This window comes from Rhizobium sp. BK377 (assembly GCF_014193935.1).
Classification (GTDB): Bacteria; Pseudomonadota; Alphaproteobacteria; order Rhizobiales; family Rhizobiaceae; genus Rhizobium.
Window position 1 is genome coordinate 1 of record NZ_JACIAC010000008.1, and the last position, 55,099, is coordinate 55,099.

The 55,099-nt window shown below is 60.8% G+C and carries 59 protein-coding genes (1 of these 59 cut by a window edge); 28 read left to right on the forward strand and 31 right to left on the reverse strand.

All coding sequences use genetic code 11. The annotated features are described in order from the left end of the window. Positions 1 to 628: 628 nt before the first annotated feature. Entirely contained in the window at positions 629 to 1,561 is a 933-nt protein-coding gene (locus FHT92_RS25345) for a LysR substrate-binding domain-containing protein (protein WP_183830557.1), read from the forward strand. Positions 1,562 to 1,569: 8 nt separating this feature from the next. Here the strand turns inward: FHT92_RS25345 and FHT92_RS25350 are convergent, their stop codons facing one another. Next, a complete protein-coding gene (locus FHT92_RS25350) occupies positions 1,570 to 2,253 on the reverse strand; it encodes a DNA alkylation repair protein (RefSeq protein ID WP_183830561.1) in 684 nt (227 codons plus the stop codon). Positions 2,254 to 2,266: 13 nt separating this feature from the next. Further along, positions 2,267 to 3,136, reverse strand: coding sequence for an NAD(P)-dependent oxidoreductase (locus FHT92_RS25355; RefSeq protein ID WP_183830563.1), 870 nt, complete (start codon positions 3,134 to 3,136; stop codon positions 2,267 to 2,269). 264 nt (positions 3,137 to 3,400) lie between these two features. Here FHT92_RS25355 and FHT92_RS25360 point away from each other — a divergent pair, with 264 nt between their 5' ends. The 7 genes from FHT92_RS25360 (at position 3,401) to FHT92_RS25390 (ending at position 9,647) form a co-directional block, all read left to right on the forward strand. Further along, positions 3,401 to 4,366: an aliphatic sulfonate ABC transporter substrate-binding protein gene (locus tag FHT92_RS25360; RefSeq protein WP_183830566.1), complete on the forward strand. Its 966-nt coding sequence runs from the start codon at positions 3,401 to 3,403 to the stop codon at positions 4,364 to 4,366. Between the two features lie 234 nt (positions 4,367 to 4,600). Next, the gene (locus FHT92_RS25365; protein ID WP_183830569.1) at positions 4,601 to 5,566 is read left to right on the forward strand and encodes an aliphatic sulfonate ABC transporter substrate-binding protein; all 966 of its coding nucleotides are present in this window, start codon (positions 4,601 to 4,603) and stop codon (positions 5,564 to 5,566) included. 143 nt (positions 5,567 to 5,709) lie between these two features. Next, a complete protein-coding gene (gene ssuD, locus FHT92_RS25370) occupies positions 5,710 to 6,885 on the forward strand; it encodes an FMNH2-dependent alkanesulfonate monooxygenase (protein WP_183746530.1) in 1,176 nt (391 codons plus the stop codon). 88 nt (positions 6,886 to 6,973) lie between these two features. Further along, entirely contained in the window at positions 6,974 to 7,810 is an 837-nt protein-coding gene (gene ssuC / locus FHT92_RS25375; RefSeq protein ID WP_183830571.1) for an aliphatic sulfonate ABC transporter permease SsuC, read from the forward strand. A gap of 10 nt (positions 7,811 to 7,820) precedes the next feature. Beyond that, positions 7,821 to 8,642 (forward strand): ABC transporter ATP-binding protein, encoded by an 822-nt coding sequence (locus FHT92_RS25380; protein WP_183746534.1) that lies wholly within the window; start codon positions 7,821 to 7,823, stop codon positions 8,640 to 8,642. A gap of 95 nt (positions 8,643 to 8,737) precedes the next feature. Then, entirely contained in the window at positions 8,738 to 9,322 is a 585-nt protein-coding gene (locus FHT92_RS25385) for a TetR/AcrR family transcriptional regulator (protein ID WP_183830574.1), read from the forward strand. Positions 9,323 to 9,362: 40 nt separating this feature from the next. Continuing rightward, positions 9,363 to 9,647, forward strand: a complete 285-nt coding sequence (locus FHT92_RS25390; RefSeq protein ID WP_183746538.1) for a YciI family protein — start codon at positions 9,363 to 9,365, stop codon at positions 9,645 to 9,647. A gap of 18 nt (positions 9,648 to 9,665) precedes the next feature. On the opposite strand, the gene FHT92_RS25395 is transcribed toward FHT92_RS25390, so the two are convergent. The 6 genes from FHT92_RS25395 to FHT92_RS25420 form a co-directional block, all read right to left on the reverse strand. Further along, positions 9,666 to 10,343: a glutathione S-transferase family protein gene (locus tag FHT92_RS25395; protein ID WP_183830576.1), complete on the reverse strand. Its 678-nt coding sequence runs from the start codon at positions 10,341 to 10,343 to the stop codon at positions 9,666 to 9,668. A 99-nt stretch (positions 10,344 to 10,442) separates the two neighbouring features. Beyond that, on the reverse strand, positions 10,443 to 11,264 hold the full coding sequence (locus tag FHT92_RS25400; protein WP_183746543.1) for a class I SAM-dependent DNA methyltransferase: 822 nt from the start codon (positions 11,262 to 11,264) through the stop codon (positions 10,443 to 10,445). 43 nt (positions 11,265 to 11,307) lie between these two features. Continuing rightward, positions 11,308 to 11,574, reverse strand: a complete 267-nt coding sequence (locus FHT92_RS25405; RefSeq protein ID WP_183830578.1) for an usg protein — start codon at positions 11,572 to 11,574, stop codon at positions 11,308 to 11,310. 160 nt (positions 11,575 to 11,734) lie between these two features. After that, entirely contained in the window at positions 11,735 to 12,565 is an 831-nt protein-coding gene (locus tag FHT92_RS25410; RefSeq protein ID WP_183830580.1) for an ABC transporter permease, read from the reverse strand. Next, entirely contained in the window at positions 12,562 to 13,368 is an 807-nt protein-coding gene (locus tag FHT92_RS25415; RefSeq protein WP_183746549.1) for an ABC transporter permease, read from the reverse strand. The genes FHT92_RS25410 and FHT92_RS25415 overlap by 4 nt, the downstream gene beginning before the upstream one ends. Positions 13,369 to 13,481: 113 nt before the next feature. After that, complete coding sequence (locus FHT92_RS25420) at positions 13,482 to 14,255, reverse strand: transporter substrate-binding domain-containing protein (RefSeq protein WP_183746551.1); 774 nt, start codon at positions 14,253 to 14,255, stop codon at positions 13,482 to 13,484. Between the two features lie 339 nt (positions 14,256 to 14,594). Here FHT92_RS25420 and FHT92_RS25425 point away from each other — a divergent pair, with 339 nt between their 5' ends. Beyond that, on the forward strand, positions 14,595 to 16,838 hold the full coding sequence (locus FHT92_RS25425) for an OmpA family protein (RefSeq protein WP_183830582.1): 2,244 nt from the start codon (positions 14,595 to 14,597) through the stop codon (positions 16,836 to 16,838). A gap of 251 nt (positions 16,839 to 17,089) precedes the next feature. On the opposite strand, the gene mobB is transcribed toward FHT92_RS25425, so the two are convergent. Genes mobB through FHT92_RS25440 form a run of 3 tightly spaced genes read right to left on the reverse strand, consistent with a single transcriptional unit; the run spans position 17,090 to position 19,222 of the window. After that, entirely contained in the window at positions 17,090 to 17,623 is a 534-nt protein-coding gene (gene mobB, locus FHT92_RS25430) for a molybdopterin-guanine dinucleotide biosynthesis protein B (RefSeq protein ID WP_183830585.1), read from the reverse strand. Positions 17,624 to 17,650: 27 nt separating this feature from the next. Then, complete coding sequence (gene mobA, locus FHT92_RS25435; RefSeq protein ID WP_183830587.1) at positions 17,651 to 18,280, reverse strand: molybdenum cofactor guanylyltransferase MobA; 630 nt, start codon at positions 18,278 to 18,280, stop codon at positions 17,651 to 17,653. Positions 18,281 to 18,313: 33 nt separating this feature from the next. After that, entirely contained in the window at positions 18,314 to 19,222 is a 909-nt protein-coding gene (locus FHT92_RS25440) for a DMT family transporter (protein ID WP_183830590.1), read from the reverse strand. Between the two features lie 312 nt (positions 19,223 to 19,534). Between FHT92_RS25440 and FHT92_RS25445 the strand changes: the two genes are divergently transcribed. After that, positions 19,535 to 22,090 (forward strand): methyl-accepting chemotaxis protein, encoded by a 2,556-nt coding sequence (locus FHT92_RS25445; RefSeq protein ID WP_183830592.1) that lies wholly within the window; start codon positions 19,535 to 19,537, stop codon positions 22,088 to 22,090. Positions 22,091 to 22,253: 163 nt separating this feature from the next. After that, positions 22,254 to 22,460 (forward strand): CsbD family protein, encoded by a 207-nt coding sequence (locus FHT92_RS25450; protein WP_183747558.1) that lies wholly within the window; start codon positions 22,254 to 22,256, stop codon positions 22,458 to 22,460. Positions 22,461 to 22,761: 301 nt separating this feature from the next. On the opposite strand, the gene moaA is transcribed toward FHT92_RS25450, so the two are convergent. After that, on the reverse strand, positions 22,762 to 23,808 hold the full coding sequence (moaA, locus tag FHT92_RS25455) for a GTP 3',8-cyclase MoaA (protein ID WP_183830594.1): 1,047 nt from the start codon (positions 23,806 to 23,808) through the stop codon (positions 22,762 to 22,764). 136 nt (positions 23,809 to 23,944) lie between these two features. Between moaA and FHT92_RS25460 the strand changes: the two genes are divergently transcribed. Together FHT92_RS25460 and FHT92_RS25465 are read left to right on the forward strand one after the other, a co-directional pair. Next, positions 23,945 to 24,319: a gamma-butyrobetaine hydroxylase-like domain-containing protein gene (locus FHT92_RS25460; protein WP_183830596.1), complete on the forward strand. Its 375-nt coding sequence runs from the start codon at positions 23,945 to 23,947 to the stop codon at positions 24,317 to 24,319. Positions 24,320 to 24,351: 32 nt separating this feature from the next. Then, positions 24,352 to 25,539, forward strand: coding sequence for a low temperature requirement protein A (locus FHT92_RS25465; RefSeq protein WP_183830598.1), 1,188 nt, complete (start codon positions 24,352 to 24,354; stop codon positions 25,537 to 25,539). A gap of 30 nt (positions 25,540 to 25,569) precedes the next feature. Here FHT92_RS25465 and FHT92_RS25470 read toward each other — a convergent pair whose 3' ends face one another. From FHT92_RS25470 to FHT92_RS25480, 3 genes are all read right to left on the reverse strand, one after another. Continuing rightward, entirely contained in the window at positions 25,570 to 27,564 is a 1,995-nt protein-coding gene (locus FHT92_RS25470) for a glycosyltransferase (RefSeq protein WP_183746573.1), read from the reverse strand. Beyond that, the gene (locus FHT92_RS25475; protein ID WP_183830600.1) at positions 27,546 to 28,778 is read right to left on the reverse strand and encodes an HlyD family secretion protein; all 1,233 of its coding nucleotides are present in this window, start codon (positions 28,776 to 28,778) and stop codon (positions 27,546 to 27,548) included. The genes FHT92_RS25470 and FHT92_RS25475 overlap by 19 nt, the downstream gene beginning before the upstream one ends. 256 nt (positions 28,779 to 29,034) lie before the next feature. Continuing rightward, positions 29,035 to 29,502, reverse strand: coding sequence for a MarR family winged helix-turn-helix transcriptional regulator (locus FHT92_RS25480; protein ID WP_183830603.1), 468 nt, complete (start codon positions 29,500 to 29,502; stop codon positions 29,035 to 29,037). A 45-nt stretch (positions 29,503 to 29,547) separates the two neighbouring features. On the opposite strand from FHT92_RS25480, the gene FHT92_RS25485 reads away from it, so the two are divergent. After that, a complete protein-coding gene (locus FHT92_RS25485; RefSeq protein ID WP_183830607.1) occupies positions 29,548 to 30,498 on the forward strand; it encodes an alpha/beta hydrolase in 951 nt (316 codons plus the stop codon). 151 nt (positions 30,499 to 30,649) lie between these two features. After that, the gene (locus FHT92_RS25490; protein WP_183747564.1) at positions 30,650 to 31,261 is read left to right on the forward strand and encodes a pyridoxamine 5'-phosphate oxidase family protein; all 612 of its coding nucleotides are present in this window, start codon (positions 30,650 to 30,652) and stop codon (positions 31,259 to 31,261) included. Between the two features lie 69 nt (positions 31,262 to 31,330). Here FHT92_RS25490 and metG read toward each other — a convergent pair whose 3' ends face one another. Further along, a complete protein-coding gene (metG, locus tag FHT92_RS25495; RefSeq protein WP_183830610.1) occupies positions 31,331 to 32,902 on the reverse strand; it encodes a methionine--tRNA ligase in 1,572 nt (523 codons plus the stop codon). Between the two features lie 262 nt (positions 32,903 to 33,164). On the opposite strand from metG, the gene FHT92_RS25500 reads away from it, so the two are divergent. Further along, positions 33,165 to 33,557 (forward strand): GFA family protein, encoded by a 393-nt coding sequence (locus FHT92_RS25500; protein ID WP_183830613.1) that lies wholly within the window; start codon positions 33,165 to 33,167, stop codon positions 33,555 to 33,557. Positions 33,558 to 33,691: 134 nt separating this feature from the next. On the opposite strand, the gene FHT92_RS25505 is transcribed toward FHT92_RS25500, so the two are convergent. Both FHT92_RS25505 and FHT92_RS25510 read right to left on the reverse strand, forming a co-directional pair. Continuing rightward, positions 33,692 to 34,078, reverse strand: coding sequence for a cupin domain-containing protein (locus FHT92_RS25505; RefSeq protein ID WP_246735561.1), 387 nt, complete (start codon positions 34,076 to 34,078; stop codon positions 33,692 to 33,694). Positions 34,079 to 34,215: 137 nt separating this feature from the next. Further along, a complete protein-coding gene (locus FHT92_RS25510) occupies positions 34,216 to 35,076 on the reverse strand; it encodes an NmrA family NAD(P)-binding protein (RefSeq protein ID WP_183830619.1) in 861 nt (286 codons plus the stop codon). Positions 35,077 to 35,326: 250 nt separating this feature from the next. Between FHT92_RS25510 and FHT92_RS25515 the strand changes: the two genes are divergently transcribed. The 4 genes from FHT92_RS25515 (at position 35,327) to FHT92_RS25530 (ending at position 37,215) form a co-directional block, all read left to right on the forward strand. Beyond that, positions 35,327 to 35,656, forward strand: a complete 330-nt coding sequence (locus FHT92_RS25515) for an ArsR/SmtB family transcription factor (RefSeq protein WP_183830622.1) — start codon at positions 35,327 to 35,329, stop codon at positions 35,654 to 35,656. Further along, positions 35,653 to 36,150, forward strand: a complete 498-nt coding sequence (locus tag FHT92_RS25520; protein ID WP_183830626.1) for an SRPBCC family protein — start codon at positions 35,653 to 35,655, stop codon at positions 36,148 to 36,150. The genes FHT92_RS25515 and FHT92_RS25520 overlap by 4 nt, the downstream gene beginning before the upstream one ends. Before the next feature lie 17 nt (positions 36,151 to 36,167). Next, a complete protein-coding gene (locus tag FHT92_RS25525) occupies positions 36,168 to 36,581 on the forward strand; it encodes a GFA family protein (RefSeq protein WP_183830628.1) in 414 nt (137 codons plus the stop codon). A 97-nt stretch (positions 36,582 to 36,678) separates the two neighbouring features. Beyond that, positions 36,679 to 37,215, forward strand: a complete 537-nt coding sequence (locus tag FHT92_RS25530) for a 2'-5' RNA ligase family protein (protein ID WP_183830631.1) — start codon at positions 36,679 to 36,681, stop codon at positions 37,213 to 37,215. Between the two features lie 13 nt (positions 37,216 to 37,228). Here the strand turns inward: FHT92_RS25530 and FHT92_RS25535 are convergent, their stop codons facing one another. After that, positions 37,229 to 37,390, reverse strand: coding sequence for a DUF1127 domain-containing protein (locus FHT92_RS25535; RefSeq protein WP_183830634.1), 162 nt, complete (start codon positions 37,388 to 37,390; stop codon positions 37,229 to 37,231). Positions 37,391 to 37,559: 169 nt separating this feature from the next. Here FHT92_RS25535 and FHT92_RS25540 point away from each other — a divergent pair, with 169 nt between their 5' ends. Further along, entirely contained in the window at positions 37,560 to 38,450 is an 891-nt protein-coding gene (locus FHT92_RS25540; RefSeq protein ID WP_183746608.1) for a LysR substrate-binding domain-containing protein, read from the forward strand. 208 nt (positions 38,451 to 38,658) lie between these two features. Beyond that, positions 38,659 to 38,955, forward strand: coding sequence for a hypothetical protein (locus FHT92_RS25545; RefSeq protein WP_183746611.1), 297 nt, complete (start codon positions 38,659 to 38,661; stop codon positions 38,953 to 38,955). 84 nt (positions 38,956 to 39,039) lie between these two features. Here the strand turns inward: FHT92_RS25545 and FHT92_RS25550 are convergent, their stop codons facing one another. The 7 genes from FHT92_RS25550 to FHT92_RS25580 form a co-directional block, all read right to left on the reverse strand. Next, complete coding sequence (locus tag FHT92_RS25550) at positions 39,040 to 39,189, reverse strand: hypothetical protein (RefSeq protein WP_183830637.1); 150 nt, start codon at positions 39,187 to 39,189, stop codon at positions 39,040 to 39,042. Positions 39,190 to 39,261: 72 nt separating this feature from the next. Beyond that, positions 39,262 to 40,140 carry an NmrA family NAD(P)-binding protein gene (locus FHT92_RS25555; RefSeq protein WP_183830640.1) on the reverse strand — a complete coding sequence of 293 codons (879 nt, stop codon included), beginning with the start codon at positions 40,138 to 40,140 and terminating at the stop codon, positions 39,262 to 39,264. Positions 40,141 to 40,202: 62 nt separating this feature from the next. Next, positions 40,203 to 41,099: an AraC family transcriptional regulator gene (locus FHT92_RS25560; RefSeq protein ID WP_183830642.1), complete on the reverse strand. Its 897-nt coding sequence runs from the start codon at positions 41,097 to 41,099 to the stop codon at positions 40,203 to 40,205. Between the two features lie 217 nt (positions 41,100 to 41,316). Continuing rightward, a complete protein-coding gene (locus tag FHT92_RS25565) occupies positions 41,317 to 42,090 on the reverse strand; it encodes an ABC transporter permease (protein ID WP_183830644.1) in 774 nt (257 codons plus the stop codon). Beyond that, positions 42,074 to 42,907: an ABC transporter ATP-binding protein gene (locus FHT92_RS25570; protein ID WP_183830645.1), complete on the reverse strand. Its 834-nt coding sequence runs from the start codon at positions 42,905 to 42,907 to the stop codon at positions 42,074 to 42,076. Before FHT92_RS25570 ends, FHT92_RS25565 begins: the two co-directional genes overlap by 17 nt. Positions 42,908 to 42,919: 12 nt before the next feature. Next, a complete protein-coding gene (locus FHT92_RS25575) occupies positions 42,920 to 43,921 on the reverse strand; it encodes an ABC transporter substrate-binding protein (protein WP_183746625.1) in 1,002 nt (333 codons plus the stop codon). A 45-nt stretch (positions 43,922 to 43,966) separates the two neighbouring features. Next, complete coding sequence (locus FHT92_RS25580; RefSeq protein WP_183830647.1) at positions 43,967 to 45,049, reverse strand: 4-oxalomesaconate tautomerase; 1,083 nt, start codon at positions 45,047 to 45,049, stop codon at positions 43,967 to 43,969. Between the two features lie 114 nt (positions 45,050 to 45,163). Between FHT92_RS25580 and FHT92_RS25585 the strand changes: the two genes are divergently transcribed. Continuing rightward, complete coding sequence (locus FHT92_RS25585) at positions 45,164 to 46,063, forward strand: LysR family transcriptional regulator (RefSeq protein WP_183746631.1); 900 nt, start codon at positions 45,164 to 45,166, stop codon at positions 46,061 to 46,063. A 99-nt stretch (positions 46,064 to 46,162) separates the two neighbouring features. Here FHT92_RS25585 and FHT92_RS25590 read toward each other — a convergent pair whose 3' ends face one another. Further along, entirely contained in the window at positions 46,163 to 47,716 is a 1,554-nt protein-coding gene (locus FHT92_RS25590; protein ID WP_183830649.1) for an acetolactate synthase large subunit, read from the reverse strand. A gap of 190 nt (positions 47,717 to 47,906) precedes the next feature. Between FHT92_RS25590 and FHT92_RS25595 the strand changes: the two genes are divergently transcribed. Continuing rightward, entirely contained in the window at positions 47,907 to 48,206 is a 300-nt protein-coding gene (locus FHT92_RS25595; protein WP_246735557.1) for a hypothetical protein, read from the forward strand. A gap of 354 nt (positions 48,207 to 48,560) precedes the next feature. On the opposite strand, the gene FHT92_RS25600 is transcribed toward FHT92_RS25595, so the two are convergent. Then, entirely contained in the window at positions 48,561 to 50,378 is a 1,818-nt protein-coding gene (locus tag FHT92_RS25600; RefSeq protein WP_183830653.1) for a chloride channel protein, read from the reverse strand. Positions 50,379 to 50,462: 84 nt separating this feature from the next. Between FHT92_RS25600 and FHT92_RS25605 the strand changes: the two genes are divergently transcribed. After that, positions 50,463 to 50,909, forward strand: coding sequence for a MarR family transcriptional regulator (locus tag FHT92_RS25605; protein ID WP_183830655.1), 447 nt, complete (start codon positions 50,463 to 50,465; stop codon positions 50,907 to 50,909). A gap of 12 nt (positions 50,910 to 50,921) precedes the next feature. Then, positions 50,922 to 51,377, forward strand: a complete 456-nt coding sequence (locus tag FHT92_RS25610) for a MarR family winged helix-turn-helix transcriptional regulator (protein WP_409527175.1) — start codon at positions 50,922 to 50,924, stop codon at positions 51,375 to 51,377. A 20-nt stretch (positions 51,378 to 51,397) separates the two neighbouring features. Here FHT92_RS25610 and FHT92_RS25615 read toward each other — a convergent pair whose 3' ends face one another. Continuing rightward, complete coding sequence (locus FHT92_RS25615; protein WP_183830657.1) at positions 51,398 to 52,033, reverse strand: LysE family translocator; 636 nt, start codon at positions 52,031 to 52,033, stop codon at positions 51,398 to 51,400. A gap of 175 nt (positions 52,034 to 52,208) precedes the next feature. Between FHT92_RS25615 and FHT92_RS25620 the strand changes: the two genes are divergently transcribed. Then, the gene (locus FHT92_RS25620; protein ID WP_183830658.1) at positions 52,209 to 53,114 is read left to right on the forward strand and encodes a DMT family transporter; all 906 of its coding nucleotides are present in this window, start codon (positions 52,209 to 52,211) and stop codon (positions 53,112 to 53,114) included. A 7-nt stretch (positions 53,115 to 53,121) separates the two neighbouring features. Here the strand turns inward: FHT92_RS25620 and FHT92_RS25625 are convergent, their stop codons facing one another. Both FHT92_RS25625 and FHT92_RS25630 read right to left on the reverse strand, forming a co-directional pair. Then, the gene (locus FHT92_RS25625; RefSeq protein WP_246735558.1) at positions 53,122 to 53,979 is read right to left on the reverse strand and encodes an acyl-CoA thioester hydrolase/BAAT C-terminal domain-containing protein; all 858 of its coding nucleotides are present in this window, start codon (positions 53,977 to 53,979) and stop codon (positions 53,122 to 53,124) included. Positions 53,980 to 54,024: 45 nt separating this feature from the next. After that, a complete protein-coding gene (locus FHT92_RS25630; RefSeq protein ID WP_409527174.1) occupies positions 54,025 to 54,765 on the reverse strand; it encodes an ROK family protein in 741 nt (246 codons plus the stop codon). Between the two features lie 159 nt (positions 54,766 to 54,924). Between FHT92_RS25630 and FHT92_RS25635 the strand changes: the two genes are divergently transcribed. Next, positions 54,925 to 55,099, forward strand: partial view of a glucan 1,4-alpha-glucosidase gene (locus FHT92_RS25635; RefSeq protein WP_183830660.1) — the 5' portion only. It continues 2,234 nt past the right edge of the window; 175 of the gene's 2,409 nt are visible here — the first part of the coding sequence; it begins with the start codon at positions 54,925 to 54,927; the stop codon falls past the right edge of the window.

Sequence of the window (55,099 nt, forward strand, 5' to 3'; positions counted from 1 at the left end):
ACTTCTACGCCAAGGCTTCCGTCCAGTACCTGGATCCGGAAGATGGCGACGACGTAACCACCGGTTACTTCCGTCTGCAGCGCTCGTTCTAATTTGAACGACGGAACCCCCGGCCTCGTGCTGGGGGTCTCCCAACCCACGAGTTTCTGATCAGAATGACCTCCGATCAGTAACGAGGGACTGGTCCGGTTTTCCCTGCTGGGCCAGTCCTTTGCAGTTGAAAGCCGATATGAAACCCGGAGCGCCGCCACGCTTGCCGGCTTCACCTTGTCAGCAGCTTTTTTCTGAATTTTCCCCGACACCATATTTAGCGAGTATCAGCGGACTCGCTGGCTCTGAGCGATCGTTTCAATTTATGCGCGACATGCGCTTTTTTCGTTGCGCGGCTTCATCCTTCAAACCGCGCCGCTGATGGTTTTCTCCTTCGGATTGATGCCGCGACAGCACCGGTCCAAAAAACCGGAGTCGATTCTCGGAAAGCCTGATGCGCAGATCCAAAGAGTTACAGTGTCCTCCGTGCATCCGGATGGACGCACGGCGCTCTAATGGGACTGCAACGTGAGAGGTGAGGCGCTGTGAGCATTTTCAGAGGCTGGCATTCATCACTGCTCTCGGATAGATTTGCGAAATGGACGATCTTAACGACTACTTCTATTTTGCAGCCGTCGTCTCCAGCGGCGGCTTTGCTTCCGCCAGCCGAACCTTAAAAATCCCCCGATCCAAGCTGAGCAGACGCGTCAGCCGTCTGGAAGATTGCCTGGGGACGCGGCTGATCGAGCGTTCCACACGTCACTTCCGGGTGACGGAGATCGGTCAGGCCTTCTATGAGCAGTGCCAGACAATTCTGAGAGAGACCGATCGCGCCAAATCGATCGTTACGGAGGCCCAGTCCGATCCGCAAGGCATCGTGCGCATGGGCTGCCCGCTCGGCCTCATCGATATTTCGCTCGGGGCTGTGTTGCCCGAGTTCCTGGAACGCTACCCCAAGATCAAGCTGCAGATCATCGGCTCCGACCGGCGCACCGACCTCATCAACGAGCGCATCGATGTCGAAGTCCGCGCGGCGAGCGGGCCGGAAACACAGACGAGCCTGACGATGCGCAAGCTCGACCGGGCGCGTCGCATCCTCGTCGCCAGCCCCTCGCTCGTCGAGCGCATGGGCGAACTCGGCAGCGTCGATGACCTCGGCAATGCGCCGACACTCGCCATGACCACATGGATGTCCTTCCATACCTGGGAGTTGGTCGGTCCTGATGGCGAGAAGAAGGTCGTGCGGCATCAGCCGCGACTCACCTGCCGCAGCATGACGGCTATCCTCGATGCTGCACGCGCTGGTGTGGGGTATGGGCTCATCCTGGAGCATGCCTGCGCGCAAGATATCCAGTCCGGCCGGTTGGTTCGTGTGCTGCCGGAGTGGCAGACGGTCGAGAGCCAGTTCTACCTGGTCTTCACGACCGCCAAAGGTATGCCGCCGGCGGTGCGGGCGCTGATCGATTTCCTCGTCGAGAAGTCCAGGCAGAATCAAATCGTCGCGGCGGGGGCCGCGATCGCGGCACAGTGAGGCTTTCGTTAGCCGAGTCGCGCCAGCAGCTTTTCGCTCGTCAGTTCCCTGACCGCATCCTTGCCGATCCAGCGAGCCGTCTTGTCGGTGCTTGAGGCGAGGCGTTCGGCAAGGGCGAGAGCAGGCTGATGGCAGGCGTGGCTGCGCTTGCCGATGTTGCGGAGCGCCCAATTGACGGCCTTGCGGACGAAGTTTCTGTTATCGGTGGAATGAATTTCGATCAGCGGCAGGTAGGCAAGCAGGCTTTCATCTGGGTCCTTCTTCCGGTGAACCGCCGCACCGGCGATCATGGCGAAGGCGGTCCGCCTGACGAACTCTCTGATATCGGCGGCAAAGTCCGGGATCAGCGCGTCGAGATCAGCCTCGATAAAGAGGTCGGCGGCACAGTCAACGATTTCCCAGGAGTTGAAGCCGTCGGCAAGTGTTCGGGCGTCGGCTTCCGTCAGGCTTTTCGGATCGAACGTGTAGAGCGCCAGCAATCGCGCTTCGCGGATGCCGCTTGCCCAGAGCGCCTTCGCTCTGATGTGATCCTTCTTTGCGAGCCGGGCGATTCTCTGCAGATCAGGATTGGAAATACCGATGGCGGTCTCGGTAACGATGCCGAAACGCGCCATGCCAGCGATATTGTCTTCGGAGCGCAGCGTCTGAAGATGCGCCATCAGTTCTGCTGCACTCGAAGATGGGGAGATCATTGACAGTGCTTTTTCATTTTTCGAGGCGCGCGAGCAGGGAGGACGTATCCCACCTGTTGCCACCGAGCGCCTGGACATCGCCGTAGAACTGATCGACGAGGGCTGTCAGCGGCAGCTTGGCGCCGTTGCTGCGGGCTTCCGCCAGCACGATGCCTAGATCCTTGCGCATCCAGTCGACGGCAAAGCCGAAATCATATTTGCCCTGGTTCATGGTCTTGTGGCGGTTTTCCATCTGCCAGGATCCGGCGGCACCCTTGGAGATGACATCGACCACCTTTTCGATGTCGAGACCGGCGCGCTTGCCGAAATGCACGGCTTCGGCAAGCCCTTGGACGATGCCTGCAATGCAGATCTGGTTCATCATCTTGGTGAGCTGGCCGGACCCTGCCGGACCCATCAGGCCGACCATGCGGGCATAGGCGTCGATGACGGGCCTCGCCTTTTCGAAGGCGGCCTCATCGCCGCCGCACATGACGGTCAGCACGCCGTTTTCAGCGCCCGCCTGGCCGCCGGAGACGGGGGCATCGATGAAGTCGACGCCCTTTGCCTTGGCCGCTTCATAGAGCTCGCGGGCGACTTCGGCGCTGGCCGTGGTGTTGTCGATCAGCACAGAGCCAGGCTTCATGCTCTTGAGCACGCCGTTCTCACCTGAGGTCACCTGGCGGAGATCATCGTCATTGCCGACGCAGACGAAGACGAAATCGCAGCCCTCGGCGGCTTCCGCCGGGGTAGGGGCGGATTTGCCGGAAAATTCTTCCACCCAGGCGGCGGCCTTCTCAGCCGTGCGGTTATAGACGGTGACATCGTGGCCGCCTTTTGTCTTCAGATGTCCCGCCATCGGGAAACCCATGACGCCGAGACCGATGAAAGCGACTTTCGCCATATGCTGTCCTCCATAAACGCTTGCAAACAGGCTCCGAGGATTAGCGGAAACGGCTGATGACGGAAAGCCACTGACAAAGGAGAAGCGACCGCTCCTGGAACAAAATTTCTCCGCGCCCGAAAAACGGGGTCGGGAAAGTTTCAGATATCGCGAATATGATAAATTTAGTTGTCGATCTAATTTATAGACTAAATCATGATCACTCTATCAAAACGAACCGGCGGGCGCAGCAGGAGCGCCAGCCTGCCAGAAAAGGGGATAAAGATGATCACACGTCGACAGACGCTCGGGCTTTTCGGTGCCGCGGCCGCCACCGCCATTCTGCCATCGGTCCGGCCGGCACGAGCCGCATCAACGGAGTTCCGCATCGGCTGGCAGAAGAACGGCGTGCTCGCGCTCGCCAAGAGCCGCGGCGCCTTGGAAAAGCGGCTTGCTGATCAGGGGATCACGGTGAACTGGTCGGAATTCACCTCAGGCCCGCCGCTGCTGGAGGCGCTTGGCGCCGGTGCGCTCGATTTTGGCGCGACTGGCGATGTGCCGCCACTCTTTGCGCAGGCAGCAGGGCGTGCGCTCTATTATGTCGGCGTCTACAGGGGCAGCCCGGCGGGCTCCGCCATTCTGGTGCGCAAGGATTCGCCGATCAAGACGCTCGATGATCTGAAGGGCAAGAAGGTTGTCTTCAAGCGCGGCTCCAGCGCCCATAACGTAACGGTCAAAGCCCTGCGCAAGGCGGGGCTGAAGCCTGACGATGTGCAGCAGGTCGATCTCGCGCCGCCGGATGCGGCGGCGGCTTTCAAGAATGGCAGCATCGATGCCTGGTCGATCTGGGATCCCTATCTGGCCATCGCGGAAGCCGATCCCGATACGCGCGTCCTGACGACGGCGGAAGGCATCGTCGACTCCTACAGTTTCTTCCTCGCCAACAAGGATTTTACCGACGCCAACAGTACCGTCATCGTCAATGTGCTGGATGAACTCGGCAAGGTCGGCCGCGCGGCGCAGGACAATCTCGACGCGACGGTCAAGGAGCTCTCGGCAATAACAGGCGTTCCCGCCGACGTGACGCGGGTGACGCTGCAGCGTCCCGGCGCCGATCTTGGCAGCGTGACAACTGTGACGGACGCGGCCGCCGCCTATCAGCAGGCGCTGGCCGACGAGTTCTACAATCTCGGTATCGTGCCGAAGAAGCTGACCACCGGCGATATCGTCTGGCATCCAAAGGCGAGCTAATCCCGCAGCTTAGGGTGGACACTGGGGAAGGGTGATACGAACTGCGGCATGGGAACGTCCTCATGCCGCGGAACCGGGCAAAATTATTCTCCAGATTACGTTAGAATAGCAAATTGATATTGTCGATCTAATTAGTAGTCTATGTCAGTATCTCCGCATGATCAGGCGCGCGGGTTCGCGACATCGGTTGCAATAGGGAACGGCCGAAAACCACCCGAACGGAGAAGAGATTTCATGTTCACACGCAGACAGACGCTCGGCCTTTTCGGTGCTGCGGCCGCCACCGCCATCCTGCCGCAGGTTCGCTCTGCAAAGGCTGCGGCCACGACACTTCGCATAGGCTGGCAGAAATTCGGCGTGCTGCCGCTTGCCAAGGCCTCGGGCGCGCTGGAAAAGCGGCTTGAGGCCAAAGGGGTTTCCGTCGAGTGGAACGAATTCACTTCCGGCCCGCCGTTGCTCGAAGCGGTCGGCGCCGGCGCACTCGATTTCGGCGTATCCGGCGATGTGCCGCCGCTCTTTGCGCAGGCCGCCGGTGGCGATCTTCTTTATGTCGGCGCCTATCGCGGCCCGGCCGCTTTCCACGGCCTGCTGGTGCAAAAGGATTCGCCGATCGAGAAGCTGGAAGATATCAAGGGCAAGAAAGTCGCCTACAAGCGTGGTTCCAGCGCCCACAATTTCGCGCTCAAGGTTCTCGCCAAGGCAGGGCTTTCTCTATCGGATATTACCGAAGTCGATCTGCCGCCGGCGGATGCGGGTGCCGCTTTCAAAAGCGGCAGCATCGATGCCTGGGCGATCTGGGATCCGTTCTTCGCGGTGACCGAAGCCGACCCGCAGACGCGGGTGCTGACGACCTCGGAAGGCCTGCTCGACAATTGGGGCTATTTCCTCGGCAACGGCACCTTTACCAACGCTAATCCGGAAGTGATCGTCGATGTGATCGATGAGCTCGCCAAAGTCGGCGCGGCCGCGCAGACCAACCTCGACGACACCGTGAAAGCGCTCGCCCAGATCACCGGCGTCCCCGCCGATATCACCCGCGTCACGCTCACCCGCAGCCAGGCCGACCTCGGCAAGGTTTCGCTGGTTCCGGATGCCGCGCTCACCTACCAGCAGGCGCTCGCCGACGATTTCTACAAGCTCAAGATCGTGCCGAAGCAGCTCAAGGTCGGCGATATCGTTTGGCACCCGAAGGCGAGCTAACAGCCGCCGGGCGAGCTAACAGCCGCCGGGCGAGCTAACAGCCGCCGGGCGAGCTAACAGCCGCCGGGCGAGCTGAGAGCCGCCGGGCGAGCCAATCGGGCCATCCCGCCGATTTCAGACAGTTATAAGAAAGGAACGCGCTCATGACCGCTTCATCCGACCCGATCAATTTCCTCTGGTTCATCCCGACATCCGGTGACGGCACCTATCTCGGCTCCACAGATCTCAACCGCGCGCCTGAGATCGGCTATCTGACGCAGATCGCCCAGGCGGTCGACCGTCTCGGTTATTCTGGGGTATTGCTGCCCACCGGCGTTGCCTGCGAAGAATCCTTCGTGATGGCTTCGGCTCTCGCCGCCAAAACCGAGAAGCTGCAGTTCCTGGTGGCAATCCGCCCCGGCACGGCGTCTCCGGCCTATTACGCCCGCCTTGCCACAACGCTCGACCGCATTTCCAACGGCCGCCTGCTTCTCAATATCGTGGTCGGCGGCAGTCCTGCCGAGCTTGCCGGCGACGGCATCCATCTGGAGCATGACGAGCGTTATGCTCATGCCGACGAGTTCTTCCATGTCTTCGAAGAGCTGCTCGAAAAGGGTGTCGCGAGCTACGACGGCAAGTATATCAAGGCGACCGATGCCCGCCTCGGCTTCCCCTCGGTGCAGACGCCGCGCCCGCCGCTCTATTTCGGCGGCTCGTCTGATGCCGGCATCGATTTCGCCGTCGGCCGTGTCGACAAGTATCTGACCTGGGGCGAGCCGCCGGTACAGGTTGCCGAAAAGGTGCAGAAGGTGCGTGCCGCCGCCGCCGGCAAGGGCCGTGACGTCTCCTTCGGCATCCGCCTGCACTTCATCGTCCGCGAGACGGACGAAGAAGCATGGGAAGCGGCTGACCGCCTCATCCGCCATCTCGATGACGAGACGATCGCCGAGGCGCAGGAGCGCTTCGTCAAGGAATCCGACTCTGTCGGCCAGAAGCGTATGGCAGCTCTTCACGGCGGCCGCCGCGACAAGCTCGAAGTCTCGCCGAACCTCTGGGCCGGTATCGGCCTGGTGCGCGCCGGTGCGGGCACCGCGCTCGTCGGCTCGCCGAAGACGGTAGCCGCGCGCCTTCGCGAATATCAAGAAGTCGGTATCGATACGGTCATCGGCTCCGGCTATCCGCATTTGGAAGAAGCCTATCGCGTTGCCGAACTGCTTTTCCCAGAACTCGGTATCGAGAGGGACGAGCAGCGCCTCAGCTTCAACAACGAGTTCGGCCGCAGGAAGGTCTTCGCCGGCGGCAGCCACGGCGGCAACCTGAAGGTCGTTTCCGGCTCCTGATCGGGACCGGTTTCCCAACGCAATTCCGGGCGGGAAGCGCATATCTCCCGCCGGCATTGGCCTAAAGCAAAGCGCGAGGAAGATATACATGTCGACTTTCGATACGCCGTTTGCGCGGGTTGCCGCAGAGGCCGGTAAGGGCAGGGCGGGTTTCCGCCTGCCGCTGCCCGGACGCGACGAGCTGCTGCCCTATCTGGCGCCGGTTGCGATCATCGCGCTCTGGCAGCTCGGCTGCTCCGCTGGCTGGATTTCCTCGCGCATCATGCCATCTCCGGCCGATGTCGCCACGGCCTTCTGGACGACGACGGTTTCCGGGCAATTGCCCGAGGATGTGTTGGTCAGTGCAGCGCGCGCCTTTGCCGGACTTCTCGTGGGCGGTTCGATCGGATTCCTGCTCGGTATTGCCAACGGCGTCTCGAAGCTTTCGGAACAGTTGACGGATACGACATTGCAGATGCTGCGCACCATCCCGCACCTGGCGATGATCCCGCTCGTCATTCTTTGGTTCGGGATCGGCGAGGAATCGAAGCTGTTCCTGACTTCGCTCGGCGTGCTCTTTCCTATCTATCTCAACACCTATCACGGCGTGCGCAATGTCGACCGCGACTTGATCGAGATGGGCAAGGTCTACGGTATGAGCGGCTGGACCTTGTTCCGAAAGGTGATTTTCCCCGGCGCGCTGCCATCGATCTTCGTCGGCCTGCGTTATGCGCTCGGAATCATGTGGCTGACACTGATCGTCTCGGAATCGATCGCCGCTTCCTCGGGCATCGGCCATATGGCCAACAATGCACGCGAATTCATGATGACCGATGTGGTGGTGTTGTCGCTCGTCATCTACGCGGTGCTCGGCAAGCTCGCCGATGTCATCGCCCGCGCGCTGGAGCGCCAGACGCTCAAGTGGAACCCGGTCTACACGAAATAGGACAGATATCATGACCGTCATCACGCATGAGCGTTTCCACCCTGTCGAAGCGGCTGAGTACATTGAGCATCGGCCGACCACAGCCGGCGAGGGCGCCGCGGCCATTACCCTTTCCGGCCTCGAAAAGAGCTTCGGCGTCAATCGGGTGCTGCGCGGCATCAACTTGCATATTCCTGCCGGCCAGTTCGTCGCCGTCATCGGCAAAAGCGGCTGCGGCAAGAGCACGCTTTTGCGCATCCTCATGGGTCTCGACGAGCCGACGGCGGGCGAACTGCGTTTCGAAGGTGCCGATGGCAGCGAGACAGAGCCCAATGCCCGCATAGTGTTTCAGGAGCCGCGCCTTCTGCCCTGGCTCAACGTCGCCGACAATGTCGCGGTCGGTCTCGGCGAAGGCATCGACAAAAAACGCGCGCTGGAGGAGGCGAAGGCTGTTCTCGGCGAAGTGCAACTCGCCGAAAAGACCGGCGAATGGCCGGCGCGCCTCTCCGGCGGCCAGCGGCAGCGTGTGGCGCTCGCCCGCGCCCTCGTCAGCAAACCCGGCATTCTTGCGCTCGACGAGCCGCTCGGCGCGCTCGATGCCTTGACCCGCATCAGCATGCAGCAATTGCTGAACCGCGTTTGGCGCGAACTCGGCTGCACCACCGTGCTCGTCACCCATGATGTCAGCGAGGCCGTGCATCTCGCCGACCGGGTGATCGTGCTGGAGGAGGGCCGCATCGCGCTCGATCTCGCCATTCCCTATCCGCATCCGCGCCGTCACGGCAATCCGGCTCTGGCGGAACTGGAAGGCAGGCTGCTGTCGGCAATCCTCGGCAGCGATGGCGGGCATTAGGCAGCCGTCGTCTTCTCCACAAGTCGCTTGATTTCCGTAGGTCAATTGTCCTAAAAGAACCTGGGACAATTGACCTAGAACTGATGGGGATTACGATGAGCGCTGAGAATACCCGCGAGCAGATCGTGCAGGCTGCGGATCGGCTTTTTTACGAGTGCGGATTCGAGGCGACGTCATTCGCGCATATCGCAAACGCCGTTGGCCTGTCGCGGGGCAATTTCTATTATCATTTCAAAACCAAGGACGAGATTCTTGATGCCGTCATTGCGCTGCGGATGGCGAATACGCAGGCCATGCTTGACGCTTGGGAAACCGAAGATGGGACGCCTGCCGATCGTATCTGCAGCTTTTTCAATATCCTCATCATGAACCGCGCCAAGATCATGGCTTATGGCTGTCCGGTAGGCACGCTCTGCAACGAGCTTGCCAAGCTCGATCATGCGGCCCAAGCCGATGCGGCGAAACTCTTCATGCTCTTTCGCAACTGGCTGACGCGCCAGTTTGCTGCGCTCGGCAGAGGGGCAGACGCCGATTCGCTTTCGATGCATGTGCTGATGCGAAGCCAGGGTGTCGCGTCGCTTGCGACGGCCTTTCGCGACGAAAATTTCATACGCCGCGAGGTCGCGGATATGAACGTCTGGCTGGAGGCGCAAATTGCCGGTAGCGCACGCGCCGCCTGATCTTCTTTCATCATAATCACACAATCCGAGGGATATTCAGATGTTTATCATCACGCTCAAATTCGCCGACAAGAGCAAAGCGCCGCGGCACGTGGAAGGGCATAATGCCTGGATCAAGCGCGGTTTCGATGACGGTGTATTTCAGCTGGTGGGCAGTCTTCAGCCGAATGCAGGCGGTGCCATTCTTGCCCACGGCATTGCGCGCGAGGAGCTTGAAATGCGTGTGAATGACGACCCTTTCGTTGCCGAAGGTATCGTGAGCGCTGAAATCCTGGAGATTGCTCCAGGCCGTGTCGATGAGCGGCTTGCCTTTTTGAAGGCCTAATCCGCCCGCCGCTCAGGTCTACGGCCGAAACTCTTCGGGCAGCTCTTCCTTATAGGGATAGAACTTGAAATAGGGCAGCGCCTCTTTCAGTGCGCGGGCGAAGGAGGGGCGCTCCAGCAAGCGTCTGTAATAGGCTTCGAGGCCCGGCCGTTTTTCCGTAAAGGGCACCAGCGTTCTCGCATAAAAGAGCGCGGGAGCGGCGGCGCAGTCGGCCATGGTGAAAGCGTCGCCGGTGATCCAGGCTTTGCCGTCGATCTGCTTCTCCACCATGTCATAGGCGAGGGACAGCAGACCACGCGCTTCATTGACGCCGTGCGGATCGGCCGAGCCTTGCGGGCGTATCCGGTCTATGACGATCTTCTGCATCGGCACCTGCACGTAGAGATCGAAGAAGCGATCCCAGAGGCGGACCTGAAGGGCTGCATTGGTTTCCTCGGGCACGAGCGGCACCGGGCCTGGATAGTGGCTATCAAGATATTCGACGATGATGCTGGTTTCAGGAACCGTGCTGTCGCGCGTCTCGTCACGCAGGATGGGAATCTTGCCGACCGGCCAGAAGCGCAGGAGATCGGCGCTCGACTGTTCGTCGGCGAGATCGACGAAGCGGTTTTCAAAGGGCGTCCCGTTCTCGTAGAGCGCGATCAGCACCTTGTGGCAGAAGGAAGCAAGCGGATGCTGGTAGAGAACGAGCGCCATGCGATGACCTTTCGTGCTGAACGAACGCCGCGTGCCGGTTGCACGCGCTAAGGACGCTCTATAATTAGCAGCACGAAAGACAAATGCCAGATGGCGCGTTCAGCCGTTATACCGCGCCGTCACCAGATGGCCGGGGCTCGGGTGGCCTTCCTGCATGCGCACGTTGATCTCCATGATCTCGATCAGCTCGAAGCCTGTAGCAGCCAGCCGCTCGCGGATATAGGTCTCGGTGTGGATGAAGCGCTGGTGCGGACCGACCATATAGGGGCGGCCGTCGGCCAGCTTTTCGGGCAGGGTTTCCGAGGAAAAGATGAAGATGCCGCCGGCATTCATGTTTTCGGCAGCGCCGAAGAACAGCGGCTCCAGCGCGCCGAGATAGGGCAGCACGTCGGTCGCAGTGATCAGATCGAAGGGCTCTTCATCATTGTCGTCGAGGAAATCCTCGACCTCGGCGACGAAGAGCGTCTCATAGACTTCCTTCTCATCGGCGATGACGACCATGTTTTCCGAAATGTCGATACCGATCATCTCTTCGCAGAGGTCATTGAGCGCGCTGCCGGTGAGTCCCGTGCCGCAGCCGAGATCGAGCATGCGCTTGAAGGGACCGAGCTTCAGATCCTGCAGGCGCTGGCGCACGAGCATCGGTACGTGGTAACCGAGCTGCTCCACCAGCACATCCTCGAAGACTTCGGCGTGCTGGTCGAAGAGGGTTTCGACATAGGCGTCCGGCGCGCGAACAGGCGTCTCGCCGCGGCCCATGGAGGCGATACGAACGGCCGCGCCGCCGTGGTCGTCGGGATCGATTGCCAGGACGTCCTGATAGGCCTCGACGGCCGCGTCGATATCACCGGCTTTTTCAAGCGCGAGAGCGCGGTTATAAGCTTCCGCGAGAGCCTCTTCGTCGATCTTCTTTTTGTTCATGCGGGCGTTTTAGAGCCCACAGCTTACCATCGCAACTGCAATTTCAGTGCAATATGAATTCGCCCTTAAGGGAGCGCCATTCCGTTGCCGAAATGAGCCTGCGGTGAATGTAACGCACCGAATGCAGCGGCCCGTCCAGTTTTTCCTGCCAAAACTTCAGGAACCCGCGCATTTCTGGAAAGTCCGGGGCGAGGTCGTAGTCCTGCCAGATATAGGTCTGGAGCAAGGCCGGATGATCCGGCATGCGGTAGAGGATCTGGGCGGTCGTCAGCCCGTAACCCTGAAGCTGCTTTTCCATGTCCTTGTGCATTGTGTGTCGCTTCTTCTCGTTCCCACTCCGCGCTTATTAGCGCTGCATGATATGAGACCACGCAGTGGTTAACGGAAGCTTTACAGTTACTGCAGCAAAGAGCTATTCAATTTAATTTCAATCAGTTGGCAGCGACATCAGGTGAGTGCTGCCACATCTCTCAGCGCTTCAGATGGCGTGTGAGGCGGCGCTCGATCCAATTCCAGAGATGGCGCAGCGCCTCTACCATGGCAAGGTAGAAGATCGCCGCCCAAAGGTAGGTCTGGTAATCGAACGTGCGCGAGAAGGCGTAGCGCGTTTCGCCCATCAGATCGAGGACGGTGATGATGGCGACGACCGCCGAGCCTTTGATGAGCAGGATGATTTCGTTGCCGTAGGGTCGCAGCGCCACGATGAAGGCCTGTGGCAGGATGATCTTGCGGAAGGCAATGACCTTGTGGATGCCGAGGGCCGCAGCGGCTTCATGCTGGCCGTGCGGCACGCTTTCGATTGCGCCACGCAGGATTTCCGCCTGATAGGCCGCGGTATTGATGGTCATGGCAAAGAGGCCGCAATACCAGGCATCGCGGAAGAACCACCAGAGACCGACGGCTTCCATCTGCGGCCGGAACGCGCCGAGGCCGTAATAGACCAGGAAGAGCTGGGCAAGCAGCGGCGTGCCTCGAAAGAAATAGATGTAACCGTAGGCAAGCCAATTCAGCGCCCGGTATTTCGAAAGGCGCGCCATGGCAAGCGGCAGCGAGAGGACGGCGCCGCAGATGACGGAGATGAAGACGAGGCTCAGCGTTATCCAGAGGCCATGGAGGTAACGCGGCCCGTAATGGGTGAATTTGTCCGGATCCCAGCCCGCTACGACGGTGAAGATCAGCAGCGCGGCCAGGAGCGCCCAAAAGGCGACGAGTAGGTAACCGATCAGCCGTGATGCCGTTACCGGCTTTGCCACCGCGCGGGGTGCTGGCTGCGGCGGGATGAGCGTCTCGGCATAACTCATCGGCGGACCTCCGAACGCCTGGCCCAACGATCGATATGCGCGAGGACGAAGGAGGAGAGGATTGCGAGCACCAGATAGAGACAGCAGGCGATGCCGTAGAAAAAGAATGGTTCCTTGGTGACGCGCACGGCGACGTTCGTCTGGCGCAGGATATCGGCGAGACTGATGATCGAAACGTAGGACGTGTCCTTCAGCAGTACCATCCAGAGATTCATCAGGCCAGGGAGCGCGATGCGCACGAGTTGCGGCAGGACGATAAGGCGCAGTGTGCGGCCCCAATGCAGGCCGAGCGAGTCTCCCGCCTCATATTGGCCTTTGGGAATGGCGCGGAAGGCCGAGAGCAGCACTTCAGAGCAATAGGCGGAAAAGACGACCGAGAGCGCAATCACGCCGGCAAGGAAGGCGTTGATTTCGACCGGCGGGCCGTTGTAGCCGGCGAGATCCAGCAGATACTGGATGAGGATCTGCATGCCGTAATAGATGATGAAGAGCGTGAGAAGCTCCGGCAGGCCGCGGAAGATCGTGGTGTAGACGCCGGCGGCAAGCCGCAGCGACTTTTCTTCCGACTGCTGGCCGAGCGCCACGAGGAAACCGATGACGAGGCCGATCGGCAAGGTGACGACCGCTACCGAAACGGTGACCTGCAGGCCCAGCGCTATTTCATCGCCCCATCCGGTGTCGCCACAGGCAAGAATCGTCGACTGACCAAACCAGGTGAAGATGCCAACCGGTCCGCAGAGCGGATCGAAAATGTGCACAAGTAAGCTCCAGAAGGAGCCGAGCGCGGAAAATAATCCGCCCATGCCAGAATTCCCCTCACGGCTTTTGCCGTTTTGATCTTGCCACCTTTGTCAAACAAAAATGGCGGAAGAGCAAGCCTTCCGCCATTTCCTTCATCGGCCAGATAGCGAATTTATCATTCGCCGTAAACGTCGAAATCGAAGTACTTGTCCTGGATCTTCTTGTACTCGCCGCTGGCGCGGATCGCAGCGATCGCAGTGTTCAGCTTTTCCTTCAGCGGGTCGCCCTTGCGGATGGCGATACCGGCGCCGTTGCCGTTGATTTCCTTGTCGACCGGCAGCGTCGTCAGGATTTTGCAGCAGGAGCCGGCGTCCGACTTGACCCATTCGGAGAGAACGACGACGTCGTCGATGACAGCATCCACACGACCGCTGGAAACGTCGAGCTTGTACTCGTCAGCCGTGGGGTAGAGCTTCAGCTCGGTATCGGCGAGGTGCTTCTCGGCATAGTTGGCATGCGTCGTGGAGGTCTGCGCGCCGATCACCTTGCCCTTGAGGCCGGCAACATCGGTGATCTTGGAGTCCTTCGGCACGGCAATTGCCGGCGGGGTGTTGTAGTACTTGTTGGAGAAGTCGACCAGCTTCAGGCGCTCCGGCGTAATCGACATGGACGAGACGATCATGTCGAACTTCTTGGCGTTCAGCGCCGGGATGATGCCGTCCCAGTCGGTGCTGACGAAAGAGCATTCGGCCTTCATCTGAGCGCAGAGCGCCTTGGTGATATCGATGTCGAAGCCCTGAATGGTGCCACTGGCGTCGACGAATTCGAACGGCGGGTAGGTCGAGTCCGTGCCGATCACGTATTTTTCTCCGTCGGCGAGAGCCGCGCCGGCGAAAAGAGACATTGCTGCGAGCGAGGCTGCAGCAAGGAGCTTGGTGGAAATGCGCATGAGGATCCTCTCTGTTGGTGGCTCCGGGTCTTTTTGTTCTTCGCCGGCCGCCGGATACTTAGACGGTGCCACCACCGTCTTGCCGCGATAATCAAACCTTTTTTCGCAAAATTGCAACAGGAATCCCGCCCGCTATTGTGCGGTGCAACCAGCAGCCGGCATGGCGGCGTGTATGAACCAAGGCGGAATACCGCGTTCAGGCGAGGTTAATGCGGATCTTCCTAGCTTCCGGAACAAATCGGCATTTTGGCGATTGTGGTTTCGCGCAATGCACAAAAAGCCGTGTTTGCGGGGCAGTGAGCTCCGGTCGAAGTCAGAATAAGGACGAGGAAACCCCCGATGGGCATGAAATCCAGATTGTTTGCCAGTGCGGCTTTTCCGCTGCTTTCCCTTGCCTTCATGGTGCCTCCGGCAGGCGCCTACGCCGCGGTCAGCGGAACTCAGCATGGGGCCGCAGGCGCCGTCGCCGGAGGTAGCTACCAGGTGGCGCAGGACGCACCTTCGGAAGAGGAACTTCTGAAAAAGAAGAGGAAGCAGGCAGAAGAGCAGCAACAGCAGCAGGAGGCGCCAGCCGAAAAGCCGCAGCGGCGCGAAGCACCTGCCGAGGCTGCTCCGGAACCTGAACAGAAGCCGAAGCGTCAGCGCGAACCCGAACCTCAGGCCGCTCCGGAAGCCCAGGCACCGGCCGCTGAAGAGCCCGCTCGGCCACGCCGCCAGCGTGAGGCCCAGCCCGAACAGGCGGCACCTGACCAGCAGGCGCCAGCCACCGAGGAGCCGCAGCGTCCGCGCCGCCAGCGTCAGGCACAGCCCGAGCAGCCGGCTGCGCCGCAGGCCGAGCAGCCTAAAGCCGAACAGCCCCAGGCAGCGGAACCAGAGCAGCCGAAGCGCCAACGCGACCGTAAGCAGAATGCCGAGCAGTCAGCGCCCGAGGCTCAGCAGCCCGCGGCTGAGGTCCCGGCTGCCGGCGAGGCTACTCAGCCCGCGGAAAAGCCGCGCCAGCGCCCGCAGCGCCAGAAACCTGAAACGACGGAGCAGCCCGCCGAGCAGAACACGGAACAGCCGGCAGAGCAGCAGGGCGGCAAGCGTCCGGCCGGCGGCAAACGGCCCGCAGCCACCGAGCAGCAGGCGGCGCCATCCGGCGAGGCGCCCCTGCCGGCAGAGAAGCCCGCAACGACCGAACAGCCGGCAGGCGAGAAGCCCGTTCCGACGGAGAAGCCCGCCACGGCTGAAAAGCCCGCTGCAGCCGAAGGGACTGCGCCCGCGGAAAAGCCTGCCGCCGAGCAGCCCGCAGCCGGTCAGCCGCAACCCGAACAGCCCGCCGCCATCGTGCCGCAATCCGGTGAACAGCCGGCAGCCGGTGCGCCGCAGCAGGCCGAACAGGCTATCCCCGCACCTGAAAAGGTTACACCGCAGGAACTGGAGCGCCGCAAGGAGATCGCCCAGGATCCGGCCAAGAGCAATGAGACGATCGTTCTGCCTGTCGAAAACGGGGCTGCCGTCCTCGACAGCGACAAGGATGCCGATCGCAGCCAGGGCAGGCAGAGCCGTCGCGACCGCGACCGCCAACGCGCCGAGAGCCAGGATTTCAAGCTGCCGACATCGGATGCCGAGGCCCAGTCGCTCAGCGCCACCCAACAGCGTGCGCCGGTGCAGATCGAGGCCATTACGCGTGAAGAAGGCCGGCGCCTCGACCGCCGTCCTCAGTTCGCCCAGCCGGATGGCGTGCGCTACGGCGAACGTACGGACGACAGCCGCGTCATCATCCAGTTCGGCGACCGCACCATCGTCCGCAGTGATGACGACCGCCGGTTCCTGCGGGATGGCGAACGGCCGAGTTATGAGGAACTTTCGAACGACCGCTACCGCGAAACGATCATCCGGCCCGAAGGCTATCGCATCGTGACGATCCGCAACCGCTACGGCGACATTATCCAGCGCTCGCGCGTCGATGCCCGCGGCCGGGAAGAGGTGCTCTATTATTCGCCCGAACTCTATGAGGATCCGGATCGCGACTACTTCGAGGATCCGGGCGCCGACCTGCCGCCGATGCGCCTGCGCGTGCCGCTGAACGAGTATATCATCGATACCAGCACCGATCCGGACCGTGACTATTACGAGTTCCTGAGCGAGCCGCCAGTGGAACCCGTCGAGCGTGTCTATTCGCTGAATGAGGTGAAATATTCAGCCCGTATCCGCGACAAGGTGCGCCGTATCGACCTGGATACTGTGACCTTTGCGACCGGCAGCGCGGAAATTCCGATGAGCCAGGCTCGTACGCTGCGCAAGGTGGCCGATGCGATCAACGAAGTGCTCGACAAGGACAAGAGCGAGACCTTCCTGATCGAGGGCCATACGGATGCCGTCGGCTCCGACCAGAGCAACCTGATCCTTTCGGACCAGCGCGCGGAATCGGTCGCCAACGTCCTGACGGATGTCTATGGCATTCCGCCGGAAAACCTTGCGACGCAGGGTTATGGCGAGCGCTATCTGAAGGTGAATACGGATGGACCGAGCCAGGAGAACCGGCGCGTGACCATCAGGCGTGTGACGCCGCTGGTGCGGCCGGTGGCGCAGAACCGGTAAGTGAGTGCCGGAGTGTCATGAAGGGGGCGGGGCCGCGAGGCCTCGCCTTTTTTATTTTGTGGATTCGGCGGCGCGGCTTCTTCCCTTCTTCCCAGCAAGGAGAAGGTGGCCCGAAGGGTCGGATGAGGGGGCCGCAGAGAAACACAGATACCGTCTTCGCTATCCGCTCAGACCTTCCCTCCTTTGTCGCTCAACCCCTCATCTGTCCTATCGGACATCACCAGGGTCGAGCCGCGGGTCTCGACCCGTCCTCAGGACTCCCGCTGGGGAGAAGGCGGAGCAAGCCCAACCGTTTGCGCCACGAAATCCGCAATCGCGACGGTATCATCGAGATCGAATACCGCCAGTCTGCCGGCATCCTCCACCGCATGATCCGCCGCAATCGCCACGATATGCGGATCGTCAGGCGCAAGCGGATCCCGCCTTGCCGCCTCCAGTCGCCGGGCCTCGATCTTCGGGATCGGCTCGCGCTTGTAGCCCTCGATGAGCACGAGATCGCAGGGCGCCAGCCGCGCCAATATCTCTTCGAAGCTCGGTTCCGGCTCTCCGCGCAGCTCGTGCATGATGGCGTAGCGCGTGCCCGACACGATCGTCACCTCATGCGCTCCGGCCTGCCGGTGGCGGTAGCTGTCGGCGCCGACCTTGTCGATGTCGAAATCGTGGTGGGCGTGTTTGACAGTGGAAATGCGGTAGCTGCGGCGGGTGAATTCCTCGACGAGGCGAACCGCGAGCCCAGTCTTGCCGGAATTCTTCCAGCCAGCGATGCCGAAGATTTTCTGTGTCATCCGCCTTCTTTCATCCACCGATCTTGTTCATGCACGAAGGGCCTCCAGCCAGCGTTCGGCCTCCATTAAATCATCAGGCGTGTTGATGTTGAAGAAGGGATCGAGGACACTGGCGCGGGTCGGATGCAGCGGGAAGGCCACTTCCGTTACGTCATGACGCAAGAGGAAGTCGCGAACACGGCGTTTCTCGTCGATCCTGACCCATTGTTCCAGATCGCCGGCGAGCGCGGTCGGCCAGAGACCGAAGACCGGATGGCTGCGGCCTTGCGAGGCGGCGATGGCGATCTGTTCGGAGTGGCTTACAGCACCGGCAAGCCGGCTAACGAGATCGGTCGGAAAGAAGGGGCAATCGACGGAGACGGTGACGACATGGGTGGCGCGCAAGCCGGTGCCATGGATCATGGCCGCATGAATGCCGGCCATCGGCCCCGCCTTGCCGGGAATGCGGTCGGGAACGATGGGCAGGTTGTGCTCGTCGGCCGCGTCGGCATTGATGGCGATCTCAGCCGTCTGCGGCGAGAGGCGGGACAGGACATGATCGAGCAGGCTGCGGCCGCCGAGCGTGACGCCCGCCTTGTCGCGGCCCATGCGCGACGAGCGTCCGCCAGCAAGAATGACGCCCGGAATGGTCGATGGGTCGAGCACGAAATCAGTCATGGCGATACCTCGGACTATCACACGGGCGAACTCTTACACGGGTGAACGGGGCGCCGATTCCTGCGCGACCGGCGGCACGTGGCGCTTGGCCTCACGATAGAACGTATAGAGGCCGGACGCGATAACGATGGCGGCCCCGACGAGCGTCCAGAAATCAGGCACTTCGGCAAAGAAGAAGAAGCCGAGCAGGGAGGAGAAGATCAGGCTCGTATAGCGGAAGGGCGCCACGAAGGAGATTTCGCCGGTACGCATGGCGAGGATGACCGACTGGTAGCCGACCAGAACAAGCACGGAGGCGAGCAGCAGATGCGAGAGCGAGGTGACGCTGACCGGTTCCCAGCCGCCGAGGAAGGGGATCATCAGCGCACCGAAGATTGCCACCGAGACTGCCGTCACCGTCGTGATCATCAGCGAGGGAATGTCCTTGCTGATGCCGCGGGTGGCGAGATCGCGCCCGGCGGTGGAGGCAACACTGGCGACACAGAGCAGGGCGGCGGCGGTGAAGCCTTCCGGACCGGGGCGGATGATGACCATGACGCCGGCAAGGCCGACAAGGATCGCCATCCAGCGCCGCCAGCCAACCGGCTCCTTGAAGAAGAGTGCTGCGCCGAAGGTCACGACCAGCGGCAGGGATTGCAGGATTGCCGAAGCATTGGCGATGGGCATCATGCCAAGGGCGGTAATGTAAGTGACGGCAGCGATGATCTCGCAGGCGATGCGCAGCGCAATGACGGACTTGAGCATGACGCGCCAGGGCCGCAGTGCACCCAGCTTCCAGGCGATCAGGTACACGAGAATGCTGGTGAAGAGGCCGCGCAGAAACATGATCTCGCCGGCATTCATGTAGGCTATGACGGATTTGGAGAGTGCGTCGCTTGCGGAAAAGCCCGCCATCGCCATGCTCATATAGATGGCGCCTTCGGTATTGCGTGATCGCGGCATGCTGGAGATTCCCTTCCCTTGCAAGCCCTTTTAGAAGGGAAAGGCCGGAAAGGGTATCGAAGGAATGTCACACCCAAGGATAATTCGACGCTGCAGTGCGCCACAACCTGCCGTCAGGTAAAGCAAATCCTTTTGCAGCTGCGGCAAATATTAGAAATATAAGGATAATTCCCAAATCTTCCGGTTACCGATTAAGGTTGTATCAACCGATTCGGCGAAAGATGCGGCCACTCTCCATGATGGAGGATGCCGCCGAACCATCCGGAATGATTGCGGAGTGGACGGTTCCATCAGTTCAAGGCGCCGCTTCCCATGCACTTCATCGACCGACTTCTGCAAAGCCGTCGTATCGTCACCAAGGTCCTGCTGTTCGTCATCCCGCTTGTGGTGCTGATCGCCGGCGTCGGCATCCTCGGCTACCACACGGCCAACATCCTGAACGGTCACATGACGGTGACGCGCGCGACGATCGAGAACATCTCCGATTTCGAGAATCTGCAGGCCGCACTTCAGGAGTTCGTCTCCGATCCGTCGGATGCGAGCAAGGCCGGTTTCGGCAAGGCGATCGATGCGCAGGAGAGCGGCGTCCTGCGCCTCAACGGGCTGCTGAAGACGGACGACCAGCGCAGCCAGCTAGCCGAGGTCAGCGGCCTTGCCGCCGCCATGCGCAAGCAGCAGGAGACGCTGTGGGGTCTGCGCCAGAGCGAAGATGCAAGCGTCGCGGCCATTAACAAAACGGTGCAGGCGATTTCGGCTGCTGCAGATGAAGCCGGCGGCCATACCGATCTGGTGCGCAAGGATTTCACCGACAAGGAAGTCTTCGCCAAGGCGCTTCTCTACAATTCCGCAGCCTTCAAGTCGCTGACCGACATAATGGGCGCGATGCGCGTCGACATCCAGATGGGCTTTACGCCCGAGGAGCAGATCGAGGCCGCCCAGCAGCATATTGCCGAAATCCTAAAACAACTCGATATCGCCAAGACCATGGTCTCCAAGGATGGCCAGCCGCTGATCGCGCAGGTCGCCGAAACAGCCGGCAAGCTCGATGCGCTCTTGAAGGGCAACGGCACACCGGATGAGAAAGCCTCCGGCATGGCGCCGCTGCTCACCGGCTTCGTCAATACCGAGGGCCAGATGACGCTGCAATCGGCCAAAAACAGCGATACGGCGTCCGCTCGCTTCGTCAGCCTCGACAAGAGCATTGCCGAACAGCGCGAGCTTCTGACCTCCGTCGACCAGGTGCGCGACGGTGCCGACCGGTTGCAGGTGCATGTGAGCCAGATGCTCAGCGCACGTGATGCCGCCGCCCGGGATGTGGTTCTTGCCGACCTCAAAGCTCTGACCGAAACCGCCGGAAAGATCTCGGCGCTCGGCGCAAATGATGCGGTGATGAAGGCTTTTGCGGACAAGATTGCCCCGGCTGCGGCTTCGCTGACCTCTGGTTCGGCTGACATGCTGAAGGCTGCGGCGGACTGGAAGGCGGCCCGCCAGCAATCTTCGGAAATCCTTTCCGGCGCCATGGCCTCGCTTCGCAAGTTCGTCGGCCAGGCGCAGGAACTCGGCAAGGAGGACAGCGAGCGTTCGGCCAATGTTTCCGTCTTTGCGATGATCCTCGGCACGTTGCTCGCCATTATCGGCGGGCTGATGCTGGTCGAGACGCTGCGCGGCCCGCTGAAGCGCGTCTCCGACGTGATGACGCGGCTTGCCGATGGTGATCTCGACGTTGCCATCGAAGGCCGCAACCGCGGCGACGAGATCGGCGACATGGTGCGCTCGGTCGCCGTCTTCCGCGACGCTGCGGTCGAAAACGTGCGATTGGAGAAGGAGGCCGAAAGCGCGCGTGCGCTCTCTGCCGACGAGGCAAGCCGCCGCGAAGCAGAACGCGCCCGGATCGAGGCTGAGCAGAAGCAGGCGCTGAACGCACTCTCCGACGTGCTGCAACAGCTCGCTGAGGGCAATCTGGAAATCGGCATGCGCCGCGATCTTGCCGCCGATTTCGTCGATATGGCCGATACCTACAATCACGCCGTCGAGGCGCTGCGCCAGACGCTGGCCGACGTGCGCGGCGCTACCGTCGAGATCAAGGGCGGTACGGGCAACCTCGGATCCTCGGCCGACGATCTTGCCCGCCGCACCGAACAGCAGGCGGCCGCCCTTGAGGAAAGCTCGCGGGCGCTGCGGCATTTGAGCGACGTCGTGCGCTCCACCGCCGACCGTGCCAAGCAGACGGCGCAGTCCGTCAACGAAACGCAGGTTTTCGCAACCCGCTCCGGCGAAGTCGTTGCCAAAGCTGTCGATGCGATGGGCGAAATCAACCGCTCGTCCGACAAGATCGCCACCATTATCGGCGTGATTGACGAGATCGCCTTCCAGACCAATCTTTTGGCGCTGAATGCCGGGGTCGAAGCTGCGCGTGCAGGCGAGGCGGGTCGCGGTTTTGCAGTCGTGGCGCAGGAAGTGCGGGAACTGGCGCAGCGCTGCGCCAAGGCCGCCCGCGAGATCAAGGAACTGATCTCGGCAAGCTCCGGCCAGGTGGAGAGCGGCGTGCAGCTCGTCGAGGAAACCGGCCGGGCGCTTGCCGAAATCATCAGCCATGTCGGTGGCGTTCAGCGTCTTGTCGCCGAGATTTCAGCGGCAACCGGCGAACAGTCGACCGGCATCCACGAGGTCAGCAAGGCGGTGCATGACGTCGAGCTGATCACCCAGCAGAATGCGGCGATGGTGGAAGAGAACAACGCCGAAATCCAGGGCCTGCGCCAGCGCGTCGATATGCTCTCCGACAAGGTCAATCGCTTCCGCACCGGCGACGAAGGCGAGGCGCATGGTTACGGCCGTGCCGATGGACGCTGGGCGGGCAGGGCTGCGTAAGCAGGCTTAAAGGATGACATCAAGAGAACCGGCGGTTTGAGAGACTTTCCTGGTTAGATTGAATCATTCCGACCGGGAAAGCTCCGGGATCGCGGGTTTTTCTTTTGAACAATTAGGCAGTCCAATCGTTTCCCGATCATGTCCAACGAAGGAGATGACCGTGATGGATTGGAACCGTGTTGAAGGCAATTGGAAGCAGATGAAGGGCAAGGTTAGGGAACAGTGGGGCAGGCTCACTGACGACGACCTCGACCAGATCAACGGCCGCCGCGAACAGCTCGAAGGCAAGCTGCAAGAGCGCTACGGTTACGAAAAGGACCGTATCCGCCGCGACATCGACACCTGGTACGACAACCAGACCTGGCACTGATAACAATCCGACATCAGAAGACTTGGCCCCGCTTCGGCGGGGCTTTTTCGTGCCGGTGATCAGCTGCGGCAAAATGGGTTGAGGCTCTGGCCGAATCCTAATCTCCATTGGACACTCTGGAACGACGCGCAACGGATTGACGAGCTATGAGCACTGCGGAAAAATCGGCGGAGTATGACCTGGTCTTCGAAGCCGAAGCCTCATTTAAGCGCGGACCTGAGAGACAATTCCTGTGCTTGTCACAAGAATGAGGGCGGAGAGGGAGCGCCGTGCCAAAGGCCTGGAAGGTCGCTGCTATTACTCACCCCCCGGTGACACTCATATGTCGTGCTACGGCCGGCCTGTTGTGGGTGCGGTCGATGATGAAATCGTGGCCCTTGGGCTTGCGGGTGATGGCCTCGTCGATCGCGGCGTGAAGCAGGCCGTTGTCTTCGGTGCCGCGCAGTGCGGCGCGCAGGTCGGCGGCGTCGTTCTGGCCGAGGCACATGTAGAGCGTGCCGGTGCAGGTAAGGCGCACCCGGTTGCAGCTCTCGCAGAAATTATGGGTGAGCGGGGTGATGAAGCCGAGACGGCCGCCGGTCTCTGCAACGCGGACATAACGGGCAGGGCCGCCGGTCTGGTAATCGATATCATTGAAAGTGAATTGCTGTTCGAGATCCGCTCGCAGCTTGGAGAGCGGCAGGTATTGGTCTGTGCGGTCCTCTTCGATCTCGCCCATCGGCATCGTTTCGATGACGGTCAGATCCATGCCTCGGCCATGCGCGAAACGCAGCATGTCGGGCATTTCCGCCTCGTTGAAATCCTTAAGCGCCACAGCATTGAGCTTGATCTTCAGCCCGGCCCTCTGGGCGGCATCGATGCCTTCCATGACTTTGGCAAAATCGCCCCAGCGGGTGATCTTGCGGAATTTTTCCGGATCGAGCGTGTCGAGCGAAACATTGATACGGCGCACGCCGCAATCATAGAGTTCCTCGGCATGGCGGGCGAGCTGCGAACCGTTGGTGGTAACAGTCAATTCGTCGAGACCTGAACCAATCTGGCGGCCGAGCTGGCGCACGAGATACATGATGTTCTTGCGCACCAGCGGTTCGCCGCCGGTCAGGCGGATCTTGCGCACGCCCTTGGCGATGAAGGCGGAACAGAGCCGGTCGAGCTCTTCCAGCGTGAGCAGATCCTTCTTCGGCAGGAAGGTCATGTTTTCCGACATGCAATAAGTGCAGCGGAAATCGCACCGGTCGGTGACGGAGACGCGCAAATAGGTGACCGCACGCCCGAAGGGGTCGATCATCGGGGCCGCATCCGCTACCAGCGGGGCGGCATTGCCTATCGTTCCGACTCTTGTGTTCACGACTGTCTCCGTACTCGTCCCAATGTGGGCATATGCTATTGTGGCGTCAAGGGAAACAGGCCGCGGCGCCACGCGAATTCGAGCTTGCGCTGAAAAAGATCAGCGCCTACTCCTCGCATCAGAAGAGGACATCATGATGAGCGATATCTGGCCGACCGAAATCAGGGTCTCGAAAGACCGCCAGAGGCTGGTGGTAAGTTTCAATGACGGGCAGAGCTACGATCTCTCGGCCGAGCTTTTGCGCGTGCTGTCACCGTCTGCCGAAGTGCAGGGACACGGGCCGGGGCAGAAGGTCACTGTGCCCGGCAAGCGCAACGTCGCCATCGTCTCCGTCATCCCGACGGGGAATTATGCCGTACGCATCGGTTTCGACGATATGCACGATACCGGCATCTATACATGGACGTATCTGCGCGAACTCGGCGAGCGCGGCTTCGAGCTCTTCTCGGCGTATGAGGAAGAACTCGCGGCCAAGGGAATGAGCCGCGACGTGGCGGAAAAGCCGCGCTGATCGCAATAAACTGAGGGGCAGACGAGGGGCACATGACGGAAACACATAAAAAGGGCTGGCTGCGAGCCCACGGGCACACCGGCAGCAGGGTCACATTCCTCGAGCTCTTCTTCGATCTCGTTTTCGTCTTTTCGATCTCGCAGCTGTCGCACGCGCTCTTTGCCCATTATACGCTGCTGGGTGCCGCCGAGGCGGCGCTGATGATGTTTGCCGTCTGGTGGGTGTGGATCTTCACCGCCTGGGTGACGAACTGGCTGGACCCTGAACGCATGCCGGTACGAACGATGCTGATCGTACTGATGCTGCTCGGCCTCGTTCTCTCGGCCTCCATTCCCGAGGCCTTCGGTGAGAAGGGCCCGCTGTTTGCCTCAGCCTACGTGCTGATGCAGGTCGGCCGCTCGGCCTTCACTACCTATGCGATGCGGGCCGCCGGCCGCTCGGCGACGATCAATTTCGTGCGTATTACCACTTATCTTGCCGTTGCCGGCGTGTTCTGGATATCAGGTGGGCTGCTGGAGCATGAGGCACGGCTGATCTGCTGGGTAATCGCGCTACTGATCGAATATTGCGGACCGGCGCTCGCCTTTGCGGTGCCGGGCCTCGGCAAATCCAGGACGGAAGAGTGGGACGTCTCCGGCGCGCATATGGCGGAGCGCTGCGCGCTCTTTGTCATTATCTGCCTCGGCGAGGCGATCCTCGTTTCCGGCCGCACCTTCTCGGAGATGGAATTCTCGACCATGACCGGCGCGGTCTTCCTGATCGGCTTCATCGGCACGGTCGCGATGTGGTGGCTCTATTTCCGCTTCGGCCATGGGCGGGCGGCCCACCGGATCGAGCATGCCGATACGCCGGGGAGCCTGGCGCGGCAGGCCTTCACCTATGCGCATATTCCGATCCTTGCCGGCATCATCGTCCATGCCGTGGCGGTTGAATTCATGTTCGAGCATCCGCATGAGACGGGCAATCTCGCCATTGCCGCCTCCGTTCTCGGCGGATCGGGGCTCTTCCTGATCGGCAATCTCTGGTTCAAGGGCGCCACCAGCGGGCGCCTGCCGCTCTCCCACCTTGCCGGTATCGTCATCCTGCTGCTCTCAGCCTTCCTCGCGCCCTTCATGCAGGTCTATGCGATGGGCATTCTGGCGGCTCTGGTGCTGATCGTCGTGGCTGCATGGGAATACAAATCGCTGACGCGTGGGCCTGCGGCGGCGACGTTGCACTAAGGTCGGCTGGTCGGGACGAACGCCAGCCTACTACAACGTGCGCGTTCGCCCGAAGGACCGCATCAAAAGATTGATGGAGACGGCGACTTTGTCGATGTCGCGGATGTCCCGCGAATATTGACCGGTGTAGAGTTTCACAATCATGTTATCGCGAGCAGCGCCACTGAGTTCGAAATACAGGTGCAGATAGTAAGCTTGCTTATCGCCGCCGCGACTTATGCTCCTACCTCGCTGAGTGACCTGTCCGAGTTCTGCTTCGAACGGGGCGAAGCCGGGCAGCTTCAGCATGACCGATTTTGATTGAAATCGCGCCGTGACGGGGACCGCAACGACCGCCTTGTCCAGGGCCAAACTGACGACCTTACCGGGGACATCGTCGACCTTAGCGGCTTCATCGAGCTTGAACGCATGAAACAGGCGCCGGGGCTTCTCAAAGCAGATCAGGGAGGCGATGAGCATGACGATGATATTGATACCTGACCAAACGGCGGCGACCGGCGAAAACTGACCTTGTATAGGCGACGTTTCCGGCACGATATTGACCACAAGACCGAGGACGGTGACCGTGATCAGGCTTGCGATCCAGGCGAAACTGTAACGGTCGAACAGGTTCGACTCGTTGCCGCTGCCCTTCGGCGTCACCCTGAACGGCTTGCCAAATGGCCTCACCAGGCTGGAGACGACGGTAGGCAACATGCGGAATGCCGCGAAGGTCCCGACCGCGCTGGAAACCACAGGCAGATAACGGGTCGGCGTGATCCACAGCATAAGCAGAAAATACGCCGCCAGCAGCGGCACCTGATGCGACACGTAATCGGATATCTCCGTGAAATAGAGCGGGAGCAGGCCGAGCCAGAGATAGACGATCGGAACGAGCAGTATCGCGAAGCGGACCAGATACTGTACCAGCCATGACATCGGCAGAAACATGATCCGTTGAAAGAGCGTCAATCCCGGTCCGCGCAGCGGGCCATTGTACAGGTAAAGAGTTTGAATACCCCCCTGACACCACCGCTCGCGCTGCACGAAATAACCTGTCAGGTTCTCGGCGGCCAGTCCCATCGATAGCCGCTCATTCAGGTAGCGTGTCTTGTAGCCTTTGTTGAGCATCGAAAGAGTTGTCAGCAGGTCCTCGGTGATCGACTCCGTCGGAAACCCGCCTATGGCGTCGACGGCCGTGCGCCGCGCAATCGAGCATGACCCGCAGCAGAAACTGACGTCCCAGGCGTCCCGGCTCGGGGCGATCTCGTCGAAGAACAGGCGCTGCTCGTCCGGCCAGATATTCTCCAAGCCCAGGTTCGATTGCACCGGATCGACATTGAAGAAATGTTGCGGTGTCTGGACGATGCCGATGCTTTCATCGCTAAAGAAGGGCAGTGTCCGGCGCAGGAAATGTCGATAGGGAACAAAATCCGCGTCGAAGATCGCAATAAACTCGCCCGAGCTGACCTTCAGCCCATTGTTCATATTGCCCGCTTTGGCATGCTTATTGTCGCCGCGCGTGACGTGGATGGCGTTCTTCTCCTCGCAATAGGCCTTGAGCCAGTCCCGACGTTGGTCGTCAAGCACATACACGTTTAATTTGTCGGCAGGATAATCCAGCGCGCGCGCACCGATGATGGTTCGCTCGAGCACGTCGAGCGGCTCGTTATAGGTAGGAATGAAAACATCCACAGTTGGCAATTCACGCTTGTCGCGCGCAAAGAAAACGTGAGCCAGCCTGTCGGCTTCTGCGCTCCGATCGACGTAGCGGCTCATCAATATCAAAAAAAGGACCACTTCGACGCAGGCCAGAATCTCGACCACAAACAGGATCCAGACCCAATAGAAATTCAGACCGTCGTTGGGATAGGGAAGAACAGTCTCGGTCAAGCGCCAGAACATGTATCGCAGTAGGACTGCTGCCACAAACACGCAGGTCACCGTCCGCGTCCAGGTGCGATGGCGCGACCAATTGAATGGCCCCAGGAAGAAGAAGGCCAGAACGAGAAAGGTCGGAACCAGTGCTACAAGATACTGAACCACAGGTTTTTAACCCAGTTTGACAGGTTGATGCCGTGTTTGGAAAACCGCACCTGCACGGTGCGCCCCACCTGGCAGAAGTTCGCAAAATCCCCGTTCATGAAGGATGGATCGAGGCGGACCCGAATGCGGGCGTTACGCTGTGTCGATGGCGGCAGACTGGCTGCAAAGGAATCGGTTTCGACAGCCGCCGAGCTGCCTCTTACAGAAATGACCGTACCCTTGAAGACATCACTGCGGCCGAACAGGCGGACTTGCGCAGCAAGGTCCGGATAGATGTCGTCATAGTCGACCTCCGGAACAAGGATATCGACAAACAGTTCTCGACAGTCGAGGAGGCGCATCAGCTCGTTGTTAAGCACCACGTTCGAACCGTTGACGATACTCCTGCTCCAGACAACACCGTCGAACGGTGCTATTGCGGTTGCGGATTCAAGGCTGCTGACGCGGTTTTTCTCTTCGAGCAACTGCTTTTGAGCTTCGGCAGCGCGCGTCTCATTTTCGGCTATGCGCGAGTTCAGGTCGTTGATGTGAATAATGACCTCGTCTTCGCGCTGCCGTGAATAGGGCACATCATTCTGTCCGTCACCGAAGACAAAGATGCCCTGGCGGACAGCATTGAGCCGTTGTTGCAATTGATCGACAGTTAAGTTGCTGATTTCGACCTCGCCGCCGGTCGCAGCACCGGCGGCGCGCGCGACCTCAACCAGCTTCTGCGTAAGAATGCCTCTCGACTTGAGCTCCATCCGGCGGTTGAGGTCGACCTGCGCGACCAGGTCCTGAGCTTGCGACACCTCGACCTTCTTCCGCAGGATTTCGACTTCGCGTTCAAGATTGGCAATGGTGGTCTGCCTGTAGACTTCCAATCTGGCGGACAGCTCCTCGCGAAGCTGAGAGAGTTCCGCCCGTTCCTTTTTCAGCGCTGCGACGCGGTCGAGCGCCGTGTTGCGATCTGCTTCGAGCGAGGCGAGGATCGCGCGATTGACGCGCGTATTTTTGATCTCTGCGAGAGACTGTCCCCCTTTGACCGGGCTGCCCACCTTGAGGGGCTCTTCTGCAATCGTGCCGTCGATTGGTGCATTGACGAGAGCGAAACGCGCGTTGACCGTACCGTCAAGGCTCGTAAAGCCGGTGATCGCTGGCAATGCGACGACAGTAATGAGTGCCAGCAGCAGCAGACCGACAGTGATGCGTGTGATGCGATGGTTCCAGATCATGTTGTCATCCGAAGGTACCGCTTCAGCAGCCATTGGCCTATCGATCCGGCACAATGGATACAACTAAATCTTGCATAATTTCGCAACGGAAATCAATAGACAAGTGATGGTCGTAAGCGCTCTGCTAACATATAGGCTCTGGAGGAAGCGCCGCAGCCATACCCGTCAGCGCGCCGACACAATCTCGTAGCGGTGCAGGGGCTATGCTCGAGCCATCTCCGACGTCTGCGGCAGATTGATCGGGAGAATATAAACCTCAATCCTCGTCGCGCAGATCCCGCAGCAACACTCCGATAATGCGCTCCATCGAATCGGCGGTTGCCATGCATTGCTCGATCGGCTCTGCCGACAGCGTGCGTTCGATAAGGCTCGTCTGGATGGCCATGGCTTCCTCGGTGAGCTTGCGGCCCTCTTGTGTGAGATGCAGGCGCAGCACGCGCTTGTCGCGTTCGTCATCTCGCCGCACGATCAGGCCGCGCTTTTCCATCTGCGGCAAGAGCATGCTCATGTTGGAGCGGCCGACCAGCAGCTTGCGTGCCAGCTCCTGCTGCGAAATGCCTTCGAAGCGATAGAGGTTGACGAGAATATCGAGATGCGGCGGCTTGATGTCGAGATCAGAAAGCGAGCGCGCCAGGGATTGCTGCATGAGCTGGCAGGCGCGAGCCACCGCGATCCAGCTGCGAAAACGCGGATGATCCCAGGGTAGGGATTGATTTTTGTTCATCGTTGTACTTTATTGTTCAGTGTTGAACATTATTGGAATCCCATCATGGCAAACTTTACGCTGAAGGTCACCCGCCTCGGATTTTCGCTCATGCAAGCCGTTTCCCCGCGCCTTGCCGGCGAAGCGGCTTTCCGGCTGTTCTGCCGAACGCCACCTGCCAGACCCAAAGGTGGGAAGGCGAGAGCGACGCATGCGGCGGGTGTTGCGAGGCTCGCGAGCGCAGAACGCTTCCTGCTGCCCGTCGAGGGTACGCGCGCTCATGCTTACAGGCTGAACGGCGGGGCGCTCGGCCGGCGCAAGCGTTACCTCGTCACGCATGGCTGGGGATCCGGCATGGCCTATATGGCCGACCTCGTGACGATGCTGGCAGACACGGGTGCGGAAGTGATCGCGCTCGATTTTCCCGGCCACGGCCGGGCCGGCGGGCATTTCCTGCATATGGGGCTGGCGGTCAAAGCGATTGCGGCGGCTGAAGCCCGCTTCGGCCACTTCGATGCCGTTATCGGCCATTCCTTCGGCGGCGCGGCGCTGATGGTTTCTGCCTCCGCCATGCTGCCGGATGTGAAGCCCGTCTCGGCCGAGCGTATGGTGCTGATCGGCTCGCCGAGTGAAATGCAATGGCTGTTTACCGATTTCGGCCGAATGCTGCGGCTGAAACCGGCCGCACAGGCCGCGCTCGAGGATGTCGTGGAGCGCGTCACCGGCCGGAGACTGGAGGCATTCGATGCGGGAAAGACTGCCGCAGCCATCGGCAAGCCGGTGCTGGTCATCCATGCCGAGGACGACAAGGAAGTCAGTGCCGACCACGCGCGGCGTTATGCGGCTTCCGGCGATCATGTGCGCCTGTCCTGGGCAAATGGGTTCGGCCACCGGCGCATCATCTCGGCAGAGCCGGTGCTGAGCGAGATCGCGGCTTTCCTCGCAGAGGAAGACATCAAAAAAGATGCTGAGATCATTCCGATTTTTGAGCTTCCGGCGCGTCGCGCATCGGTGTAGCGTCCGCCCGGCCGCAGGTCAGACGGCCGGCACCACAGCATCGGCGCGAAATCCGAATCGATTTTCGGAAAGCCTGATGCGCAGATTCAAAGAGGTTAGAGCGTCCTTTGTGCGTCCGAACGGACGCACGGCGCTCTCGGGCGGGATACGGATGAAAATCATCAGCAATATCGAAGAGCTCAACGCAATCTATGGCGCGGGCCTGTCGCAGGCCTCCGTCGACAAGGTAACGAAGGCGCTGACGCCGCTCTATCGCGGAATGATCGAGAGGTCGCCCTTCGTGGCGCTTGCGACCGTCGGCCCGGAAGGTCTCGACTGCTCGCCGCGCGGCGATCTCGGTGGCGTGGTGCGCATCATTGACGATACGACGCTGCATCTTCCCGACTGGCGCGGCAACAACCGCGTCGATTCGCTTTCCAACATCGTGCGCGATCCACGCCTTTCGCTGATGTTCCTCATCCCCGGCTCCAACACGGTGATGCGCATCAACGGCCGCGGCGTCGTTTCCAATGACGAGGCGCTGCTTGAGAGCTTCGAGATGGACGGCAAGCATCCGCGCACTGTCGTCGTCATCAGCATCGTCGAAGTCTATTTTCAATGCGCCCGTGCGGTGATGCGCGCCGAACTCTGGAACGCCGACCACTTCGTCGATCCCGCAAACCTGCCGACGCCCGGACAGATGCTGAAGGATGCAGTCGGTGATTTCGACCACGAGACCTATGACCGCGAATGGCCGGCGCGCGCCGCCAAGACGATGTGGTGAGGTGAGGGTGTGACCCTGTAGTGATGCCTCACCATCCCTCATCTGTGTTGGGAATGGCTCACGGCCCAATCAGCCGCTCAGTTCGTCAGCTTGACCCGGCACTCTCCTCGGAAAGAGCACCGTGTCCGAGGCCGTTCTGACCCCGTCGACGACAAGCGGGGCGCTGTAAACATCAGGCACCTCAACCCCAAGCCTGCTATGCAACGCCGCAGCCGATCGCGGCAGGAAGGGCAGAAGGCACCGCGCAATCACCGCCAGCCCGTACACCTGCTCTGCAAGGCAGGCACCGAGACGCTCACCCGTCTCCTTCCTCTCCGTGGGCGTCAGGTCACCCAATAGGGCCTTGGCGTCCGCCCATGGCGCGCGTTTGGCAAAACGCCGGTTCGCCTCTCCAACAAGAGCGAAGATATCAGCGAGGCCGACATGCAGCTCATAAGCATCGAAGGCCTGAGTCACTTTCGCAGGAAGCCGCGCCGCCTCTTCCGTGAAATCACTCTCCTGCAGTGGCGGAACGACCCCGCCGAAGGCCGACGAGACAAGTGCCAGCACCCGGTTGGCGAGGTTGCCGAGCTGGCCGCCGAGCTCTCCTGTCCAGGCAGCTTCCAGACGCTCGGCCGAGAAATCCCCATCCTCTCCCGAGCGGACATGCCGGAGCAGGTAATAGCGCAGCGCATCCGGCGTGCCGTAAGCCTTGATGATGTCATCAGGATCGATGCCGTTTCCAGCCGATTTGCCGATCTTCCGGCCATCGACGGTGACATAGCCGTGTACAGTGATCGACGACGGCGGCAGACCCGCTGAAAGCAGAATGGCCGGCCAATAGATGGCGTGGAACTTGGAAATCCCCTTGCCGACGACGTGAGTGCGCTCACCGCTGGTGGTCCAGTAGCGGTCGAAGAGTTCGTGATCGGTGCCGTAGCCGAGTCCCGTCAGGTAGTTCGCCAGCGCATCGAACCAGACATAGACGACTTCATCACCATCAGGCACGGGAACACCCCAGCCGCGCGCCCGTTCGGCGCTGCGCGAGACGCTGATGTCGTCGAGGCCGCGCCTGACGAGTACGAGCACCTCGTTGCGCCGGTGGGGCGGCACGATCTTCAGCTCGTTGGTTTCGATGAGGTGCAGCAGCCGCTTGCCGTGGCGTGAGAGGCGGAAGAACCAGTTTTCCTCCCTGACGAGTTCGAGGGGCACACGGTGTTCCGGGCAGCAGCCGTCAACGAGGTCCGACGCCTCGTAAAACTGCTCGCAGCCGACGCAATAGAGGCCCTCATAGGCCTTGCGATAGAGGTCGCCATTGTCGGCGCAGGCGTTCCACAAGGCATGCACGCAAGCGACATGCCGCGGGTCGCGCGAGGTGCGCACGAATTCATCGTTGGAAATATCGAGGCGCGTCCCGAGCCGTTCGAACCTGTCGGCATTGGCGTTCACGAAATCCGCTACGGGCACGCTCGCAGCTTCCGCCGAGCGAACATTCTTCAAGCTGTTGTCATCGGTGCCGCACTGAAAACGGACGTTGCGGCCAAGCAGGCGGAAATGGCGCGCATAGGCGTCGCCCTGCACGAGTTCAAGCGCAAAACCCACATGCGGGGCGGCGTTCACATAGGGGATGGAGGTGGTGATATAGGTATCGGGCTCGTTCATCGGTTGATCCTTCCGAAGGCTGTTTGCCCGCGAGACGGATCGACCCATAAAAAGACCGCCTCGAGGGCGGTCACTGGTGCATTATGGACGCACGAAACCCGCCACGCTATGAGCGCGGCATCATCATCGCGACGGTGTTGATCACGGTCCTGTCCATGCAGAGCTCATATCACCGGTAACGGCTGGCGACAAGCAGGCTGCATTCGGCCCTATATCGGCTATGCTGGGTGATGCATGTGCCGGTGCGGAGGAGGCAAGGGCGATGGGCACTATTAGAACAGGCGGCTGTGCCTGCGGCGCAGTCCGATACGAAGTCGAAGGCGAGCCGTATCAATCAGGGCTCTGCCACTGCACCAAGTGCCGGAAGCTCACCGGCTCGATCTTCTCGGCGACAGCCAACTGGCGGCGCTCGAAGTTCAAGATGGATGGCGAGATCAACACCTACGACAAGCGATCCTTCTGCCCGATCTGCGGCTCGCGGCTGTTTTTCATGTTCGACGATGGCGTGGAAGTCTTTGTCGGAACCCTGGATACGGCACCTGATAATATCAGGCCCATGGTCGAGGTATGGACTGTCAGACGCGAGCCCTGGCTGCCCGCTATCCCGGGTGTCCGGCTCTACGACGAGAATGAGCCCGCTTCGTCCAGTCAGTAAGCTGGGCCAGTCGTCAGGCGCTAGGTTTAAAGGGAGCGATCGTCGAGAAAGCCTGCTGAAATTCTCGTCGCGGGCTGATCATCTGCCGTCGCCGGCCACCGCCAATAGCGCGATGGCTCGTATCTTCCGCCTGATTACTTCACCGGTACAACGAGCGGCGAACCCTTGGTGACGATATAGGTGGCGAGTTCCGAGGCCTTGCCATCTCCGACATTCCGCGCCGAATGGGCGACGCCCGTGGGGATGAACAGCGACTGGCCGGCCTTGAGCGTCACAGGCTTTCGACCATCCAGCTGATATTCCAGTGTACCTTCGATGACATAGGCGATCTCTTCGCCCGGATGGTGATGCTTGGGCGCAAAGGCGCCGGGGCCGAAATCGACGCGGACCTGTGAGGCCTCGTGACCGGGCACGTCGATGTCGTTCTTGACGAGGTCGGTGCGCCGGATGGGCTGGTCGGCATAAACCGACGTCAGGCCCGTTCCGCCGGCGATGATGAGAGCGCCTGCTGCCATGATCATGGTGGTCTTCATCTAACTATCTTTCCCTCAGACTGGTGAACCCGTAACCGGGCGACGGGCCTATCTGAACAGAGGGATGAATAGGAAATGTTTCAGCAGACGGGGTTTTTTGTATCGCCGTGTATCTGCGAGACTCGTCAGTGTTTTGCCAAAAGCGCTTCGAGATGCTTATCCAGCGTCGTCCCGCCCCGATGGGGACGGCCGGGCATTTCGAAACCGGTGTCGATGGTGACTTCAGTCATCTTCGCATAGCAACGGGCGGCTGCCCATGAAAAGCCAAGCCCGAGATAATATTCCTCGAATTTCTCGCGGGCGATCGTCTCTATCGTAACGGGACGGCCGAGAAGCGATGAAAACGCGTTGGCGACATCGGCGAAGGAATAGCGCTCGGGACCTTCGACATAGTCTATCCCGATATCGTCAACCGGGCTTTTGAGGCGAGCGACGGCGGCCTCTCCGAGATCCCTTGGCGAAACCATCGGCATCTTCATATCAGCGGGGAAGGGCGTGAGCAGGCGCCCGGTCTCCCTCACAGACTGCAGAAGCATGTCGAGATTGGTGAAGTAATATGCGCCGCGGTTGACGGCGGTCGGAATGCCGCTTGCCTTCACGAGGCGTTCGAATTCATACAGTACAGAGAGATCGCCGATGCCGGCGCCATCAAGCGCTCCATAGGTCGATGCCACGACGAGTTTCTCAAGCCCGGACCCGTCGAGCGCTGCGGCAATACTCCTGGCGGTCTTCATTTCTTCGGCATTCGTGTCGCCTTTGATATCCCCCGGCGGATTCAGCAGAAAGGCGCGGCGCCCTTTTTGCAGGATGGAGCGAAGCTGCCCGGTGTCGGCCACATCGGCAATGACGGGTTCAACGCCGCCATGCTTTATGGCGGCGGCCTTTTGCGCGCTGTGAACGACGGCGATGACTTTCTCGCTCGACGCCTGCAAGGCGTCGATGACGACTGAGCCTATATGTCCGGATGCGCCAAGGATGACATACATGGGGTGAATCTCGCAGATGCTCGCCTGTATAACTGCGCCTACCGGTTCGAGGTTCCGTCCACTGATATCGCCAGGCACCGGCAACAGCACGGGTGAGGGCAGGTATGTTCGGCGATGCCTGTGTGGAGGTCCGTTCGCCCCTTACCGATACCAGATCGTAAGGCGTCATGCGGGTTGCATTACCCGTCTTTGATTGCGCTCAGATGCAATAGTGTTGACTAATTGATTAGTATCTGCTATTGGATTTTTCATGATCGAAGCCGAAGCCATAACCGCTGTCATGCGTGCCCTTGCCGATCCCACCCGGCGGGCCGTGTTCGAGCGCATCGTCAATTCCAAGGAAATCACCGTGGTCGAGTTGACCCGCGGCAGCAATGTCACGCAGGGCGCCATCTCCCAGCATCTCAAGTCCCTGAAACAGGCCGGCCTCGTCAGCGAGCGCCCGGAGGGGCGCAATGTCTATTACCGCGCCGAGCCAAGTGGTCTGGAGCCGCTGGCCGACTGGATGGGCCATTACGACATCTTCTGGCGCGAACGCTTCACCGATCTCAGAAAGCTCTTGAAGGAAATCGACCCATGAACCAAACCATGAATCCCGAAAGACACGCCTCCGACACCCAGGCCATCGTGGTCGATGAAGTCTTCCCGCATGCGCCTGACATCATCTGGAAGGCGCTGACCAGCGGCGAGCTGATCGGCCGCTGGTTGATGCCGCCTGATGGATTTGCGCCCGTGCCCGGCAACCGCTTCACCTTTCAGACCAAACCGGCCGGCGAATGGGATGGTACCATTCATTGCGAGGTGCTCGACGTCGTGCCGAATGAGCGCCTGTCGTATGCATGGAAGGGCGGCCATGAGAGCAATGCTGACGGCTACGGCTCCAAACTGGAGACGGTCGTCACCTTCACCCTTGCCAGGACCGAGGAAGGGACGCGCCTGCGCCTCGTCCATTCCGGCTTCGTGCTTCCGAAGAACGACATAGCCTATCGCAACATGGGCGAGGGCTGGAAGAAGGTTGTCGAGCGGCTCGACGCTGTCGTCGCCGAAGAGGCGTCTTCGCAGACACGGCATTGAACGAGGAGGAAAACGACATGACCAAGTCCTATATCGGTGGCTGCGCCTGCGGCGCGATCCGTTACGAGATATCAGGCGAGCCAGCCGTCATGGTCGATTGTCAGTGCCGGCAGTGTCAGCGCTCCAGCGGCACCGGACATCAATCGCATCTGACTTTCGTGGCAGCGGAGGTGAAGGTCGAGGGAGAGGCATCCCTCTGGCAGACCGTCGGCGACGGTGGAACCGTCAAGCAGCGCGGCTTCTGCCCGACATGCGGTTCAGCCGTCTACATGACCTTTCCCGACATGCCCGAGGTCTTCATCGTTACGCCGGCAAGCCTCGACGACCCAAGCCGCTATCAGCCGCAACTGGTATCCTGGACTGCGGCCGGATATGGCTGGGACCACCTCGATCCGGCCGTGCCGAAATTCGAGAGGATGCCGCCGGCGTGAAGCGGGCGTCCCGACTTTGCGTCAGGGATGCGCCGGAACAGGTATTGTTGCTCTCTCATTCGCCTGACATAGTGCCGCAAACACAGCAGGTGATGCCTTGCCGTTTGCCGTTCACATGGAGCTGGATCCGTATGCTGCAGCAGAGCTTCAGCCGATCATCGAGCACATGGAGCGTATTTCACCCGATGTCGTCACTCCTCGTCGCTTGAAGGCTGAGCCGCACATATCGCTTGCAGTCTATGACGGGCTCGACCCCGAGCCTCTCACACACGCGCTCGACCGCTTCAGCGTTGACATGCGCGCTCCCAGCGTCAAACTTTCTGCCATCGGTCTTTTTCCCGGACCGGCATCAGTTCTGTTCGCAGCACCTGTCGTTTCCGAGGAGCTGCTCCTCCTCCATCGGAACTTCCATGCCGCGGCCGCCTCTGCGGGGGCGGCGTGCTGGCCGCATTACCTGCCGGAAAACTGGGTGCCGCATGTCACGCTCGGCGAGCAGTTGAACCCAGAGGAGGCTGGAGCGGCAATCAGCGGTGCGACGGGCCTCTGGCAACCGGTGGCCGCACGCCTGCACCGGATCTCGCTCGTGCGCTTCCATCCGGTCGAGCTGTTATGGCACCGGCAGTTGCCAGGCTGAACCTATCGACGGCTTATGCGCGCCAGAAGGGCCGGTGGCTCTGCTCGTAGGCGGATTCACGCGTCATGCCGAAATCCCGGAGCGTTTCGTCGGGCAGGGTACCCAGTTCGCGGGCGAAGAGGCGGCGCTCGGTCCAGCGTTCGCGCCACAGGCGGAGCGTATTTGTCATATGCATGATGAAATTTCCTTTCTCTGTTGGCAAAACTCACCTATTATTAACGGATATCTATGCGGGGGTCTTTGCTCTGTTCACCAGGATATCATGTTTTTATGGCAGTATCTGAATTTCCAAAAGCGCGTTATCCTCACTTCATCCGTTAGAAAAACTCACACATGAGAAAATCATGGCCCGCCATCTGCCGCCTCTCTCCTATCTCCGGGCCTTCGAGGCTACTGCACGTCTCGGCTCGGTGACACGCGCGGCCGACGAGCTGGGGCGTACGCATGGGGCCGTTTCCAAGCAGTTGCAGCTTCTGCAGGAGCAGCTTGGGCTTCCCGTCTTCGAGAAATCGGGAACAGGGCTTCGGCTGAATGAGGATGGAGCGGCCTTCTTCACCACGGTCTCGCGGGCCTTCGATCTTCTGGAGGAGCGCTATCAGGAGCTGAAGTCGAGCCGGAACGAAGCGAGCGTGCATCTTTCCTGCAGCGCCACCTTCGCCATGGTCTGGCTGGTGCCGCGTCTGGCGGAATTCTACAGCCTCTATCCAAATTGCCGCGTGCAGCTGACGATGTCGTCGAGCGCGCGCGACGCTGGCCCGAGCCGGGCGAGAGACGGGGTTGATATCATGCTGAGCTGGGATCGCCTGTCGCGGCCGCAGTTCAGGCGCGAGCATATCCCGCTCGCCTCGGTCTCCTTTGGCCTGGTGTCTGCACCGGATTATCCGTTCAGTGCCACTGGCGATGAGTTCAGCTTCCCGACCCGCATTTCGCCCGACAGTTTGAGCGAACAATGGACCAACTGGCAGGCGGCGACCGGATATAGGATCTCGGCGCAGTCGGAGCTCTATTTTCCGCATATGTATCTTTGCGTCAGCGCCGCCGTCAGCGGGCTTGGCGTGGCGCTTGTCGAGCGACGTTTTGCGCTGAACGAGCTGAAAAGCGGCAAGCTGGTGGAACGATCGGAATTCCTGACCTACCAGAACGGTTTCGTGGCCGTCATTCAGCCTGGCCGAGCGCTCTCGCCGGCAGCGGGTCATTTCCTCGACTGGCTGCGCAGCGCCTTCGTGCGGGAATAGCTGGCGAAAACTCGCTTCAGCGACGAACAGGTCTCACGCAAGCCAGATGCAAAGGGAAGCTGCAAGCAACCGGATGATCGCGATCGTCACAAGGCCCGAACGGTTGACGGGGCGAGGCAGAGCCCAAATGTTTTCTATTTGTTCTCTTTCGCCCTTCGGGTACATTGCTCTCATGCGTGGCATTCATTTTCGCGAAAAGGGAGTTTGCATGAAAGCAGTTTTGTTTGGGATTTTCTTGCTGGCCGCCGGGAACGCATCTGCTTCCTGCGATCTGGTCTCGGCTCCGTGTTCTACCGACAGTTCAGGCAATACCTATATCAGAGAGCAGAATCTCGGCGGCGGCTACAACACTTATCGAAACGGAGATCTCTATTCGCAGACGCATCAGCAGCTCAATGGCACCTATCGAGAGACATATTCGAGCGGCGGCTATCGGACTTATTACAGCGACCCCAACCGCGGTGCTACTTATCAGGGTGACCCGAAAGGCATGGCGGGCCGCTGACGCGAAGCCGATCTGCTGAACATGTTGAGCAGTTGTCGCAACAACGGCGCTATTGCTGCCGCTACGCACGTTTGCTGAGTTGCTCTAGTGATGCTTGAAGTACTGCACTTCGCGCTCGTGTTTCTCAGCCGCCTCCCGGGTCTTGAAAGTGCCCAGGTTCTTGCGTTTGTGCGTCCTCGCATCGGGTTTGCGGGAATAGAGACGATATTCGCCAGACTTCAGTTTGCGGATCATCGGAACCTCCTATGCTGAGGGGTAAATCCCCTCAGCCTCACCCGGTTCCGGCTTGCGGGGTCTTTCCTAAAGTCACCGCACGGCGACAACAGGTCTGAGCGCGTCGATCAGTTCGGTGGAGCCTCGGCGGACATCGCGCGCATTCGGCTCGACATCGATGAGGCCGCCTCGGCTGTGAACCTCGTAAAGCTCGGTCAGGAGATCGGCAGCGCTGGCGCTCATCACCCGGCCCAGGCTTTCCCGCCATTGCGAGCGGGGCAGGGCTTGAGCCGTAATCGTGCGCCCCAGCAGTTGGCTCAGCGCTGCGGCCACGTCGCTTGCGCTATAGCGGCGCGGGCCTTCGGCGTGGACGATCTGCTCGCGCGTTTCGATGTCGGGCCGAAGCAGGAGATCGGCGGCGATCCGGCCGACATCCTGTGCCGAGACGTTGGGGATCTGCTTTTCGACAGGGTCATGAAAGCTCGGCAGAATGCCGGTTGCGATCGCTATCGGCGCAACGCGGCCCCAGCCTTCCATATGCTCGGCCGAGCGCAGGAATATCCGGCGCATATCCAGCTGGCGAAGGCGCTGTTCAAACAGGTAGAACATGCTCGGCATGGCGAAGCCTTCGCCGAGATGGGCGCCGTAATCGGAAATCGCAAGCACGAGGCCAGGGCGCGCCTCCTCCAATGCCCCGGCAATGCTTTCGATCGAGCGGCGCATATCGGCTTTTATGTCTGCGGCCCGCGGGTCGGCCGGCAGAATGACCTGAACACTGTCGGCACCCGATATCGCTCCGGCAAGCGCCCTGGCGTCCTGCAGATCGGCAAATGCGACTTCGCAGCCGATGGCGCTCAGGCGGTCAGCCTTTATCGGATCGCGCAGGATGGCGCGCACGGGCACCCCTGCCTCGCGCAGGGCCTTGGCGGTCGAATAACCGATCTTTCCGGCGGCTCCAAGGATTGCAATCATGTCTTTCTCCTTGCTGGTGACGCGCAAGGACTAGGGGGCCGCACCGAAGGCGTCGCACAAATTCAGGCTGGTCTTTGCAATTTCGGGCGGAATTCGCTCACTTCGCGCAAGATCTCTCCGGGTGTCTGGCCGATGAGCCGGCGCATGGTCGTTGCCATATGGCTCTGATGGGCAAAGCCTGCGGCAACGGCAATCTCGCTTGCGGCCATATCCGTCGTCGTCATCAGGGCACGTGCATATTCGACGCGGCGGCGGATGACATATTGGTGCACGGAAAAGCCAGTGCTGTTGCGAAACAGGCTCTTCAGCCTTGTGACGCTGACGCCGGCAACGACAGCCAGATCCGTCAGATGCAGCTTCCGGTCCAGATGGGTCTCGATGAATTCCGTCAGCATCCGCAATTGCCGGGCCGAGAGTTTTTGTTCACGACCGATCTCGGGCCGGGGAGCGCCATCGCTCGACGTCTCGATCAGCCGGATGGCGAGCGCGTTGGCGAGAAGATCGATATAGAGCGGGTCGGACGGGATATCGGCCTCCAGATCCGCCTTGATCGCCCGGCAGATCGCCTCGATGCCGGTGTCACGCAGCTGGAATCTTGGCTGCAGCTCGATCTTGCCGGCATCACGCCCGAGATCTCCGGCAACCTGCTCCAGCCGCGAGGGGTCGAGACTTACGCGCAGGATCCGGCAATCGGCGTCATCCTCCCAGGAACCATCGAGGCCGGCTGGGATGACATCGATATCGCCGGGCTTCTGGACGCGGCGCATGCGTCGGCCGCCACAGCGGCAATCGGCATTGACGGGCGGGCCGAAGTGAATGCCAAGACGATGCATGTCACCACCCGGAACGCGGGAGATGCCGCGCGGAATATGCAGGAAGTCGGCCGCCAGCCCGCTCCACGCCCGTCCGGCGCTGGTCAGCAGGATCTGCGGTGAGGGCTGCGGGGATGAAACTGTCATGATCCGCCTCGGCTTCCGGCTTGAGGCCGGAATGCTACGTCTCAACGACCGGCTTGCCAACCGGTTTGCCTGAAAGCTCAGATGATCGCTTCGATGAGAAACGGTTAAACGACTGGAAAGCCGATCCCTGCCAGTGGCTGCGCAGAACGCCTGCGCTCTCCCTTTTCGGTAAAGGAAGAGCGCTTGGAACATGTTTCTCTGTCGCTGCTAAAGATCGTCACGCGGGCCGTTCCGAAACGCTCGTTCGCCACTTGATGAGATGCTTCTCGGCGACGTCCAGGATGCTGTCGATAATCAAGACAAACACTGCCAGGATCAGGATGCCTGCGAAGACGCCGACTGCATCAAAATTGCCTTCCGCCTGAGCGATGAGGTAGCCGAGACCAGCTGAAGAGCCGAGGTATTCACCGATGATCGCTCCAACGACGGCAAAGCCGACCGATGTGCGTAAGGAGGAAAGGATCCAGCTCGCTGCTGCAGGGAAGTAGACGTGGCGGAGCAGGTCCGACCTCCTGGCCCCTAGAATACGGGCGTTCGATAGCACCACCGGGTTCACTTCCCGGACACCCTGCATGGCGTTGAAGAAGGTGACGAAGAACACCAGCGTCACGGCAAGCGCCACCTTGGACCAGAGACCGAGGCCGAGCCAGAGTACGAAGATCGGCGCAAGCACGACTCGTGGGATCGCGTTCAAACCCTTGATGAAAGGGTCCAGAATGCGCGCGGTCGAACGGCTGAGACCGAGCCAGACGCCTGCCGCCACGCCAAATGCCGTTCCGACCAGATAGCCTAGCACGGTTTCCGTCAGGGTAATGGCGACATGGCTATAAAAGCTGACGTCCGCCACCCAGGATACCACCTGGTTGAAGATGTCGACCGGAGCCGGGAAAAAGAAGACATCGATGAAGCCGGCCGCGACACCGACCTGCCAGCCGCCGACAATTGCAACCAGCAGCACGATCTGGATGAGGCGTTCAGTCATGGCGTTCATAGCTTTTCTCCACTTCGCCGCGCAGCGATGACCAAATGTTGCGATAAAGATCCATGAAACGCGGATCGAGCTTGATTTCCGCAACATCGCGCGGGCGTTCGAGATCGACGGGGAAGCTGTCGATCACGCGCGAACGCGGTCCGGCGGCAAGCACCACGACCCGATCACCGAGAGCGATTGCCTCCTCGAGGTCGTGCGTGATCATGACCACTGCGCGCCTTTCCTCCTGCCAAAGCCGCAACAGTTCGTTCTGCATGAGGTGGCGGGTATGGATATCGAGCGCGGAGAAGGGTTCATCCATCAGGATGACCTTGGGGCCGGTGATCAGCGCCTGGGCCATCTGCACGCGCTTGCGCTGCCCTCCTGAAAGCTGATGCGGATAACGGTGCTCGAACCCTTTGAGCCCGACTTTCGCCAGCCATTTCATCGACTGCTCGCGACGTTCTGCAGTGCCGACGCCCTTGAACATGGGTCCGAGCTCCACGTTCTCGATCGTGGTCTTCCACGGAAGCAAGGCATCCTGCTGAAAGAGATAACCGATGTCGTTCTGGACCCCGCGTACCGGCTGACCGTCGATCGATACGGTGCCATCAGCAGGTTTCAGCAGGCCGGCGATTGCATTGAGTATTGTGCTCTTGCCGCAGCCGGTTGGACCGACGATGGCGAGGAACTCGCCATCGGAGACTTTCAGGTTCACATCCTGCACGGCCACATAGGCGCCGAAGGCCATGGTGACCGCGTCGATGGAAACCATCGGCTTTGATTGATACGGACTGTCCGTCGGGGGTGCGGTTTTTTTCACTACGGTCAATGCCATGACCTCCTCCTGTCAGTTGGCTGCGACGTTCGGGACCTTGCCGACAAATTCGTTCGTGTAAGTTTTCGTCAGGTCGATCTCGGCCGCGGCGACTTTTTCGTTGAAGCTCTTCAGGACGGCGAGGGGAATCTTGATATCTTCCTCGTTGATGCGCCCGTCCTTCGAGAAGATCGCCTTCGCGTTCTCGACCGCCTTGACGTAGGTGTCACGATCGCCGGAAATGAACTCTTTCGGCAGCTTGTCGACGATCTCCTCCGCCGAGTGGCTATTCATCCACTCAAGCGCCTTGACGGTCGCATTCGTGACCTTCTGGATGGTCTCCGGATTTTCCTCGATATAGCTCTGCGTGGCATAGAGGACGGAGGTCGGGTAAATCCCGCCATAGATCGCCTTCGCACCCTCGTCGCTGCGCCCGTCGATCAGGATCTTGCCGACGCCCTTGGCCTCGATGAAGGTCGCTGCCGGATCGTAGTTGACGAGGAGGTCGACCTTGCCCTGCTCAAGGGCCGCGACGGCGGCAGATCCCGAGCCAACGCCGATCAGTGAGACGTCGGCGGCGGACAAGCCGTGGCGCTGCAGGTAATAGCGGACGAAGAAATCGGAAGACGAGCCCGGCGAGGTAATCCCGATCTTTGCGCCCTTGATCGTTTCCGGTTTAGCCGGGTCGAAAGTGCTGTTCTTGCCGCCGGCCAGCACGAGCCCTGAATTGCGGGCGAGCTGCACGAACGCCACGACAGCCTTCTTCTGCGACTGCATCTGGATCGTATGGTCGTAGAAACCGACGGCGATATCCGTCGAACCGGCAACAAGCGCCTGAAGCGTCTTCGACCCGCCCGATGCGAAGTTTTCGACGGTCACCTCCAGGCCTTCCTTTTCATAAAGGCCAAGCCCCTGCGCGACAGGAAAGGGGAGGTTGTTGAGGTTGTAAGAGCCAACGCTGATGCGTACCGGGTCCGCGAACGCAGAACCGGCAAACACGACAGTTGCCGCGAGGGCGAGCATGAGCTTGCGCATGATATTCTCCTCCTGTTGGTGGCGCCCTCCCGGCGGCCACGATTATTATGCCGCGCAACCGAGTTGCGTGACAGGTTTTGCGAATACATGTCCTTCGAACAGCCGGCGCGCGGTGCGAAGGATTCCGGCGACGACTTTGCCGTCCCTCTCATATAGTTTGACGTCCAAGTGGCCGCTTGGGTGCTCTATGGAAAGAACAACCGGAGGGGCACGCCGGCCGATCAGACGCGAGGCGACTGTATCCTGGCTGATGCAGGCCGTGGCGATCCCTACGGCGCCGGTTGTTGCAAGCGACGGATGACATTGATGCGGCATGAAATACCGTACGCTGATGTCACCTCCCGATTTTGGCCGGGAAATGAGCACCGGCTTCGGCGTGACCTGATTGCTCACGTCGCCAAGGCCCATCCGTTCGCCGGCAGCGATGCGCAGCTTTTCCAGCCGCCCCAGCAATTCCTTATCAGCATTGAGTTCTGCCGCCGACTCGAAGCCGGTCGCTCCGATCGAACCTGCCTCGATCAGCATCATCGGCATTGCACAGTCGATGCAGGTGACAGCGACACCGCCGATCAAATCGACTGGCTTGCCAGTGGGAAAGAGCTGTCCGGTACGAGCCCCTGCTGCGTCCATGAAGGTCAGCGCGATCGGCGCTGCGCGGCCGGGCACGCCGTCGATTGCAGCTTCGCCAAGATAGGAGACGCTGCCGTTTGGAGTGGGAACTTCGGCCTCGATCAGCTTGCCCGTGTTGACGTTATGGATCCGGACGAGTGTCGTTTCGCCACGAACCGGGGTAAGTCCGGCTTCGATGGCAAACGGGCCGACCGCGGCCAGCATGTTGCCGCAGTTCGGGGAGGTATCGACACTCTGCTGGTCGACCCGCACCTGGGCGAAGAGATAATCCACGTCAGCGCCGGGGATGCTGGCAGGTCCGACGATGGCCACCTTGCTCGTGACGGGATTGCCGCCACCGATGCCGTCTATCTGCAACGGATGACCCGAGCCCATGACGGAGAGCAGGATCTTGTCACGTTGATCGGCAGCCGCAGGCAGATCGCTTGCCAAGAAGAACGGCCCTTTCGAGGTGCCGCCTCTCATCAGTACGCAAGGGATCGCCAACAGGTCGTTCATCGCTTGTGCTTCCATCCGAATTATGTCATCGCCGTATCAATCGGCTCCAGTTGATCCAATTATCGGAAGAAGCGTTTATTTGTGAAATGCTAAAAATCGGAGGATTGATGCAGAATGAGCATTAATTGCGAGATCCTTGACCTTCGAGCCTTCCTCAGCGTCGTAGAGCTGGAGAGCTTTCATCGTGCCGCCGACGCCCTGCATCTGTCACAGCCTGCGTTGAGCCGCCGCATTCAAAAACTGGAGCAGGTCATCGGAGCGCCGCTCCTGGAGCGGACGACAAGGCATGTCTCCGCGACGGCTCTCGGCACGGAGCTCGTGCCGCTCGTCAGACGCATGCTGGAGGAGTTCGACGGCTCTCTGTTTGCTGTCCGCGACCTTGGAGCCAATCGAGGCGGGTTGGTGACGATCGCGTGCCTCCCGACGGCAGCATTCTATTTCCTGCCTACCGTCATTCGACAGTTCAATCAGGAGTATCCGAACATCCGCTTTCGTATCCTCGATTTGCCGGCAACCGACGGTCTTCAAGCGGTGGCACGCGGGGAAGTCGAGTTCGGCATAAATATCATGGGCACTTCGGATCCGGATCTGACCTTCGAGCGGCTTGCGGAAGACCCGTTCGTGCTTGCAGCGCGCAAGGATCACCTTCTTGCAGCAAAACCATGGGTCGGCTGGGCGGAACTGGAGCCCTATCATCTGATTACAGTTCACCGATCTAGCGGCAACAGAACGCTGCTCGACGCGGCGCTGGCAAAATCGAACATCAAGCTTCGATGGTTCTACGAGGTCACCCATCTGTCCACCTCACTCGGATTGGTAGAGGCAGGCCTTGGAATTTCTGTGCTGCCACGCATGGCAACCCCGCGAGAGGACCATCCTTTTCTGATCACCCGCCCTATCCGCAATCCCGAGATATCACGCACTATCGGCGTGGTTCGACGTCGCGGCGGCACCTTGTCGCCGGCAGCGGAGCGATTTCTCAAGATGCTGATCGATGTATGGGGAAGTGATTGAGACGCGCTATAGATCGGCAGTCGCAAGGTCTCTGCTTTCGGTTTGAGGCCGGAATGCTACGTCTCAAAGGCGGGCTTGCCAATCGGTTTGCCTGAAAGCTCAGATGATCGCTTCGATGAGAAACGGTCCGCGGCGCCTGAGCGCGCTTTCGAAGAGATCGGCAAATTGCTCGCAGCTATGGGCACCCGCGGCATCAACGCCCATGCCCTTGGCAACCGACACCCAGTCCCAGGCCGGGTGATCGAGGTTCATCATCCGCCGGGCATTCTCGCCGATGCCGTCGACGCCGACATTGCGCATCTCGGCATGCAGCACGGCATAGGCGCGGTTGGCAAAGATGATCGTGATCACGTCGAGATTTTCGCGCGCCTGCGTCCACAGGCCCTGGACCGTATACATGGCGCTGCCGTCTGCCTGCAGATTGATGACCTTGCGGTCGGGACAGGCGACCGCAGCACCCGTCGCAAGCGGAATGCCGCAGCCGATCGAGCCGCCGGTGTTCATCAGGTAATCATGCGGCGCCGCACCAGCCGAAAGTTCGAAGAAGCGGCGGGCGGAGGTAACGCCTTCGTCGCAGACGATGGCATCATCGGGAAGTCTCGCCGCCACCATCACGGCAATCGCATCCTCGGTCAGATGTCCGAAAGGAACGATATCGTCGGAAAGGGCTGACGATCCTGACGGAGGCAGTGACTGCCGGACGCCGAGTTCGTCCCGCAATGCCTCCAGCGCGCCTTTGAGATCCTCGCCATGCCTTGCAAGGGTCAGAACCTTGCAGCCTTTGCGCACCAGCCGTCCAGGCTTTCCCGGATAGGCAAAGAAGGCGACTGGCTCGGGTGCGCCCGCCAGTACCAGCACATCGATATCGGCCAGCAGATCCAGCGCGGCGTCGATCGGGTAGGGGATGCGGGTGAGGGCGACACGGCCGCGGCCGCGCTCGACCCTCGGCAGCTGCATCTCGCAGAAGAGGCGCACATCCCTGGCGGCCGCAATTGCACCCGCGATCTCCAGCGCGTCTGCACGGGCAGCCGCGCCGCTGAGAAGAATGCCGACCTCGCCGGGCGTATCTCTGATGGCGGCGGCAATCTGGCGCACGACGTCCATGTTCACGGCCGATGGCATCGGCCGAGGCAGCCTGGTTGGCTGATCCGTTTCGACATGCCCCCAGGCGGCATCTGCCGGCAGGATGAGCGTTGCCACACCGGGAGGTGACAGTGAGGCACGGAAGGCAGCCTCCGTCGCGCCTGCCACATCCTCGGGGCCGCTGATGCGACGCACCCAGTTCGACATCGGCGCGGCAAGCCTTTCGATATCAGATGTCAGCGGCGCATCGAGAGCAAGATGATAGGAGGCGTGGTCGCCGACGATGTTGATGAGGGGAACCCTTGCCCGGCGGGCATTGTGGAGATTGGCAAGGCCGTTTGCCAGCCCCGGCCCGGTGTGAAGCAAGGTCGCGGCCGGCCGGTCGGTCATGCGCGCATAACCATCGGCTGCTCCGGTAACGACGCCCTCGGAGAGGCCGAGAACGCAACGCATCTCGGGCTTGCGGTCGAGTGCTGCCACGAAATGCATTTCCGACGTGCCGGGATTGGCAAAGCACACTCTGACATCGTTTGCCAGCAGCGTATCACACAGGCTGTCTGCACCATTCATGGCCGTTTCCTCCCGCTCACAGCAGCCTTGCACGGGAAGAATATAAGCACAATCTTGAATAATGAATCCGTAGCTCTCTTCATCCGGGCCATTCGCCGCCTTGTTTTAGCCCCGCATATCCATCACTAGACGGGTCCATGCGACGAACGATTCTTCTCCATCCAACAATGGTTTGAAAATGATCAGGAAAATGACGATCGCGGCGGCCGCGATGCTGCTTTCGGCTCACTATGCCGGGGCCTCCAGCGATGCCGCATGGAATGCGCTCTTTGCCAAGGTGAACGGCACCTGCATCGGCCAGTCGGGCTTGGATACGCCGGAGGCGACCGCTCCCATCGTCTTCGACGACGCGACGGGCAAAGTCGCCGTGCTCCTGCGCGGCTCGGTGGGCAAGGGCAAGAGCAAGGTCAAGAATGTCAACCTGATATGCCTCTACGACAAGAAGACCGGCAAGGCGTCGATCGAGGAATATCGCTGGCTCGGCAAGTGACGCGGTGCGACCATCATGTGCGCACATGATGGTCGCTACCTACAAAATATGTCGATCTGTCGGAACATGCGCCATCTGAGGCGCCAGCGGCGCCATCGTTTGCTGCAATATTAGAGTAAAAAGCATCGCGTTATTTTAAGGTTGGCTCACCACCGCATCGCCTGCCTGCTCACGGTAACCAAGCCGAAAAATGGAGGTGCATCCGGACAGCGTGGATCATTAGATAGGACACAACGCGACAATGCCCGGGATTTTGCCAGCTAGACGAATGCCGAGGATCAACTTGGTCTTGCGTGGCCCGCAACCGCCAGAAGCTAACGGTTACGGTCACCACTCATACTACCGCTGCTTATCTCACGCGTTTCCTTCGTTCACCTGCCGGCGCGGTCCGAAATAGGGCCGGCGCTCCGTCTCGTTGGCCCGCAGCGAATGGCGCAGCCGCAGCAGATCCTTGCGGGCGACGAGGCCACGCAACTCACCGTTTTCGGCGTCGACGATCGGGATGCGGCCGGCATCGGTTGCGAGCATCAAATCGGCGACATAACCGACCGTGTCGTCAGGATGGGCTGTTGGTAGCGAGCTGTCGGAGACGAGATCGCCGAGCGACTGGTCGGCGAGCGTTCCATCCTGCTGCCAGCGTAGCGCATCACCGCGCGAGACCAGCCCCTTCACGTAGCCTCTGCCATCGACGACCGGGTAGACGCGGTGGGTCTTCGGCGTCGCCGCGAAGAAGTTGGTCGCTTCACCGACCGTCATCTCGGCCGGGAACGTTTCGACCTCCCTGATCATGATGTCGCGGGCGCGGGAGAATTCGAACGGGTCGACACCATATTCGCGGGTGATGTGCTGGCCGCGACGGGCAATCTTTTCCGTCAGGATCGACCGGCGCAGCAGAAGTACCGTCACCGCGTAGGCGGAAACGGTTGCCGCCAGAAGCAGCAGCAGCGAGGAGACGTCGCCCGTCAGTTCCACGGCAAAGAAGGTGCCGGTGAGCGGCGCACGCATGGTGCCGCCCATCATGGCAGCCATGCCGAGCAGCGCCCAGAAACCGGGATCGCCGGGAAGAAAAAGCCCGACCAGCCAGCCGAGCGCGCCGCCGAAGATCAGCAGCGGCGCCAGCACGCCGCCTGACGTGCCCGATGAGAGGGCGACAAGCCAGATCGCGGCTTTCACCAGCAGGATCGTCAGCACCGCCGCCGGCAGGATGGAGCTGTTCAGCAGGCCGTCAATGATGTCGTAGCCGACGCCGAGCACCCGAGGCTCGATCAGGCCGCCAAGGCCGATGAAGAGGCCGCCGAGGGCAGGGCACCACATCCAGTGGATCGGCAGCGCCTCGAAGAGATCCTCGATCTTGTAGAGCAGCGTCGTCAGGATACCGGATTGCAGCCCGGCGATAATGCCCATTGCGGCGCAGAGCAGGATGCCCCACCACGGCAAATCCATATGGAACTGCTTGGGAAAGAGCGGACCGGCCTGAAACAGGAAGGGGCGCCAGCAGATCGACACGCAGGCAGCGACCGCAACGGGAATAAAGCTGCGCGGCTTCCATTCGAACAGCAGCAGTTCTACGGCAAGCATGATGGCGGCGATCGGCGAGCCGAAGATCGCGGTCATGCCGGCGGCAGCACCGGCGACCAACAGCGTCTTTCGCTCGGCCGAGCTCAGATGGAAGCACTGGGCAAAGAGCGAGCCGATTGCGCCGCCCGTCATGATGATCGGACCTTCCGCGCCGAAGGGGCCGCCGGTTCCGATCGAGATGGCAGAGGAGAGGGGTTTCAGGACGGCCACCTTCGGCGACATGCGGCTGCCGCCGATCAGGATCGCCTCGATCGCTTCGGGAATGCCGTGGCCACGGATCTTTTCGGAGCCGTAACGGGCCATTAGGCCGATGACGAGGCCGCCGATGACGGGAATGAGCACCATCCACACAGAGCGCGGGGCTTGCGCCATCGATACGGCGGCAATGCTGAAACGGTGGAACCAGACGAGGTTTGTCACCAGCGAGATGAGGCTGACCAGAACCCAGGCGGCAAAGGCGCCGCCGGTGCCGACGATCAGCGCCATGCCGACGAGAGCCAAGACACGCTTGTCCGTGGTGAAATCCCCCGCCTCGCGCCGGGAGAGGCCGCCCATGAAATCATGGGGGCGATGTGCGTTTTTTTGAGGAGGCATTGCTGGTCCTGTTGACGTCTTCGTTCTCTCCGCAAATATATCGTAGTACGATATAAATCAACAGCCAAATCGGAAGCTGGAGCCATGCCGAACAAAGACCACGCTCTATCGGAAATCGAATATGAGGCGCTTGCCAATCTGAGATATAGGATCCGCAAATTTCGCCAGTTCAGCGGGAAGGCGGCCGAAAAGCTCGGCCTGACGCGGCAGCAGCATCAGGCGCTGCTCGCGATCAAGGGGCTCGGCGTCGGAGGACGCATGAACCTGCCTGAACTCGCGGACAAGCTCTTTCTTACGCCGGCGGAAGCCGCGGCACTTGTCGCTTTGCTGCAGGAGGCCGGCCATGTCACGATCGACGCTAGGCAGAAGCGGCGGCCGGCCGTGCTGTTGACAGCAAAGGCAGAAGAGCTATTGCGTCGTCTGACACCAGCCCATCTCTATGAGATCCGTGAAATGGCGCCGGAGCTCATGCAGGCGCTGCGCATGCTGCAGGATCACCGGCAGATGGAAGTGGCCGCATGGATGCAATGAGAGCGGGGGATCATAGTGAAGACGCCTAAGAACGATCTGACTGACGCCGATTACGAGGCGCTCTCCAACCTGCGTTACACGCTGCGCCGCTTCATGGATTTCAGCGCCTCGGCAGCGCAGGAGGAGGGACTGCCAGCCCAGCAGCACCAGGCGCTGCTGGCGATCCGCGGCCACCGCGGCGAAGATGCCATGACGATCGGCATCCTTGCCGAGCGCCTGCTGATCGCCCCGCATTCGGCAACCGAACTCGTCAGCCGGCTGGTTGCAGCAGGCTATGTCTCCCGCCAAACGGATCCGGCCGATAAGCGGCGGCAGACGCTGGAACTGACGGAAAAGGCAAATGACGCGCTGAAGCGGCTCACCGCCATTCATCTGACGGAAATCCGGGAGATGGCGCCGCGGCTAATCGATATTTTGCAAGGTTTGCAAGCGGGCGGCGAACTCGAGGCTGATCCCTGGGCGCGCTGACCGTCAGGCCCGCCTGCCCCTTATGCGCTTGCCCGCCGATAAAGAGCGAGAGAGCCGGCAAGCGTCAGCAAGGCGCCGCCGCAGATCCGGTCGAGCCAGAGCGCGCCCGATTTTCGCAACAGCCGGACGGCCTGTGAGCCGAGAGCCGCGTAGCCGAACATGACCATGAAGTCGATGCCGGCGAAGACGAGGGCGAGCACGGCATATTGCTCGACCTGTGCGCCCGAGGGATCGATGAACTGCGGCAGGAAGGCCGAGAAGAAGAGGTAACCCTTGGGATTGGTGACGGCGACGAGAAAGCTCTTGAGGAAGATCGCCGCCGATGAAGCGGATGGGTTTCCGTTTTCGGAGCGCAGCGAGACGTCTAGCGTTCCCTTCGAGCGCAGCAGCATGACGCCGAGGAAGGCGAGGTAGCAGACACCGACCCATTTAACGACTGTGAACCAGAACTCCGAGGCCGCCAGCAGCGCACCGAGGCCGAGGGCAACGGCGCCAATCAGCACGAAGTCGGACATGACGGCGCCGATCATGCCAAGTACCGCCCGGCGCACCCCGAATTTCGAGCCGTTCGTCAGGGCGAGAAGCACAGTCGGGCCGGGTGTGGCGATGCCGATGAATGCCACAAGCGCAAATGCAAGAATCGTCATTTCAGCCATATCATCGTCCTCCGTTGCCACCAGCTATGACACCGACCGCGTATTTCCGAAAGAGGTTTCGCCACTCCGCCGACCCCATATTTCCGATCGTCGACAGTTCGGTCGATATCGAAGCATTCCACCTGCGCTGCGGCTAAAGAGAAGCGCAGGATGGATGAACGGAGAGGGGAATGCGATGGACAGGAAGACTGGCATGACGAGGGAACTGGGGCTGCTCTTGGTGCTCTCGACGCTCTGGGGAGCCTCCTACACCTTCATCAAGATCGGCGTGGAAACCATTCCGCCGGTAACACTGGTGGCGGCGCGGACGCTCGTCGCCGGCCTGCTGCTTTTCGCCGTCATACGCTGGCGCGGCCTGAAACTGCCTCGCGACCGGCAGACATGGACTTACTTCCTGGTCCAGGCCTGCCTCAACAGCGTCCTGCCCTTTACGCTGATCGCCTGGGCCGAGCGGATGACCGATGCCGGCCTGGCGGCGATCCTGAATTCCACAACACCGATTTTTGCCTTTTTGATCACGGCGCTGATCACCCGGCACGAAGCCCTGACGGGCCGCAAGCTGTTCGGCGTCTCCGCGGGATTGATCGGAACCGCGCTGATTATAGGTGTCGGGGCACTTGGCAGCATCGGACATGCGCTTTCTGCGCAGCTCGCTATCGTCGCAGCGACGGTCTGTTATGCGGGTGCTGCCGTCTTCGGGCGGAATTTCAGGGGTCTTGATCCGATCATGCCAGCCGCCGGCTCGCTGCTCTCCGGCGCGGTGATCCTCATTCCGACCAGCATCGCCGTCGATCACCCCTGGACATTGAGCCCGAGCCTCCATTCCATCCTCGCACTCCTTGCGCTCTCGGTCTTTTCCACAGCGCTTGCCTTCGTGATCTATTTCCGTCTCGTGCAGACGCTCGGTTCGGTCGGTGCCACGGCGCAAGCCTATCTCCGCGTGCCGATCGGCGTGGCGATCGGCGTGCTGTTCCTCGGGGAAACGCTGTCTTCCACCGCAGGTGTTGGGCTGGCCTGCGTCATGGCCGGTGTGATCACCATGACGCTTCCTCCCCGCAAACGCGCCAAGCAGGCCGTCTAGGGCCTGCTCACAGCAGCACCCGGATCACCTTCCACGCCGCCTTGCCAAGCCTTGCATCCGCCACGTCCGTGCCGCCGTGAGCATGAAGGTGCGACCGTGGCGTGGTTTCGCCGGGAAGCAGCACGCGATGGCCCGCCTCGTGGTCAACGACCAGGGACACCGGCCTGCCGTTTTCCTCGCGCCGGCGGGCGAGCTCGTATGCAAAACTCTCCGATGGCCAGAGCGCATCGTCGCCACCGGCCACGAGGACGAGTTCTGCTGCGGCTTTCTCGATTTCGATCCGCGCCTGTCGCAGGGTTTCCTCGCCGGTCTTCAGGCATTTTTCGAAGAAGGAACGATAAGCTACCAGCCCATCGCGGTAGTCCCGCTGCCAGGCGGGATCGGCGGGAATGAAATCCAGCGGCTCTCCGTTCCAGGACCATGAGGAGCGTTCGGGCCATGCTATGCCGTCCTTGCCGGGACCGATATTGCCCCAGACAACCGAGCTCGGGCTGATCGCGATAACAGCGTTCACGCGCGAGTCCAGATTGGCGACAAGCAAGGCCGCCTCTGCACCTTTCGAGGTTCCGACAAAGACGATGCGCTGGCATCCCCGCGAAATCAGGTAGTCCGTGGCCTCACAGAAGGTCTCCAGCGGGATTTCGCAAATGCCGGGCGATTGTCCCCTTCCGCCGAACCATTGCAGGGCCAATGCTTTTGCACCGGCCTGAGCAAAGAGTTTGGCGCGATCAGTATCGACCCTGCCGCTGGAACCGCCGAGCACGACGACGCCGGTTTCACCCGCGTCGGACGGGGAGACGAATGCGCCGTTTATCCGGCCTTCGAGGCGTTCGATTTTGCAGCCGTCCATCGCGCTTGTAACCATGCTGACATCAAAGGCTCCCGTTGGGATCGGTCGTTCGATTGCCGTTCAGAGCCGCAGGCTATCGTCCAGCCAGACGCGGAACCCACCGCTGAAGGCGTTGTCATTGTTGCCGCGCCGGCATTTTGGTGGCAGTTCCTTCAGCCTGTCGACATTACCGCCGCCGATGACGATGTAGTCGGGCAGCAGGGCGGCGCTCAGGCGGTCTGCGACGTCGAAGACCGATTTTCTCCATCTGCCCTTGCCGCGGCCTTCCAGCCCGCGTTCGCCGACATAATCCTCGAAGGTCGCCTTTCTATAGGGCAAATGCGCCAGTTCGAGCGGCATGCAGACGTTCTCGGCGATCATGGCCGAGCCGAGCCCGGTGCCTAGCCCCAGGAAGAGCATGCGGCCGGCCTCGTAGCTGCCGATCGCCTGCATCAGCGCGTCGTTGACCATGCGCACGGGCTTGCCGAGGGCTGCCTCGAAATCGAAGTCCTTCCATCCCGGGCCGAGGTTGAACGGATCGGCCGCCGGGCGGTGGGCAGCGACGGGGCCGGGATAACCCATGGCGACGACGTCATAGTGCCAGTCAGCGGTCAAATCGGTGAGGGCTGCGACCATCTTTGCCGCCGTCATTGCACGCCCCGATACGACCGAGCGTCGCTCGCTGCCGCTGCTGAGTTCTGCTTTCACATGCGAGCCGCCGATATCGACGGCGAGCACGATGCGGCCCGCCGGTGCGGCCGCCGCGTTCCTGCCATGCTCGCCTGCCTGCGTCGCATCGGGTGCTTCCGTCATGTCAGCCATGGCTGGCGCTCCTCTCCGGGCTGTGCCCTCAATCGTTCCCGCACCATTCCATCGGGCGCGAGATCGGCGGCGGCTGTCAAGCCGGTATATTGCGGATCGCTGTAATTCATCCCAGGATAGTGCATTCAAGGGGAACATTCCCAAGCGGAGGAACAGCACTTGGCCTTTCCGACACTGCCACCCGGTTCCGTCGAGCCACCAGGCGCGCCGGGCATCGAACCCCGCTGGACCTCCAGCGACAAGAGCGCGGTCGGCACATCCGTCAGTTCGGCGAGCTGCGTCTGGTTTACGGCAAGCCATGGCATCCTCAACGAGATCTACGCGCCGCGGCTCG

Coding starts and splice junctions, on each gene's coding strand:
- FHT92_RS25345 (WP_183830557.1), top strand. CDS start 629: ATGGACGATCTTAACGACTACTTCTATTTTGCAGCCGTCGTCTCCAGC.
- FHT92_RS25350 (WP_183830561.1), bottom strand. CDS start 2,253: ATGATCTCCCCATCTTCGAGTGCAGCAGAACTGATGGCGCATCTTCAG.
- FHT92_RS25355 (WP_183830563.1), bottom strand. CDS start 3,136: ATGGCGAAAGTCGCTTTCATCGGTCTCGGCGTCATGGGTTTCCCGATG.
- FHT92_RS25360 (WP_183830566.1), top strand. CDS start 3,401: ATGATCACACGTCGACAGACGCTCGGGCTTTTCGGTGCCGCGGCCGCC.
- FHT92_RS25365 (WP_183830569.1), top strand. CDS start 4,601: ATGTTCACACGCAGACAGACGCTCGGCCTTTTCGGTGCTGCGGCCGCC.
- ssuD (WP_183746530.1), top strand. CDS start 5,710: ATGACCGCTTCATCCGACCCGATCAATTTCCTCTGGTTCATCCCGACA.
- ssuC (WP_183830571.1), top strand. CDS start 6,974: ATGTCGACTTTCGATACGCCGTTTGCGCGGGTTGCCGCAGAGGCCGGT.
- FHT92_RS25380 (WP_183746534.1), top strand. CDS start 7,821: ATGACCGTCATCACGCATGAGCGTTTCCACCCTGTCGAAGCGGCTGAG.
- FHT92_RS25385 (WP_183830574.1), top strand. CDS start 8,738: ATGAGCGCTGAGAATACCCGCGAGCAGATCGTGCAGGCTGCGGATCGG.
- FHT92_RS25390 (WP_183746538.1), top strand. CDS start 9,363: ATGTTTATCATCACGCTCAAATTCGCCGACAAGAGCAAAGCGCCGCGG.
- FHT92_RS25395 (WP_183830576.1), bottom strand. CDS start 10,343: ATGGCGCTCGTTCTCTACCAGCATCCGCTTGCTTCCTTCTGCCACAAG.
- FHT92_RS25400 (WP_183746543.1), bottom strand. CDS start 11,264: ATGAACAAAAAGAAGATCGACGAAGAGGCTCTCGCGGAAGCTTATAAC.
- FHT92_RS25405 (WP_183830578.1), bottom strand. CDS start 11,574: ATGCACAAGGACATGGAAAAGCAGCTTCAGGGTTACGGGCTGACGACC.
- FHT92_RS25410 (WP_183830580.1), bottom strand. CDS start 12,565: ATGAGTTATGCCGAGACGCTCATCCCGCCGCAGCCAGCACCCCGCGCG.
- FHT92_RS25415 (WP_183746549.1), bottom strand. CDS start 13,368: ATGGGCGGATTATTTTCCGCGCTCGGCTCCTTCTGGAGCTTACTTGTG.
- FHT92_RS25420 (WP_183746551.1), bottom strand. CDS start 14,255: ATGCGCATTTCCACCAAGCTCCTTGCTGCAGCCTCGCTCGCAGCAATG.
- FHT92_RS25425 (WP_183830582.1), top strand. CDS start 14,595: ATGGGCATGAAATCCAGATTGTTTGCCAGTGCGGCTTTTCCGCTGCTT.
- mobB (WP_183830585.1), bottom strand. CDS start 17,623: ATGACACAGAAAATCTTCGGCATCGCTGGCTGGAAGAATTCCGGCAAG.
- mobA (WP_183830587.1), bottom strand. CDS start 18,280: ATGACTGATTTCGTGCTCGACCCATCGACCATTCCGGGCGTCATTCTT.
- FHT92_RS25440 (WP_183830590.1), bottom strand. CDS start 19,222: ATGCCGCGATCACGCAATACCGAAGGCGCCATCTATATGAGCATGGCG.
- FHT92_RS25445 (WP_183830592.1), top strand. CDS start 19,535: ATGCACTTCATCGACCGACTTCTGCAAAGCCGTCGTATCGTCACCAAG.
- FHT92_RS25450 (WP_183747558.1), top strand. CDS start 22,254: ATGGATTGGAACCGTGTTGAAGGCAATTGGAAGCAGATGAAGGGCAAG.
- FHT92_RS25460 (WP_183830596.1), top strand. CDS start 23,945: ATGAGCGATATCTGGCCGACCGAAATCAGGGTCTCGAAAGACCGCCAG.
- FHT92_RS25465 (WP_183830598.1), top strand. CDS start 24,352: ATGACGGAAACACATAAAAAGGGCTGGCTGCGAGCCCACGGGCACACC.
- FHT92_RS25475 (WP_183830600.1), bottom strand. CDS start 28,778: ATGATCTGGAACCATCGCATCACACGCATCACTGTCGGTCTGCTGCTG.
- FHT92_RS25480 (WP_183830603.1), bottom strand. CDS start 29,502: ATGAACAAAAATCAATCCCTACCCTGGGATCATCCGCGTTTTCGCAGC.
- FHT92_RS25485 (WP_183830607.1), top strand. CDS start 29,548: ATGGCAAACTTTACGCTGAAGGTCACCCGCCTCGGATTTTCGCTCATG.
- FHT92_RS25490 (WP_183747564.1), top strand. CDS start 30,650: ATGAAAATCATCAGCAATATCGAAGAGCTCAACGCAATCTATGGCGCG.
- metG (WP_183830610.1), bottom strand. CDS start 32,902: ATGAACGAGCCCGATACCTATATCACCACCTCCATCCCCTATGTGAAC.
- FHT92_RS25500 (WP_183830613.1), top strand. CDS start 33,165: ATGGGCACTATTAGAACAGGCGGCTGTGCCTGCGGCGCAGTCCGATAC.
- FHT92_RS25505 (WP_246735561.1), bottom strand. CDS start 34,078: ATGATCATGGCAGCAGGCGCTCTCATCATCGCCGGCGGAACGGGCCTG.
- FHT92_RS25510 (WP_183830619.1), bottom strand. CDS start 35,076: ATGTATGTCATCCTTGGCGCATCCGGACATATAGGCTCAGTCGTCATC.
- FHT92_RS25515 (WP_183830622.1), top strand. CDS start 35,327: ATGATCGAAGCCGAAGCCATAACCGCTGTCATGCGTGCCCTTGCCGAT.
- FHT92_RS25520 (WP_183830626.1), top strand. CDS start 35,653: ATGAACCAAACCATGAATCCCGAAAGACACGCCTCCGACACCCAGGCC.
- FHT92_RS25525 (WP_183830628.1), top strand. CDS start 36,168: ATGACCAAGTCCTATATCGGTGGCTGCGCCTGCGGCGCGATCCGTTAC.
- FHT92_RS25535 (WP_183830634.1), bottom strand. CDS start 37,390: ATGCATATGACAAATACGCTCCGCCTGTGGCGCGAACGCTGGACCGAG.
- FHT92_RS25540 (WP_183746608.1), top strand. CDS start 37,560: ATGGCCCGCCATCTGCCGCCTCTCTCCTATCTCCGGGCCTTCGAGGCT.
- FHT92_RS25545 (WP_183746611.1), top strand. CDS start 38,659: ATGAAAGCAGTTTTGTTTGGGATTTTCTTGCTGGCCGCCGGGAACGCA.
- FHT92_RS25550 (WP_183830637.1), bottom strand. CDS start 39,189: ATGATCCGCAAACTGAAGTCTGGCGAATATCGTCTCTATTCCCGCAAA.
- FHT92_RS25555 (WP_183830640.1), bottom strand. CDS start 40,140: ATGATTGCAATCCTTGGAGCCGCCGGAAAGATCGGTTATTCGACCGCC.
- FHT92_RS25560 (WP_183830642.1), bottom strand. CDS start 41,099: ATGACAGTTTCATCCCCGCAGCCCTCACCGCAGATCCTGCTGACCAGC.
- FHT92_RS25565 (WP_183830644.1), bottom strand. CDS start 42,090: ATGAACGCCATGACTGAACGCCTCATCCAGATCGTGCTGCTGGTTGCA.
- FHT92_RS25570 (WP_183830645.1), bottom strand. CDS start 42,907: ATGGCATTGACCGTAGTGAAAAAAACCGCACCCCCGACGGACAGTCCG.
- FHT92_RS25575 (WP_183746625.1), bottom strand. CDS start 43,921: ATGCGCAAGCTCATGCTCGCCCTCGCGGCAACTGTCGTGTTTGCCGGT.
- FHT92_RS25580 (WP_183830647.1), bottom strand. CDS start 45,049: ATGAACGACCTGTTGGCGATCCCTTGCGTACTGATGAGAGGCGGCACC.
- FHT92_RS25585 (WP_183746631.1), top strand. CDS start 45,164: ATGAGCATTAATTGCGAGATCCTTGACCTTCGAGCCTTCCTCAGCGTC.
- FHT92_RS25590 (WP_183830649.1), bottom strand. CDS start 47,716: ATGAATGGTGCAGACAGCCTGTGTGATACGCTGCTGGCAAACGATGTC.
- FHT92_RS25595 (WP_246735557.1), top strand. CDS start 47,907: ATGACGATCGCGGCGGCCGCGATGCTGCTTTCGGCTCACTATGCCGGG.
- FHT92_RS25600 (WP_183830653.1), bottom strand. CDS start 50,378: ATGCCTCCTCAAAAAAACGCACATCGCCCCCATGATTTCATGGGCGGC.
- FHT92_RS25605 (WP_183830655.1), top strand. CDS start 50,463: ATGCCGAACAAAGACCACGCTCTATCGGAAATCGAATATGAGGCGCTT.
- FHT92_RS25615 (WP_183830657.1), bottom strand. CDS start 52,033: ATGGCTGAAATGACGATTCTTGCATTTGCGCTTGTGGCATTCATCGGC.
- FHT92_RS25620 (WP_183830658.1), top strand. CDS start 52,209: ATGGACAGGAAGACTGGCATGACGAGGGAACTGGGGCTGCTCTTGGTG.
- FHT92_RS25625 (WP_246735558.1), bottom strand. CDS start 53,979: ATGGTTACAAGCGCGATGGACGGCTGCAAAATCGAACGCCTCGAAGGC.
- FHT92_RS25630 (WP_409527174.1), bottom strand. CDS start 54,765: ATGGCTGACATGACGGAAGCACCCGATGCGACGCAGGCAGGCGAGCAT.